The 55,805-nt window shown below is 71.2% G+C and carries 46 protein-coding genes; 13 read left to right on the top strand and 33 right to left on the bottom strand.

Annotation, left to right across the window (positions count from 1 at the left end):
* Positions 1-289: 289 nt before the first annotated feature.
* The 3 genes from IF23_RS0126900 to thyX form a co-directional block, all read right to left on the bottom strand.
* Positions 290-1,975: a ribonuclease J gene (locus IF23_RS0126900; protein ID WP_030288104.1), complete on the bottom strand. Its 1,686-nt coding sequence runs from the start codon at positions 1,973-1,975 to the stop codon at positions 290-292.
* A gap of 112 nt (positions 1,976-2,087) precedes the next feature.
* On the bottom strand, positions 2,088-2,987 hold the full coding sequence (gene dapA, locus IF23_RS0126895; protein WP_030288102.1) for a 4-hydroxy-tetrahydrodipicolinate synthase: 900 nt from the start codon (positions 2,985-2,987) through the stop codon (positions 2,088-2,090).
* A gap of 193 nt (positions 2,988-3,180) precedes the next feature.
* Entirely contained in the window at positions 3,181-3,948 is a 768-nt protein-coding gene (gene thyX / locus IF23_RS0126890; protein ID WP_030288099.1) for an FAD-dependent thymidylate synthase, read from the bottom strand.
* Positions 3,949-4,178: 230 nt separating this feature from the next.
* Here thyX and IF23_RS0126885 point away from each other — a divergent pair, with 230 nt between their 5' ends.
* Both IF23_RS0126885 and IF23_RS0126880 read left to right on the top strand, forming a co-directional pair.
* Positions 4,179-4,418 carry a hypothetical protein gene (locus IF23_RS0126885; RefSeq protein WP_030288097.1) on the top strand — a complete coding sequence of 80 codons (240 nt, stop codon included), beginning with the start codon at positions 4,179-4,181 and terminating at the stop codon, positions 4,416-4,418.
* Between the two features lie 109 nt (positions 4,419-4,527).
* A complete protein-coding gene (locus IF23_RS0126880) occupies positions 4,528-5,079 on the top strand; it encodes a CobD/CbiB family protein (protein WP_030288095.1) in 552 nt (183 codons plus the stop codon).
* Between the two features lie 110 nt (positions 5,080-5,189).
* Here the strand turns inward: IF23_RS0126880 and IF23_RS0126875 are convergent, their stop codons facing one another.
* From IF23_RS0126875 to eccD, 6 genes are all read right to left on the bottom strand, one after another.
* Complete coding sequence (locus IF23_RS0126875) at positions 5,190-5,651, bottom strand: tetratricopeptide repeat protein (RefSeq protein ID WP_030288093.1); 462 nt, start codon at positions 5,649-5,651, stop codon at positions 5,190-5,192.
* A 4-nt stretch (positions 5,652-5,655) separates the two neighbouring features.
* Entirely contained in the window at positions 5,656-6,408 is a 753-nt protein-coding gene (gene dapB, locus IF23_RS0126870) for a 4-hydroxy-tetrahydrodipicolinate reductase (RefSeq protein WP_030288091.1), read from the bottom strand.
* Positions 6,409-6,443: 35 nt separating this feature from the next.
* Entirely contained in the window at positions 6,444-7,823 is a 1,380-nt protein-coding gene (locus IF23_RS0126865; RefSeq protein WP_030288089.1) for a M16 family metallopeptidase, read from the bottom strand.
* Positions 7,820-10,036, bottom strand: coding sequence for a polyribonucleotide nucleotidyltransferase (locus IF23_RS0126860; protein ID WP_030288087.1), 2,217 nt, complete (start codon positions 10,034-10,036; stop codon positions 7,820-7,822). The genes IF23_RS0126865 and IF23_RS0126860 overlap by 4 nt, the downstream gene beginning before the upstream one ends.
* 295 nt (positions 10,037-10,331) lie before the next feature.
* Positions 10,332-10,619: a 30S ribosomal protein S15 gene (gene rpsO / locus IF23_RS0126855; RefSeq protein WP_030288085.1), complete on the bottom strand. Its 288-nt coding sequence runs from the start codon at positions 10,617-10,619 to the stop codon at positions 10,332-10,334.
* A 153-nt stretch (positions 10,620-10,772) separates the two neighbouring features.
* Positions 10,773-12,233 carry a type VII secretion integral membrane protein EccD gene (gene eccD, locus IF23_RS0126850; protein ID WP_030288084.1) on the bottom strand — a complete coding sequence of 487 codons (1,461 nt, stop codon included), beginning with the start codon at positions 12,231-12,233 and terminating at the stop codon, positions 10,773-10,775.
* 280 nt (positions 12,234-12,513) lie between these two features.
* On the opposite strand from eccD, the gene IF23_RS0126845 reads away from it, so the two are divergent.
* A complete protein-coding gene (locus IF23_RS0126845) occupies positions 12,514-16,470 on the top strand; it encodes a type VII secretion protein EccC (protein WP_030288082.1) in 3,957 nt (1,318 codons plus the stop codon).
* A 140-nt stretch (positions 16,471-16,610) separates the two neighbouring features.
* Here the strand turns inward: IF23_RS0126845 and IF23_RS0126840 are convergent, their stop codons facing one another.
* Both IF23_RS0126840 and IF23_RS0126835 read right to left on the bottom strand, forming a co-directional pair.
* Complete coding sequence (locus IF23_RS0126840; protein ID WP_030288080.1) at positions 16,611-17,375, bottom strand: WXG100 family type VII secretion target; 765 nt, start codon at positions 17,373-17,375, stop codon at positions 16,611-16,613.
* Entirely contained in the window at positions 17,372-17,680 is a 309-nt protein-coding gene (locus IF23_RS0126835) for a hypothetical protein (RefSeq protein WP_030288079.1), read from the bottom strand. Before IF23_RS0126835 ends, IF23_RS0126840 begins: the two co-directional genes overlap by 4 nt.
* 237 nt (positions 17,681-17,917) lie before the next feature.
* On the opposite strand from IF23_RS0126835, the gene IF23_RS0126830 reads away from it, so the two are divergent.
* Complete coding sequence (locus IF23_RS0126830; RefSeq protein ID WP_030288077.1) at positions 17,918-18,325, top strand: hypothetical protein; 408 nt, start codon at positions 17,918-17,920, stop codon at positions 18,323-18,325.
* A gap of 432 nt (positions 18,326-18,757) precedes the next feature.
* The gene (locus IF23_RS0126825) at positions 18,758-20,749 is read left to right on the top strand and encodes a hypothetical protein (RefSeq protein WP_037679786.1); all 1,992 of its coding nucleotides are present in this window, start codon (positions 18,758-18,760) and stop codon (positions 20,747-20,749) included.
* A gap of 281 nt (positions 20,750-21,030) precedes the next feature.
* Here the strand turns inward: IF23_RS0126825 and IF23_RS0126820 are convergent, their stop codons facing one another.
* Complete coding sequence (locus IF23_RS0126820) at positions 21,031-21,333, bottom strand: hypothetical protein (protein ID WP_030288075.1); 303 nt, start codon at positions 21,331-21,333, stop codon at positions 21,031-21,033.
* 377 nt (positions 21,334-21,710) lie between these two features.
* On the opposite strand from IF23_RS0126820, the gene IF23_RS0126815 reads away from it, so the two are divergent.
* Complete coding sequence (locus IF23_RS0126815) at positions 21,711-22,040, top strand: hypothetical protein (protein ID WP_030288074.1); 330 nt, start codon at positions 21,711-21,713, stop codon at positions 22,038-22,040.
* Between the two features lie 139 nt (positions 22,041-22,179).
* On the top strand, positions 22,180-23,244 hold the full coding sequence (locus IF23_RS0126810) for a WXG100-like domain-containing protein (protein WP_030288073.1): 1,065 nt from the start codon (positions 22,180-22,182) through the stop codon (positions 23,242-23,244).
* Between the two features lie 97 nt (positions 23,245-23,341).
* Here the strand turns inward: IF23_RS0126810 and mycP (IF23_RS0126805) are convergent, their stop codons facing one another.
* From mycP (IF23_RS0126805) to IF23_RS0126775, 7 genes are all read right to left on the bottom strand, one after another.
* Positions 23,342-24,640: a type VII secretion-associated serine protease mycosin gene (gene mycP, locus IF23_RS0126805; RefSeq protein ID WP_030288072.1), complete on the bottom strand. Its 1,299-nt coding sequence runs from the start codon at positions 24,638-24,640 to the stop codon at positions 23,342-23,344.
* A gap of 87 nt (positions 24,641-24,727) precedes the next feature.
* Positions 24,728-26,215, bottom strand: a complete 1,488-nt coding sequence (locus IF23_RS0126800) for a hypothetical protein (protein ID WP_030288071.1) — start codon at positions 26,213-26,215, stop codon at positions 24,728-24,730.
* A gap of 2 nt (positions 26,216-26,217) precedes the next feature.
* Positions 26,218-26,547 (bottom strand): hypothetical protein, encoded by a 330-nt coding sequence (locus tag IF23_RS0126795; RefSeq protein ID WP_030288069.1) that lies wholly within the window; start codon positions 26,545-26,547, stop codon positions 26,218-26,220.
* Positions 26,547-27,740, bottom strand: a complete 1,194-nt coding sequence (gene mycP / locus IF23_RS0126790) for a type VII secretion-associated serine protease mycosin (RefSeq protein ID WP_245655122.1) — start codon at positions 27,738-27,740, stop codon at positions 26,547-26,549. Before mycP (IF23_RS0126790) ends, IF23_RS0126795 begins: the two co-directional genes overlap by 1 nt.
* Positions 27,741-28,015: 275 nt before the next feature.
* Positions 28,016-28,309 (bottom strand): WXG100 family type VII secretion target, encoded by a 294-nt coding sequence (locus IF23_RS0126785; RefSeq protein ID WP_030288066.1) that lies wholly within the window; start codon positions 28,307-28,309, stop codon positions 28,016-28,018.
* A gap of 119 nt (positions 28,310-28,428) precedes the next feature.
* On the bottom strand, positions 28,429-28,755 hold the full coding sequence (locus IF23_RS0126780) for a WXG100 family type VII secretion target (protein WP_030288064.1): 327 nt from the start codon (positions 28,753-28,755) through the stop codon (positions 28,429-28,431).
* A gap of 383 nt (positions 28,756-29,138) precedes the next feature.
* Positions 29,139-30,824 (bottom strand): type VII secretion protein EccB, encoded by a 1,686-nt coding sequence (locus IF23_RS0126775; protein ID WP_030288063.1) that lies wholly within the window; start codon positions 30,822-30,824, stop codon positions 29,139-29,141.
* A gap of 335 nt (positions 30,825-31,159) precedes the next feature.
* Between IF23_RS0126775 and eccE the strand changes: the two genes are divergently transcribed.
* The 3 genes from eccE (at position 31,160) to IF23_RS0126760 (ending at position 36,207) form a co-directional block, all read left to right on the top strand.
* Entirely contained in the window at positions 31,160-32,377 is a 1,218-nt protein-coding gene (gene eccE, locus IF23_RS0126770; RefSeq protein WP_030288061.1) for a type VII secretion protein EccE, read from the top strand.
* Positions 32,377-33,225: a hypothetical protein gene (locus IF23_RS0126765; protein WP_030288060.1), complete on the top strand. Its 849-nt coding sequence runs from the start codon at positions 32,377-32,379 to the stop codon at positions 33,223-33,225. The genes eccE and IF23_RS0126765 overlap by 1 nt, the downstream gene beginning before the upstream one ends.
* A gap of 297 nt (positions 33,226-33,522) precedes the next feature.
* Positions 33,523-36,207 (top strand): SCO5717 family growth-regulating ATPase, encoded by a 2,685-nt coding sequence (locus tag IF23_RS0126760; protein WP_030288058.1) that lies wholly within the window; start codon positions 33,523-33,525, stop codon positions 36,205-36,207.
* Between the two features lie 345 nt (positions 36,208-36,552).
* On the opposite strand, the gene IF23_RS0126755 is transcribed toward IF23_RS0126760, so the two are convergent.
* The 8 genes from IF23_RS0126755 to rimP all read right to left on the bottom strand — a co-directional run bounded on the left by IF23_RS0126755 (position 36,553) and on the right by rimP (position 45,024).
* Positions 36,553-37,500 (bottom strand): bifunctional riboflavin kinase/FAD synthetase, encoded by a 948-nt coding sequence (locus IF23_RS0126755; protein ID WP_078654289.1) that lies wholly within the window; start codon positions 37,498-37,500, stop codon positions 36,553-36,555.
* Positions 37,501-37,953: 453 nt separating this feature from the next.
* A complete protein-coding gene (gene truB, locus IF23_RS0126750; RefSeq protein ID WP_030288055.1) occupies positions 37,954-38,880 on the bottom strand; it encodes a tRNA pseudouridine(55) synthase TruB in 927 nt (308 codons plus the stop codon).
* On the bottom strand, positions 38,877-39,332 hold the full coding sequence (gene rbfA, locus IF23_RS0126745) for a 30S ribosome-binding factor RbfA (protein ID WP_030288054.1): 456 nt from the start codon (positions 39,330-39,332) through the stop codon (positions 38,877-38,879). Before rbfA ends, truB begins: the two co-directional genes overlap by 4 nt.
* 61 nt (positions 39,333-39,393) lie before the next feature.
* The gene (locus tag IF23_RS0126740; RefSeq protein ID WP_030288052.1) at positions 39,394-39,693 is read right to left on the bottom strand and encodes a DUF503 domain-containing protein; all 300 of its coding nucleotides are present in this window, start codon (positions 39,691-39,693) and stop codon (positions 39,394-39,396) included.
* Positions 39,694-39,866: 173 nt separating this feature from the next.
* Entirely contained in the window at positions 39,867-42,908 is a 3,042-nt protein-coding gene (infB, locus tag IF23_RS33150) for a translation initiation factor IF-2 (RefSeq protein WP_078654288.1), read from the bottom strand.
* Between the two features lie 156 nt (positions 42,909-43,064).
* Positions 43,065-43,355, bottom strand: coding sequence for a YlxR family protein (locus IF23_RS33145; protein WP_078654287.1), 291 nt, complete (start codon positions 43,353-43,355; stop codon positions 43,065-43,067).
* Positions 43,356-43,486: 131 nt separating this feature from the next.
* Positions 43,487-44,479, bottom strand: a complete 993-nt coding sequence (gene nusA, locus IF23_RS0126730; protein ID WP_030288048.1) for a transcription termination factor NusA — start codon at positions 44,477-44,479, stop codon at positions 43,487-43,489.
* 2 nt (positions 44,480-44,481) lie between these two features.
* On the bottom strand, positions 44,482-45,024 hold the full coding sequence (gene rimP / locus IF23_RS0126725; RefSeq protein ID WP_030288046.1) for a ribosome maturation factor RimP: 543 nt from the start codon (positions 45,022-45,024) through the stop codon (positions 44,482-44,484).
* 159 nt (positions 45,025-45,183) lie between these two features.
* Here rimP and IF23_RS0126720 point away from each other — a divergent pair, with 159 nt between their 5' ends.
* The 3 genes from IF23_RS0126720 to IF23_RS0126710 all read left to right on the top strand — a co-directional run bounded on the left by IF23_RS0126720 (position 45,184) and on the right by IF23_RS0126710 (position 47,432).
* On the top strand, positions 45,184-45,801 hold the full coding sequence (locus tag IF23_RS0126720) for a hypothetical protein (RefSeq protein ID WP_030288044.1): 618 nt from the start codon (positions 45,184-45,186) through the stop codon (positions 45,799-45,801).
* Between the two features lie 157 nt (positions 45,802-45,958).
* A complete protein-coding gene (locus tag IF23_RS0126715; RefSeq protein WP_051739915.1) occupies positions 45,959-46,456 on the top strand; it encodes a ferritin-like domain-containing protein in 498 nt (165 codons plus the stop codon).
* A 61-nt stretch (positions 46,457-46,517) separates the two neighbouring features.
* Positions 46,518-47,432, top strand: a complete 915-nt coding sequence (locus tag IF23_RS0126710) for an aminoglycoside phosphotransferase family protein (RefSeq protein ID WP_030288040.1) — start codon at positions 46,518-46,520, stop codon at positions 47,430-47,432.
* 458 nt (positions 47,433-47,890) lie between these two features.
* Here IF23_RS0126710 and IF23_RS0126705 read toward each other — a convergent pair whose 3' ends face one another.
* The 6 genes from IF23_RS0126705 to dxr all read right to left on the bottom strand — a co-directional run bounded on the left by IF23_RS0126705 (position 47,891) and on the right by dxr (position 55,716).
* On the bottom strand, positions 47,891-49,600 hold the full coding sequence (locus IF23_RS0126705; RefSeq protein ID WP_030288037.1) for a proline--tRNA ligase: 1,710 nt from the start codon (positions 49,598-49,600) through the stop codon (positions 47,891-47,893).
* Positions 49,601-49,977: 377 nt separating this feature from the next.
* Positions 49,978-50,514, bottom strand: coding sequence for a GNAT family N-acetyltransferase (locus IF23_RS0126700; protein WP_030288035.1), 537 nt, complete (start codon positions 50,512-50,514; stop codon positions 49,978-49,980).
* Positions 50,515-50,774: 260 nt separating this feature from the next.
* Positions 50,775-51,620 carry a GNAT family N-acetyltransferase gene (locus IF23_RS0126695; RefSeq protein WP_030288033.1) on the bottom strand — a complete coding sequence of 282 codons (846 nt, stop codon included), beginning with the start codon at positions 51,618-51,620 and terminating at the stop codon, positions 50,775-50,777.
* A 174-nt stretch (positions 51,621-51,794) separates the two neighbouring features.
* A complete protein-coding gene (gene ispG / locus IF23_RS0126690) occupies positions 51,795-52,952 on the bottom strand; it encodes a flavodoxin-dependent (E)-4-hydroxy-3-methylbut-2-enyl-diphosphate synthase (protein ID WP_030288031.1) in 1,158 nt (385 codons plus the stop codon).
* A 188-nt stretch (positions 52,953-53,140) separates the two neighbouring features.
* A complete protein-coding gene (locus tag IF23_RS0126685) occupies positions 53,141-54,445 on the bottom strand; it encodes a M50 family metallopeptidase (RefSeq protein WP_030288029.1) in 1,305 nt (434 codons plus the stop codon).
* Positions 54,442-55,716, bottom strand: coding sequence for a 1-deoxy-D-xylulose-5-phosphate reductoisomerase (gene dxr / locus IF23_RS0126680; RefSeq protein ID WP_030288027.1), 1,275 nt, complete (start codon positions 55,714-55,716; stop codon positions 54,442-54,444). The genes IF23_RS0126685 and dxr overlap by 4 nt, the downstream gene beginning before the upstream one ends.
* Between the last annotated feature and the right edge of the window lie 89 nt (positions 55,717-55,805).

Here is a 55,805-nt window from a genome sequence, read left to right as displayed (position 1 = left end):
GCCTTCTTGCTTTCGCTTTCCGGCCTTTCCGACTCTATCAGATCCGTTTCTCGCCGTTTCCGGTCCGAATTCGTTTCCGATTACCCGTCGGAGGGGTTTACCTTTCGGCGTATTCCGACTTTATCAGATTTCTCTGGGCCGGAATTCCGCCGGAATCACGAGGGCTCCCGTACGCACAGGCGTGCGGTGCTTCCCGTTCAGGCGGAGCCGTAAACCTACTGGAGCGGGGCGCCCGGATGCAAATCCGGGCGCCCCGCTCCTCGGGCGTGCCTGTCGGCGGCCGTACCTGTCAGACCTCGACGACCACGGGAAGGATCATCGGGCGGCGACGGTAGTTGTCCGACACCCACTTGCCGATCGTGCGGCGGATCAGCTGCTGGAGCTGGTGCGGCTCCACGACGCCGTCCTGGGCCGACCTGGCCAGGGCCTCGTCGATCTTCGGGATGACCGAGGAGAACGCCGAGTCGTCGATGCCGGAGCCACGGGCCTGGAGGTGCGGGCCGCCGACGATCTTGCCGGTGCTGCTGTCCACGACCACGAAGACCGAGATGATGCCCTCGTCGCCGAGGATGCGGCGGTCCTTGAGGTGGGTCTCGGTGACATCGCCGACCGAGAGGCCGTCGACGTACACGTAGCCCGCCTGGACCTTGCCGACGATCTTCGCGACGCCGTTGACCAGGTCGACCACGACGCCGTCCTCGGCGATCACGATCCGGTCCTTGGGTACGCCGGTCAGCGCGCCCAGCTCGGCGTTGGCGCGCAGATGGCGCCATTCGCCGTGCACCGGCATGAGGTTCTTCGGCTTGCAGATGTTGTAGAAGTACAGCAGCTCGCCGGCCGAGGCGTGGCCCGAGACATGGACCTTGGCGTTGCCCTTGTGGACGACGTCGGCGCCCCAGCGGGTCAGGCCGTTGATCACGCGGTAGACCGCGTTCTCGTTGCCCGGGATGAGGGACGACGCGAGGATCACGGTGTCGCCGGGGACGATCCGGATCTGGTGGTCGCGGTTGGCCATCCGGGACAGCGCCGCCATCGGCTCGCCCTGGGAGCCGGTGCAGACCAGCACGACCTCGTCGTCCGGCAGGTCGTCGAGCGTCTTGACGTCCACGACCAGGCCCGCGGGGACCTTGAGGTAGCCCAGCTCACGGGCGATGCCCATGTTGCGGACCATCGAGCGGCCGACGAAGGCGACCCGGCGGCCGTACTCGTGGGCGGCGTCGAGGATCTGCTGGATGCGGTGGACGTGGCTGGCGAAGCTCGCCACGATGATGCGCTTCTGCGCATTGGCGAAGACCGTGCGCAGGACGTTGGAGATGTCCCGCTCCGGCGGCACGAAGCCGGGGACCTCGGCGTTGGTCGAGTCGGTGAGGAGCAGGTCGATGCCCTCCTCGCCGAGCCGGGCGAACGCCGGGAGGTCGGTCAGCCGACGGTCCAGCGGCAGCTGGTCCATCTTGAAGTCGCCGGTGTGCACCACCATGCCCGCGGGGGTGCGGATGGCGACCGCGAGGGCGTCCGGGATGGAGTGGTTGACGGCGACGAACTCGCAGTCGAACGCGCCGATCCGCTCCCGGTGGCCTTCCTTGACCTCCAGGGTGTACGGACGGATGCGGTGCTCCTGGAGCTTCGCCTCGATGAGCGCGAGGGTCAGCTTGGAGCCGATCAGCGGGATGTCCGGCTTCTCCCGCAGGAGGTAGGGGACGCCGCCGATGTGGTCCTCGTGGCCGTGCGTGAGCACGATGCCGTCGATGTCGTCGAGCCGGTCCCTGATGGACGTGAAGTCCGGCAGGATCAGGTCGATTCCGGGCTGCTCCTCCTCGGGGAAGAGCACTCCGCAGTCGACGATCAGCAGCCGGCCTCCGTACTCGAAGACCGTCATGTTGCGGCCGATCTCTCCCAGACCGCCGAGGGGTGTGACCCGCAGACCGCCCTTGGGGAGCTTCGGGGGACGGCCGAGTTCGGGATGCGGATGACTCAAAAGACTCTCCTCACCACGCGCGCCACGCTGCCGTCGGGGCACGTGGCGCGCATGACATTCGTGCACTTGCTGTGGGGCGGTTAAGGGCCGTTTTCAGTTGTGAAGTCTGTGCTCAGAGTTGTACCCCGCCGGCAGCGAGGTCCCGCGTCAGCTGCTCCGTCTCCTCGGGGGCCAACTCCACCAGCGGCAGACGCAGCGGTCCGCCGGGCAGGCCCTGCAGGCCGAGGGCCGCCTTGGTGGTGATGACGCCCTGGGTGCGGAACATGCCGGTGAAGACCGGCAGCAGCTTCTGGTGGATCTCCGTCGCCTTGGTGACGTCACCGGCGAGGTGGGCGTCCAGCAGGGCGCGCAGCTCGGGGGTGACGACATGGCCGACGACGGAGACGAAGCCGACGGCGCCGACGGAGAGCAGCGGGAGGTTGAGCATGTCGTCGCCGCTGTACCAGGCGAGGCCGGAGCGGGCGATGGCCCAGCTCGCGCGGCCGAGGTCGCCCTTGGCGTCCTTGTTGGCGACGATCCGGGGGTGCTCCGCCAGCCGGACAATCGTTTCAGTGTTGATCGGGACGCCGCTGCGGCCCGGGATGTCGTACAGCATCACCGGCAGGTCGGTGGTGTCCGCGATGGCCGTGAAGTGCCGCAGGAGTCCTTCCTGGGGCGGCTTGCTGTAGTACGGCGTCACCGCGAGCAGGCCGTGGGCGCCGGCGTCCTGTGCGGCGCGGGCCAGCTCCACGCTGTGCCGGGTGTCGTTGGTTCCGGCTCCGGCCACCACGAAGGCGCGGTCACCGACGGCGTCGACCACGGCGCGGACCAGCTGAGCTTTCTCCGCGTCGCTGGTGGTCGGGGACTCTCCGGTGGTGCCGTTGACGACGAGACCGTCGTTACCGGCGTCCACCAGATGGGCGGCGAGCCGCTGCGCGCCGTCGAGGTCGAGATCGCCATCCGCCGTGAACGGCGTGACCATGGCGGTCAGCACCCGCCCGAACGGGGTCTGCGGTGTGGAAGTCGGAGCCATGGGTCCCACGCTACTCGTAGCTCACCGCTGGATGTGTCGCCGGGGAGCAGGGATGTGGACTCCGGCACTGCCTGCTCGGGGGTTCAAGCAGTGCCGGGTCCGTTTCTTCAGCGTAGATGAAGTTCTCAAAATGCTGCAATACGGACACCTCCCGGGTCGGGGCCCGGGAGGTGCCGCGGTGCAGGTCGGGGCGTTACGGGGCGATGCGGCCGTTGGCGTTGAATGCGCCGTACGTGAGCGGCATCAGGCGGGCCCAGTGGGCCTCCATCTGCTCGCCGACCATCTCGATCTCGCGCTGCGGGAAGGACGGCACCTTCGCCTGCTCGTGCTGGGTGCGCAGCCCGAGGAAGTGCATCAGGGAGCGGGCGTTGCAGGTGGCGTACATGGAGGAGTAGAGGCCGACGGGCAGGACCGCGCGGGCGACCTCGCGGGCGACACCGGCGGCGAGCATCTCCTGATAGGCGGCGTACGCCTGGCGGTAGGAGTCCTCCATGGCGCGGCCGGTCAGCTCGTGCTGCTCGGGGGTGCCCTCGACGAACTCGTACTTGCCGGGGCGGCCCTGCTGGACGAGCTTGCGGTCGGCGCCGGGGACGTAGAAGACGGGCTCCAGGTTGCGGTAGCGGCCGGACTCCTCGTTGTAGGACCAGCCGACGCGGTGACGCATGAACTCGCGGAAGACGAAGATCGGGGCGCTGATGAAGAAGGTCATGCTGTTGTGCTCGAACGGGCTGCCGTGCCGGTCGCGCATCAGGTAGTTGATCAGACCCTTGGAGCGCTCCGGGTCCTTCTGCAGCTCCTCGAGGGACTGCTCACCGGCGGTGGAGACGCGGGCCGCCCAGAGCACGTCGCTGTCCGCGGCGCTGTGCTTGACCAGCTCGACCGTCACCTCGCTCCGGAAGCGGGCAAGATCGCTGTCAGGGCCGTCAGGGCTCTGCGTGCTCGCGGCGGGGGTCTGGGACACCGGTGGTTCCTTCCGTTCGTTCCGTGCGGCGTCCAGCCTACGGCCCGCCACTGACAGCGCGGGAAATCCCGCCTGATGCGCTGTTAGCGGGCAAATGGGACCCCGGCGTCGGGAACGGGCGGGGCCGTTGATATTTTTCACAGAAGTTACTGGAAACGGGCACCAAACGGACGCCTCAGACGTCTGTATCTGTGAAAGTGCCCACTTCGAGGTTCCTAGGAGAGCCCCAGATGTTCCGCCGGCGTGAGCCCGTCCCGTTCGCCTTCGTCGCCGAGGCAGACCGGTTCCGCAGCAATGTCACTCCCCCGCCCCGGGAACGCGCCTCGCGCTCCCAGTTGGCGGGGCGCACGCTGATCACCCTGACCGTGGTGGGGGGCCTGGCCGGCTCCCTGCTCTTCGGGCTTCCGGCGCTGCAGCAGGAGGCGCCGGGCGCGGCCCGTACGCATCAGTCCGAGGCCGCGCACCGCTGACCCGCGGGCCGGAACCACCCGCGCCGGAGGGCTCGGGTGGTTCCGGCTGCGCACTGCCGATAGCCTCACCGGTCACAGCTTCCATCAGTGCCCTGAGTGAGGATCAGCCGTGCCCCTGCCCTTCCTGACGGCCGACCGCGACCTCGACGTCGACGACCGTACGGCGGCCCCGCCGCTGCCCCACGAGGCGCCCGAGCGCTGGCGGCGGCCGTACCGTCCCGGCCCCTGGCGGGTGGGGATCTCGGCCGTGGCCCTGCTGCTGGCGTCGTTCGTGCTGCTCTCCGCCATGATCATCGGCTTCGCCGGTTCGCTGCCGGGCGCCGTGACCTGTGTGGTGCTGGCGCTGGTCGTCATCGCTCTGGCGCTGCGGATGCTGCGGGTCGGCGTCTGGGTCAGCGCGCACGGGCTGCGGCGGGTCGGCCTGTTCTCCACCGCCACCGAAGCGTGGAGCGCCACCGGTGCGCTGCGGACCGTGCAGCAGCCGGTGCGCTGGCTGGGGCTGCCCCGGACGGTCCAGGGACAGGCGCTGGTCGACCGGCGGGTCTCCGGTACGTCGCGGGTGCTGCTCACCGACCACGACGCCGACTTCCTCTCCCGCTCGGAGGCGTTCGAGCGGGCGGCCGACGTCCTGGAGGCGTGGGCCGCGGAGTACCGCAGGTAGGCGCGGACGGACGACGACGGCGCCCGGCCGGGGAGGTTCTCCCGGCCGGGCGCCGTCGTCATGGGTGCCGTGCTCGCGCGGGCCCGTGGACGTATGCGCAGGTCACGCGCTCAGGTGCGGGCCGGTGTCCCGTCGTGCAGGGCGATGGCGCGCTGCATGGCCTTGCGGGCGCGGGGGGTGTCGCGGGCGTCGTGGTAGGCGACGGCGAGGCGGAACCAGGAGCGCCAGTCGTCGGGCGCCTCCTCCGTCTCGGCCTGCCGCCGGGCGAAGATCGCGTCGGCGGCGTCCCGGTCGATCCGGCCGCCCGGGGTACGCGCGGGCGCCTCGTCCGCGACGGCGTCGGCGCCTTCCTCGGCCGCCAGCTCACGGCCGAGGCGGTGGGCGTCGCGGGCGAAGCGGGTGTTGTGCCAGAGGAACCAGGCGCCGATGACCGGCAGGACGAACGCTATGGCGCCCATGCCCATCGCGGCCGGCTCCCCCGTCAGCAGGAGCAGGACGCCCTCCATCGCGACCACGCCGAAGACCAGCACCAGCACGGTCGCGAGGAAGAAGTAGGTGATCTTTCCGCCCATGACGTCAGCCCAGGTCGAGGAAGTGTTCCAGGCCCACCGTCAGGCCCGGGGTGGACACCACACGGCGTGCGCCGAGCAGGATGCCCGGCATGAAGCTGCTGTGGTGGAGCGAGTCGTGGCGGATGGTGAGGGTCTCCCCCACGCCGCCGAACAGCACCTCCTGGTGGGCGAGGAGCCCGCGCAGCCGGACCGAGTGGACGGGGATGCCGTCGACCGAGGCGCCGCGGGCGCCGTCCAGCGCGGTGCTGGTGGCGTCGGGCTGCGGTGCGCAGTCGGCCTCCTCCCGGGCGGCGGCGACGAGCTGCGCGGTACGGGTGGCCGTACCGGACGGCGCGTCCGCCTTGTTCGGGTGGTGCAGCTCGATGATCTCGGCCGACTCGAAGAACTTGGCGGCCTGCCGGGCGAAGGCCATGGTCAGCACGGCGCCGACGGAGAAGTTCGGCGCGATGAGCACGCCGGTCCCCGGGGAGGCGGCCAGCGCGGTGCGCAGCTGCGCGAGGCGTTCGTCGGTCCAGCCGGTCGTCCCGACCACGCCGTGGATGCCGTGGCGGACGCAGAAGTCGAGGTTGCCCATGACGGCATCCGGGTTGGTCAGCTCGACGGCGACCTGGGCACCGGCGTCGGTCAGCGCCTCCAGGGAATCGCCGCGGCCCAGCGCCGCGACCAGCTCCATGTCCTCCGCGGCCTCGACGGCCTTGACGGCTTCCGAGCCGATCCGGCCCTTGGCGCCGATCACGGCCACGCGCAGCTTGCTCATCGTGTCAGCTCTCTCTCGGTGGTACGGCGAACGGGTCAGGCGACGGCTTCGTGCAGCCGGTCGGCCTGCCGGTCCTTCAACGGTCCGATGACGGACAGCGAGGGCCGCGCGCCCAGGACCTCACGGGCCACCTCCCGGACCTCGTCGGGGGTGACGGCGGCTATCCGCTCCAGCATCTCGTCGACGGAGAGCTGGGCGCCCCAGCACAGCTCGCTCTTGCCGATGCGGTGCATCAGGGCGCCGGAGTCCTCCAGGCCGAGGACGGTGGAGCCGCGCAGCTGGCCGATGGCCCGGCGGATCTCGTCGTCGGTGAGGCCCTCGGAGGCGACCTGGTCGAGCTGGTCGCGGCAGATGGCGAGGACGTCGCGCACCTGGTTGGGGCGGCAGCCCGCGTAGACGCCGAAGAGGCCGCAGTCGGCGTAGCCGGAGGTGTAGGAGTACACGCTGTAGGCCAGGCCGCGCTTCTCGCGGACCTCCTGGAAGAGGCGGGAGCTCATCCCGCCGCCGAGGGCGGTGTTGAGGACGCCCAGGGCCCAGCGGCGCTCGTCGGAGCGGGCCAGCCCCGGGGTGCCGAGGATGACGTGGGCCTGCTCGGACTTGCGGTTGAGGTGCTCGACGCGGCCCCCGGCGCGGAGCGTGCGGGAGCCCGTACGCGGGGCGAGCGGGGTGGCGGCCGCGGTGTCGAGGGCACCGGCCCGCTCGAAGGCGCGGCGGACCAGGCGGACGACCTTGGCGTGGTCGACGTTGCCGGCGGCGGTGACGACGAGGTGCGTGGGGTCGTAGTGCTTCTTGTAGAAGCGGCGGATCCGCGCGGGGGTGAGGGCGTTGACGGTGTCGGGGGTGCCGAGCACCGGGCGGCCCAGGGGGGTGTCGCCGAGCATCGTGTGGGCGAAGAGGTCGTGGACGCCGTCGCCCGGGTCGTCCTCGGTCATCGCGATCTCTTCGAGGATCACCCCGCGCTCGGCCTCGACGTCCTCGGCCTCGATCAGCGAGCCGGTGAGCATGTCGCAGACGACGTCGATGGCGAGCGGCAGGTCCGTGTCGAGGACCCGCGCGTAGTAGCAGGTGTATTCCTTCGCGGTGAAGGCGTTCATCTCCCCGCCGACGGCGTCGACCGCCGCGGAGATGTCCAGGGCGCTGCGCCGCTCGGTGCCCTTGAAGAGCAGGTGCTCCAGGTAGTGGGTGGCGCCGTTGAGCGAGGGGGTCTCGTCGCGGGAGCCGACGTGCGCCCAGATGCCGAAGCTGACCGAGCGGACGGTGGGCAGGGTCTCGGTGACCACCCGCAGGCCGCCGGGGAGGACGGTCCGGCGGACGGTGCCCGCGCCGCTCTCGCCCTTGAGGAGTGTTTGGGTACGGGCGACGGCCCGCCCCTCCGAGGAGGTGCGGGCCGTCGTCCGGTGCGTACGGGACGTCACTTGGCGGCGTCGTCCTTCTTGTCGTCGCCGTCCTCGTCCTCGATCACGGGGATCAGGGAGAGCTTGCCGCGCTGGTCGATCTCGGCGATCTCGACCTGGACCTTGGCGCCGACGCCGAGCACGTCCTCGACGTTCTCCACGCGCTTGCCACCGGCGAGCTTGCGGATCTGCGAGATGTGCAGCAGGCCGTCCTTGCCCGGGAGCAGGGAGACGAACGCACCGAAGGTCGTCGTCTTCACGACGGTGCCCAGGTAGCGCTCGCCGACCTCCGGCATGGTCGGGTTGGCGATGCCGTTGATCGTGGCGCGGGCGGCCTCGGCGGCCGGGCCGTCGGCGGCACCGATGTAGATGGTGCCGTCGTCCTCGATCGTGATGTCGGCGCCGGTGTCCTCCTGGATCTGGTTGATCATCTTGCCCTTGGGGCCGATGACCTCACCGATCTTGTCCACGGGGATCTTGACGGTGATGATCCGCGGGGCGTTGGGGGACATCTCGTCCGGGACGTCGATGGCCTCGTTCATCACATCGAGGATGTGGAGGCGGGCGTCGCGGGCCTGCTTGAGCGCGGCGGCCAGGACCGAGGCGGGGATGCCGTCGAGCTTGGTGTCGAGCTGCAGGGCGGTGACGAACTGCTTGGTACCGGCGACCTTGAAGTCCATGTCGCCGTAGGCGTCCTCCGCACCGAGGATGTCGGTGAGGGCGACGTAGTGGGTCTGGCCGTCGATCTCCTGGGAGATCAGACCCATGGCGATACCGGCGACCGGGGCCTTGAGGGGCACACCGGCGTTCAGCAGCGACATGGTGGAGGCGCAGACCGAGCCCATGGACGTCGAGCCGTTGGAGCCCAGCGCCTCGGAGACCTGGCGGATCGCGTAGGGGAACTCCTCGCGGGTCGGCAGGACCGGCACGATGGCGCGCTCGGCGAGCGCACCGTGGCCGATCTCGCGGCGCTTGGGCGAGCCCACGCGGCCGGTCTCACCGACGGAGTACGGCGGGAAGTTGTAGTTGTGCATGTAGCGCTTGCGGGTCACCGGGGAGAGGGTGTCCAGCTGCTGCTCCATGCGGAGCATGTTGAGGGTGGTGACGCCCAGGATCTGGGTCTCGCCACGCTCGAACAGCGCCGAGCCGTGCACGCGCGGGATGGCCTCGACCTCGGCGGCGAGCGTACGGATGTCCGTGACGCCACGGCCGTCGATGCGGACCTTGTCCTTGATGACGCGCTCGCGGACCAGCTTCTTGGTCAGCGCGCGGTAGGCACCGGAGATCTCCTTCTCGCGGCCCTCGAACTGCGGGAGCAGCTTCTCGGCGGCGATCTCCTTGACGCGGTCGAGCTCGTTCTCCCGCTCCTGCTTGCCCGCGATGGTCAGCGCCTGGGCCAGCTCGTCCTTGACCGCGGCGGTGAGCGCCTCCAGGACGTCGTCCTCGTAGTCGAGGAAGACGGGGAACTCGCCGGTCGGCTTGGCGGCCTTGGCGGCGAGGTCGGCCTGGGCCTTGCAGAGCACCTTGATGAAGGGCTTGGCGGCCTCGAGACCGGCGGCGACGACCTCTTCGGTCGGGGCCTCGGCGCCGTCCTTGACCAGCTGGACGGTCTTCTCGGTGGCCTCGGCCTCGACCATCATGATCGCGACGTCACCGTCGGGCAGCACCCGGCCGGCGACGACCATGTCGAAGACGGCGTTCTCCAGCTCGGTGTGGGTCGGGAAGGCGACCCACTGGCCGTTGATCAGCGCGACACGGGTGCCGCCGATCGGGCCGGAGAAGGGCAGACCGGCCAGCTGCGTGGAGCAGGAGGCGGCGTTGATCGCGACCACGTCGTAGAGGTGGTCGGGGTTGAGCGCCATGATCGTCTCGACGATCTGGATCTCGTTGCGCAGGCCCTTCTTGAAGGAGGGGCGCAGCGGGCGGTCGATCAGGCGGCAGGTGAGGATCGCGTCCTCGGAGGGCCGGCCCTCGCGGCGGAAGAAGGAGCCGGGGATCTTGCCGGCCGCGTACATCCGCTCCTCGACGTCGACCGTCAGGGGGAAGAAGTCGAGCTGGTCCTTGGGCTTCTTCGACGCGGACGTGGCCGACAGCACCATGGTGTCGTCGTCCAGGTACGCGACGGCGGAGCCTGCGGCCTGCTTGGCCAGGCGGCCCGTCTCGAAGCGGATGGTGCGGGTGCCGAAGGTGCCGTTGTCGATCACGGCTTCGGCGTAGTGGGTCTCGTTCTCCACCAAGAAAATCTCCTCGTCAGCGTCCGCCGCCCGTGTGGCGGCGGACCTTCGTCGGGGGAGCGCCGGTACGGGCCGGTCTTCGATCGAAGCTCCCGGGGCGGGGCCGCGGAGATGTCGCGCGGCGTACGTCCGGGGGCCACTACCGAGGACCGGCGGCCAGGGGGCGCTCCCCCTCGTTCGGTTGTGCTCGTGACACCAGACTACAAAGCTTCCGGCCGCCTCGCGGCGACGCCGGTGTCCGGTGCGTACGGCAAAGGGAGCGGCCCCCGGTGGGAACCGCTCCCTTCACGGCGTCTTACTTGGCGCCCGCCGCGCCGCGGCGGATGCCCAGGCGCTCGACCAGCGCACGGAAGCGCGTGATGTCCTTCTTCGCCAGGTACTGCAGCAGACGGCGGCGCTGGCCGACGAGCAGCAGCAGACCACGGCGGGAGTGGTGGTCGTGCTTGTGGGTCTTGAGGTGCTCGGTCAGGTCCGAGATACGGCGGGAGAGCAGGGCCACCTGGACCTCGGGGGAGCCGGTGTCGCCTTCCTTCGTGGCGAACTCGGACATGATCTGCTTCTTCGTGGCGGCGTCGAGCGACACGCGATACTCCTCTGGGTGATCGGTCCGGGAGCGTCCCTGGATTTGCTTCACAGGGAATCTTGATGACTCACGGCGGACCGTCACACAGCGTACCAGCCGACGGCGACGGCCCCCCGGGCGGGCCGGGGGGCCGTCGTGGGTGCGGGGTGCCGGTCAGTTGCCGGTCAGGCCGCGCACGGTGGCGTAGACGTCCAGGACCGCGAGGCAGAGCGGCACCAGGGAGAGCAGCACCAGGCCGTCGAAGATGTCGAAGATCCGGCCCCAGAAGGGGGTGACACCCTTACGGGGGACGACGAGTCCGACGCCGACGAGCAGGGCGGCACCGGCGGCGATGCTGGCGGAGAACCAGACGGTGCGGATGTTGAGCGGGCCGGAGTCGCCGAAGCGGGCCAGCTCGACGAGGGCGTCGACCGGCGGGTGGAGCGCGATGCCCAGGATGAGCAGGACGATCGTGAGGATGCCGGCGACGACCATGCAGGCGATCTGCGCGGTGTAGTCGAAGAGCCGGGCGCGGAGCATGATCGTGATGCCCGCGGCGAGCGCCATCAGCTGGGCCCACATGTTGTCGGAGAAGCCGAGGACGACACCGGCGGAGCCGACGACCAGGGCGGAGCAACCGGCGACGAGGCCGAGCAGGAGTTCGTGGCCGCGGCGGGCCTGGTTGCCGATCTTGACGTAGTCGACGGCCTCGGAGTCGCGGTCGGCGTCGTAGCCCTTGGCGATCTGGTCGGGCGACTTGTAGCCGATGGGCAGGCGGGCGAAGCGGGCCGAGAGGCCGGGCAGCCAGGCGACGAGCGCGATGGAGACGGCGGCGGTGACGGCGGCGACCTCGATGGGGGCGGCGTCGGTGAGGATCGCGGCGAAGACCGAGAGGGTGCCGATCGCCGAGAGGAAGGCGGCGGCGACGAACGGGGCATCGCCCTGCGGCAGCAGCACGACCAGCAGGACCGAGGCGATCAGGACGACGACGCAGCCGACGAGGAGATGGAGGCGCCCGGGGCCCTCGCCCGCGTCGACGGGGAAGATGCCGGAACCGGCGATCAGCAGGTGCGGCAGCGAGGCGAGGCCCAGCGCGATGGAGGAGCCGTGGTCGTCGTAGACGCGGGCGCGGACGCCGGAGACGGTGACCAGCACGATGCCGACGACACCGGCGATGATGCCGGGCAGCCGGTGCATGTCGCGGTCGACCGGGTTCGAGAACCACAGGGCGAACGCCATCATCGTGAGCAGCAGGACGCCGGCGGTGAGGCCGACGTAGTGCATGAGGTCGTCGCTCCAGCGGGTGCGGTTCTGCTTGACCGCGGAGGCGACGGCGTCCGAGACGTCGTCGAAGACGGGGAGCGGCAGCGATTCGGCGAACGGCTTGAGCAGGAGGAGGTCGCCGTCGAGGATCTGCTGCTGCGCGAGCGACTGACCGGCGTCGAGCACGGTGCCGTCGCGGCGCACGAGGTGGTAGCCGGTGGGGGCGCCCTCCGCCTGGGACTGCCCCGACAGGCGCAGGATCTCCGGGTAGATGTCGACGAGTGCGACGTCCTCCGGCAGTGCCACATCGATCCGTGCGTCCGGCGCGGCGACTGTGACCCGGCAGAAGCCGGTACCTGTGGTCGTGCTCACCTGGCGGTTCCCCCTATCCGTTGGGTGTTTTGTCGCGTGCGTGGCGTATATATGGAGTCATATACGGATCCCCCCGTGGGAGCCTTTTTTCACGCCGTCGCGGCACGCTCGCGGGGCGTCAGCGTACCGCCCGATTCGGCGCTTGCCCCACTCCCCCCGAGACTTGACTCCGAACAGTAGGATCAACGCCTGCGTCGGGCCAAGGACTTGGCTCGGGGGGACCGTCGAATCCAACGGGGGCGGTCCGAGACTGCGAGATGCATGAAGGACTGATGCCTCGGTGAGCGTTGTCATCGTCAAGCGCCCGCCCCGCGCGCTACCACCTGAAGTTCCTGGTGAGGAGGTGACGCTGGAGGCGCCTCCCGAACTCCCCAGGGAAGGGGAGCAGGAGAACATCCTGATGATGTTCATGCCCATGATGGGTATGGGCTCATCGGCCGCATTCCTTTTCATGGGCGGCCAGCCGTTCATGAAAATCATGGGTGGCGTGATGGTGGTTTCCACCCTGGCAATGGCGATCGTACAGATCGTCAAAGCCCGCCAAGGCCCTTCCGGGCAAATGGTTCAGGAGCGTCAGGATTACCTCAAGTACCTTTCGCAGAAGCGAAAAGAGGTACGGCGTACCGCGCGAAAGCAGCGTGATGCGCAGCTGTTCACGCATCCCGATCCCGGACAGCTGTGGTCGGTGGTCGCGGAGGGCAAGCGGGTCTGGGAGCGCCGGGCGAGCGACCCGGACTTCGCACAGGTACGGCTGGGGCTCGGCCCGCAGCAGCTGTCGACGCCGCTGAAGGCGCCGGAGACCGCGCCGGTCGACGAGCTGGAGCCGCTGACCGCGCATGCGATGAAGGAATTCCTCGACAAGCACGGGCACTTGGAGAACCTCCCGCTCGCGGTGTCGCTGCGCGCCTTCTACCACCTGACGGTCTCCGGTGACCCGGACACCGTCTACGGCGCCGCCCGCGCGATGGTGGCGCAGCTGTGCACGCTGCACTCCCCCGAGGACCTGATGGTCGCGGTCGTCGCCTCGCCGGGTGCGCAGGCGGAGTGGGAGTGGACGAAGTGGCTGCCGCACGTCCAGGACAAGACCACGGACGGCGCGGGCAGCCGCCGGTTGGTCGTCGGTGATCTCGGCGAGGTCGAGGAGTTGCTGGCGGACGAGTTGGAGGGCCGCGGCCGCTTCAACCCGCAGGGCACGCCGGTGACGGACACCCCGCACCTGGTGATCCTGCTGGACGCGGGCGAGGTGCCGGTCGACTCGGTGATCGCCGGTGCGGAGGGGCTCCAGGGCGTCACGATCATCGAGGTCGTCCCCGGCGACCTCGACGAGATCCGCGGTGGTCTGGCCGTGCAGGTCTGGCCGGGCAAGCTGGTGCTGGAGTCGGCCAACGGCGCGGTGTACGAGGGCGTCTGCGACACCCTGTCGATCCCGGAGGCGGAGGCGCTGGCGCGTCAGCTGGCGCCGCTGCGGGCCGGTGCCGGGGCGGACGGCGAGGAACCGCTCCTGTCCAACCTGGACTTCACGGATCTGATGGACATCGGCGACGCCGGCTCCGTCGATGTGCAGCGCACCTGGCGGCCGCGGACGCTCCACGAGCGGCTGCGGGTGCCGATCGGTGTCGACCGGGACGGCCAGCCCGTCATGCTCGACATCAAGGAGGCGTCCCAGGAGGGCATGGGCCCGCACGGTCTGTGTGTCGGTGCGACCGGTTCCGGTAAGTCCGAGGTGCTGCGCACGCTGGTGCTGGCGCTGGCGGTCACCCACTCGTCCGAGACGCTGAACTTCATCCTCGCGGACTTCAAGGGTGGCGCCACCTTCACCGGTATGTCGGAGATGCCGCACGTCGCGGCGGTCATCACCAACCTCGGCGAGGACGTCTCGCTGATCGACCGGATGCGCGACTCGATCACCGGTGAGCTCCAGCGCCGTCAGGAGCTGCTGCGCTCGGCGGGCAACTACGCGAACATCACCGACTACGAGAAGGCGCGTGCCGCGGGTGCCCCGCTGGACCCGCTGCCGTCGCTGGTGATGATCATCGATGAGTTCTCCGAGCTGCTGGCCGCCAAGCCGGACTTCATCGAGATGTTCATCCAGATCGGCCGTATCGGCCGTTCGATGGGTGTGCACATGCTGCTCGCCTCGCAGCGTCTGGAGGAGGGCAAGCTTCGCGGTCTGGACACCTTCCTGTCGTACCGGCTGGGTCTGCGGACGTTCTCCGCGGCCGAGTCGCGGACCGCGATCGGTGTGCCGGACGCCTACCACCTGCCGAACGTTCCCGGTTCCGGCATCCTGAAGTACGACACCGAGACGATGGTGCAGTTCAAGGCCGCGTACGTGTCGGGTCCCTACCGCGGCCCCGGGGCCGGTGGCGGGGGCGGCGGCGGTCGGGCCAACCGGCTGCCGGTGCCGTTCACGGCGGCGCCGGTCGCCGAGCAGATCATCGAGGACCCGACGCCGATCGAGCCGGAGGCGCCGCAGCAGGACGACGCGCTGGCCGACACCGTGCTGGACGTCATCGTCCAGCGGATGCAGGGTCAGGGCCCGCCCGCGCACCAGGTGTGGCTGCCGCCGCTGGAGGAGGCGCCGACCGTCAACCAGCTGCTGCCCGCGCTGGCCGTCACGCCCGAGCGGGGTGTGCACGCGCCGGAGTACAGCGCGCTGGGCAAGCTCGTGGTGCCGGTCGCGCTGGTGGACAAGCCGTTCGAGCAGCGGCGTGACGTGATGTACCTGGACTTCTCGGCCGGTGCCGGTCACGGTCTGGTCGTCGGTGGTCCGCAGTCCGGCAAGTCGACGCTGATCCGTTCGGCCATCGCGTCGTTCGCGCTCACCCACACCCCGGCCGAGGTGCAGTTCTACTGCCTGGACTTCGGTGGTGGCGGCATGCTCGCCATGGAGGGGCTGCCGCACATCGGCGGCGTCGCCTCGCGGCTGGACGCGGAGAAGGTCCGCCGTACGGTCGCCGAGGTCGTCGGGATCCTCAACGAGCGTGAGGAGTTCTTCCGGCAGCACAACATCGACTCCATCGGCACCTACCGCCAGCGGCGTGCCTCGGGGGCGTTCCCCGACCAGAAGTGGGGCGACGTCTTCCTCGTCATCGACGGCTGGGGGACGTTCAAGACCGACTACGAGCAGCTGGACCCGGTCATCCTGGACATCGCCGGTCGCGGTCTGGGCTTCGGTGTCCACCTGATCATCGCCGGTTCCCGCTACACCGAGATCCGTCCGGCCCTGCGGGACCAGCTCCTCAACCGTGTGGAGCTGCGGCTCGGTGACGCGATGGAGTCGGAGTTCGACCGCAAGCGCGCGGAGAACGTGCCGATGGGCAAGCCGGGCCGTGGTCTGTCGCCGGAGAAGCTGGACTTCCTGGCCGCGCTGCCGCGGCTGGACGGCATCAGCGATCCGGAGTCGCTCAGCGACGGCATGGCGAATCTGGTGGAGACGGTCAAGGAGCACTGGCAGGGCGAGCCCGCCCCGCAGGTGCGGATGCTGCCGACGATGCTGTACGCCCGGGATCTGCCCAAGGGCAACGACTACCCGGAGCACGGCATCGCCATCGGTGTCGACGAGACGACGCTGTCGCCCGCCTTCGTCGACTTCGAGACCGACCCGCTGCTGGTCATCTACGGCGAGAGCGAGTCGGGCAAGTCGTCGCTGCTGCGGCTGCTGACCAAGCAGATCGCCGAGCGGTACCCGTCCGAGAAGGCGCTGATGGTGGTCTCCGACTACCGGCGCGCGCTGCTCGGCGAGGTCCCGGAGAGCCATCTGTACAAGTACTGCGCCGCGGGGCCGCAGCTGGAGGAGGTCATCTCCGGTCTCGCCGGTTCGCTGGGCCGCCGGATGCCGGGCCCGGACGTCACGCCGGAGCAGCTGCGCAACCGCAGCTGGTACGACCTGCCGGACGCGTTCGTGATCGTGGACGACTACGACCTGGTGGCGACGAGCAGCGGCAACCCGTTGCAGCCGCTGCTGGAGTATCTGCCGTTCGCCCGTGACCTGGGTCTGCGCCTGATTCTGGCGCGTACCTCCTCGGGTGCCGGACGGTCGTCGTTCGAGCCGGTGATGCAGCGGACGAAGGAGCTGGGCGCGCAGGGCCTGATCCTCTCGGCCGACCCGGGCGAGGGTCCCCTGATGGGCAACGTCAAGGGGCAGAGCCTGACGCCCGGCCGGGCCACGTTCGTCACGCGCAAGCGCGGCGCGCAGCTGGTCCAGACGGGCTGGCTCCCGGCGAGCGGCCGCTGATCCGCGGCCTCCGCACGGCAACGGCGGTGGGGCGTCCCTCTTCGGAGGGGCGCCCCACCGCCGTTGTGTGGGGGTCCGTCGCGTACGGGGCCCGGTGCGGGGCCCGGTGCGGTGCGGCGACCGGCCGGGCCCGGGGTGGGTCAGCCGAAGGCGCCGTGCCTGCCGACGTCGGGGCGGACGCCGTCGGACGGGGCGGCGTCGGCGGCGGGCCCGGTGCCGGGGGCCGCGGCGCCCTTGGTGCCCTTCGCGTCCTTGGCGCTCTTGACGTCCTTGGCCTGTGCGGCCTTCGGGTCCGCTCCCCCGGGGTTCTTGGCCGCCGGTGCGGCGCTCTTCGTCCCGCCGGTGCCGGACGCGGGGTCCGGGGTGCGGGCGCCCTTGGCGACTCCGGCGCCGCCGCGGCGGGGGCCGCCGGGGCCGAACGGGTCGGGGCCCAGGGGCGCGTCGGAGACGGTCCATTCGCCCTTCAGCGGCGGGCGGGGGCTCTGGCCGCCGCCCCCGCCGCCCTTCTTGCCCCGGGCGAAGCCGCCGAGCGCGTTGCCCAACTGGCCGAGGGCCATCACGCCGTACATCAGGTCGCGGCCGCCGTCCGCGGAGTTGTCGGCGGGCGCGGCGGGCGGCGGGGTGTCCTTCGCCCCGGCGTCGTGCTCCGGTGGGGCGGGGCGGGTGGCGGTGGACTCCAGGTCGGCGGCGGCCAGTTCGAAGACGGGCAGCGCCTCGTCCACCGACCGCTTGAGGCGGTGCCAGTCGGCGGCGAACGCCTCGCCCGCGGGGCCCTGCCAGTCGGCGGCCGCCGCGCGGGCCACATGCGTGTCCAACTCGCGCACCATGCCGTCGAGATGGCTGCCCATCTCCCGCCATCCGGCAGCGGCCTCGTGCAGCGCCTCCGGGTTGCCCTGCCCCGTCATCCGACACTCCTGATCATCGCGTCCACGCCGTCCTCGACCGCCTGTGTCGAGACGGCGGTCTGCCGTATGCCGCCGCCGACCTCGGCGAGCCGCTCCCGCAGCTGTCCGAGGGCGCGTTCGGCCTGCTCGTAGAGTTCCACGTGCGAACGGGCCGCCTCCGCGTCACCGAAACCGTCGCGCAGTGCGGCGGCATCGGCACGGCGCCGGAATGCGGTCAACTGCCGAGCCAGATCGTCCGCGTGTTTTTCGAAGACCGTGCCGAGCTTGTGCAACTGCTCGGTATCGGTCCGGACTTCGTCGGACATCTTTTTCTCCCCGTATTCGATCGGCGGTGACCTGCCGGACATCGTCTCAGATGTAGCACATGGGCAAAGGGCTGCCACCCTTCCGTTCGGCGGCCGGACGGCTCACTCCGGAATACGCGGTACGCAATATCCGGCAATAGCGACAACCCGCCTTGACGTGCTGTTCCTCCCCGTCATTAGACTCGTGACGCCGGTGCAGCACACGTGGTTGCTGTGCCACACGTTCAAGGGGGCAGCATGAGCAACGAACGGCAGATCCAGGACGAGGACCTGATGGATGTCGCCCAGGATCCGGAGCAGGCACACCGGCTGCGCAAGGCGCTGAAGACCCTGGCGGACAATCCCGCTGTCGGCGGTCCGCTCCAGGAGATGGCCAAGGAGGTCCTCTCCGGGCGGATCGGCATGAAGGAAGCGATCGGGACGCCGACGTACATGGACGCGATCGGCGACCGCCTCGGCGAGATGCGGCGCGCGGCGGAGGACCAGACGATGGCGGAACGCGAGGAGTCCCGCGAGAAGTTCGCCGCCTGGCAGAAGCAGCAGGCGGAGGAGGAGGACAAGGAGCGCGCCGAGCGCGACGGCCCGTCCTCCGGCCTCGTCACCGGTCCGCGCCGTGGCCGTGGCGGCTCCTCCCACCGGAGCTGAGACCGCGGACGGCGCGAGGGGGAGGGGAAGAGATCCGCGAACGGGATCTCTTCCCCTCCCCCTTCCTCTTTCCCGCGCAATTCCCTCCACCCTCTCCCCCTCTCCCTTTCCTGATTTCCCCCTTTTCTTCACACCCAGATTCATGCCGCCCCGGCAACTCGCCTCCCCGGAAGCGCCGGAGGAGGTAGCTCCGTCGCTGACCCCGCACGTTCCGTCCCGTAAATGGCATACGGAAAGCGGGAGTACGGGGCTTTTGGCGCGAAAACCGGCAGCCGGATAACGGATCGGGCGCCCGGCAGCGGGTCCGCCGGGCGTCCGCCGTGTACCGGTTCCGGAACAGCGCGCCCCCGCGGACTCCGGGGGCGCGATGCGGATCATAAGATCGCCGGTGGAGCCGGAAAACGACGGCGGGACGGCGAAGGGCGGGATTTCATGGGGGACGAGGAAGTCATGGAAACCTCGCGGGCGGACGGCGCCCCGGCGCCCCGTTATGCGCCGCATCCGTACGTCGGCGGCCGCACCCCGGTGCTCCGGGCACTCGCCGCCTGGCGGATGAGCTGGCCCGGCGCGCCCCGCGTCATCGCGCTGACCGGCGCCCCGGGCAGCGGTCGCGGACGGCTGCTCACCGGCTTCCTGATGCTGTGCGACCCGGAGTCCCGCAGCCAACTGCCGATGGACGAGCTGGACCCGGCGACCGTACCGCCGGACCTCCCCGCGCCCGCCGTGCCGCGCCCCGACGGGCTCACCACGGCGCAGTTCCTGCGGACCGTCGCCGCCCACCTCGGGCTCGACGCCACCGCCGACGTCCGCACCGAGTTGGGCGCGCGCGAGGAGCCGGTGACGCTGGTGGTCCCGGACGTCGCCGCGGCGGGCCCCGTGCGCGCCGCCGGGGAACCGGCGCGCCTGGTGCGCGAGGTCCTCGCCCCGCTCGCCGCCCTCCCCGCCGTACAGCTGCTGACCGTCGTCCCACGCGACCTGGCCGCCGAGCTGACCGCGGAGGTGCCGCAGGGGCAGGCGCAGATCATCGACCTGGACGCACCGGAGTGGGCCGACCCGGACGGGCTGGTGGCGCACGCCGCGACGGCGCTCGACCCGGCCCGGGGGGCGCCCGCCCTGCCGTTCACCACCGCCCCGCAACCGCGCGCGGCGCTCGCGTCCGCGCTGGCCGCCCGCGCCGCCGGGAGCCATCTGACGGTGGAGCTGGCCGTCCGGTCCGCGCTGCTGGCACCGGAGGGGTTCGACCCGGCGGACACGGAGCGGCTGCCCGCCACCGTGGGGGAGGCGGTCGCTCGGCACGCCCGGCGGCTGGGCGCGGACCCGCAGCTGCTGCGGCTGCTGCTGGCGCCGCTGGCGCTGGCCGAGGGCGAGGGGCTGCCGCTGCCGCTGTGGGGCGCGCTGGCGGGCGCCGTCGCGGACCGCGATCTGGGCCGGGAGTTCGCCGACGCCGCGGCGCTGACCGCCCCGTTCGTGGATCGGCTGGCCGCCCCGTCCGGCACCGGGGACGGCGCCGACGACCGCACCCTGGTCCGCCTCGTCCACCCCGCGCTCGCCGCGGAGATACGGGAGCGGCTGCCCGACATACGGGGCGCGCAGACCCGGATCGCCATGAAGCTGCTGGAGGCGGTCCCCGGCCAGGACTGGTCCCGGGCCGATCCGTACGTCCGCGACCACCTCGCCGGACACACCCTGGACGCCGGTCTGCTTCCCCAACTCCTCACCGACCCGGGCCTGTTCGCCCACGCCGATCCGGTGGTGCTGCGCGCCGCCGTCGAGGCCGTCCCTCTTCGGGAACTGGGCGCCCCGGCCCGTACGTATCTGCGCACGGCGCCGCTGCTGATCCGTACGCGGGCGACGCCCACCCTCCGCGCGGCGCTCCTGGAGACGGCGTTCACCGAGGACGGGCTGGCGCCGTACGCACAGGCGCTGCACGGTCTCGGCCTCGCGCTGCCGTGGCGCACCCTGTGGAGCCTGCCGCCCACCGGGGCGACCGCCGTCACCGCCGGGGTGCTGCCGGGCGGCCCGGTACCCGTACCGGTGGCGGTCTGCCGCGTCCCGGCGGCGGCGCCGGGCGCCCGCCCCGTGCCCGGTGGCGACGGCGCGTTCGTCGTCCACGCCCTGGCGGACGGCGCGCCCCTCGACGCGGCGCCCGAGCAGGTGGTGCACCCCTCCGAGGAGGAACGCGCCGCCGCGCCGTTCGCCCTCGCCCGGGGCGACGGCCACGTCCGCGTGTACGACCGGCGCACCCAGGAGGCGGTGGCGGCGGTGCCGACCGACTCCCCCGTCCTCGGCGCCGACCTGTCCCCGGACGGCACCCTGCTCCTCACCACCGAACGCGGCGTCACCGCCCGCCAGATCCTGGCGACACCGGCTGCCGCTCCGGCACGGTCGGGAGCCGCTGACGGGGCGTGGCCCTCGGGGCGGTAGGCGAGGCGTCTTCGCCGCAGCGACGGTGCGGCGGCCGAGGGCGGCCGGGGGCGGTGCCGGAACGGTAGGCCGTTCTTCGCCGGTACGCGGAGGCCCCGGACCGGTGGATGGTCCGGGGCCGTTCCCTTTTGTGCGCCTGTTTCCGCGCCTGCCGCCGGTCTCGGGGCTTACGGGGTGGGGCTTACGGGGGTGGGGCATACGGGTCAGGAAGGGTGCCGCTCACGCCGCATGGGGCGGCGGCACGGGGCAGGGCCAGGTCCGGCGAGCGTGCGGCTGTCGGCTCAGGGCAGCAGCAGCCAGTCCGCGGCGAGTGCGGCTGCGAGTCCGATGCCGAGCAGCCAACTGCCCAGCCGGGTACGTCCGTGACGGCTGAGTTCGATCACCACGCCGCACAGCACCAGCGCCGCACCGTAGACCCCGACCACCAGCACCGAGGTCCGGCTGGCCAGCCGCACCACCAGCACCACGGCCATCGCGCCCATCATCACCGAGGCCAGCGCGATCCGTATCCGCCGCGCCTGACGGGGCGTCGTCGCCGCCCGTTCCCCCGAAAGAGGCTCTTCCTCGCCCCTGGCTGCTTCCATGATCCGAGATGCTACGGGACCGCCGCGCCCCGGCACCGCCCGCGCTCCCCACGGAGCAACGCCCTGGCCCGGGCGCCCCGTTCACGCCCCACTCCACACCACTCCACCAGGATTACGGCCCCCCGGGCCTCCCGCTCCACATCCCCTCTCCTCCCCTCCCCTCCCTTTCCGGGAATTCTCCGCCGCACCGCCACCGGACGGTTTCCCCACCACCTGGACCGGAATCCACCCCACCCACTTAACCCACCCATTAACGCTCCACGATTCCCACATTTCCTGCACAACCCCATTTGACGTGACACCGTGGAGATCACATAAAGTGAGAGCGTTGAAGGTAAAACTTGCCATGCGGAATTGGGCATGCAACGGGGGCAGTGATGGCAGACAAGGCTTTTGACGTAGAACCGGATGTACTGAAGGCACAGGGCACCGCGTTCATCCACATCGGCAGCGACTTCAGCAAGGCGTCGAAGAAACTCCAGGACAGCCTGGAGAGCATCGGCGACCCCTGGAAGAAGTGCGACTTCGGCGAAATCTTCGACACCATCTACGACCCGATCAAAAAGGGTATGTTCACGTCGATGGACTCGCTCGGAGAACGCCTCGAGGGAATCGGCGAGAAGCTCGGCGAGATGGCCCGGTCCTACACGGCCTCCGACGACCAGGGCATCCACACGATCAGCGCCGTCGGCCGCCCCCTGATCTGACGGGCCCGACGCCCCGCATCTTCCGGCACCGCGCTCCGCCTTCCGGAGCCTCCCCGGCATTCCGTTCCGACTCCGCGACTCGGCCTGCCGACCGCGGCCACGCCACACTTCTCTGCCACACCGTACGGGGGACAACACCGTGTCATTGACACTTCCCGAAGAGGTCACCTGGGTCCTGGACCTCCTGGGATACGAATGGCCCGAGGCCGACGAGGACGCACTGTTCGACTGCGCAGCCGCCTGGCGCACCTTCGCCGAACAGGTCAACGAGACCCTTTCCCAGGGCTCGTCCGCGGCCAACGAGGTGACGTCCGCCAACTCCGGTGAAGCCATCGAGGGCTTCACCACCGAATGGAACTCATTCGCCGGTGGCGGGAACAGCGGCGACAACTATCTCCGCGACGCCGCAGCGGCGGCCGAAGTCATCGCACTCGCTTTCGACGCCGCAGCCCTCGCCGTCATCGAAGGGAAAGTCGCGGTCATCGTCCAACTGGTGATGCTGGCCGTGGAACTCATCTCCGCACAGGCCGCGGCGCCGTTCACCCTGGGACTCTCCGAATTGGGCGCGGCCGGCGTCACCCAGGCGACGCGCGTGATCGTCCGGCAGATCCTCGACAAGATCAAGCGCGAAGTGGTGCAGGCGGCCACCAAGGCCATGGAGCACGCCACCATGGACGCCGTCAAGAAGATGGCGAAGAAGGCGGTCTCCAAGGAATCCCGCAAGCTGGCCGCCGACTACATCAAGAAGACCGTCAAGGAAGAGGTCAAGGACAAGGTCGTCGACGAGGCGAAGAACCAGGCCAAGGAGTTCGCCAAGGAAACCGTCGTCGAGGGCGCGAAGGAAAAAGCCAAAGAGGCCGGTAAGGAAATGGGCCAGAACATCGCCGAGCAGGGCATCGAAGCCCACTTCGGCGAACGCGACGGCATCCGGTGGAACGAAACCGCCGACATCGGCAAGGGCAAGGCCGAGGAGTACGCCGACGACGTCCAGAAGGACGCGAAGGAGCGGCTGGAGAACTACCGGGACGGCGCCACCGGCCTCGCCGACCCCACCAACTACACCGACCGCGCCCAGGCCGACCTCACCGAACGCGGCCTGAACCACGCCCAACGCCACGCAGACCGACACACCGGCGGCGCCGCCACCCGCCACCAGGAACACACGGACACGGTCAAGGAACAGGTCCGCTCCGTCTTCGGCTGAGGCCACCACGGACCATCCCCCATACGTCAGGGCCCGGCAGTCCGAGAACTGCCGGGCCCTGACGATGTTTCGGAGGGCGATACCCCTCAGCTGCACCTCACCGACCGGGAGGAGCGGGCGGGTAGGGGCCCTGCCCACCGGGCTGCTGCTGGTAGGCACCGGGCTGCTGATACATGCCCTGCTGCGGCGGCAGACCGGGCCCACCCGGCCCGCCGAACCCCGTGGGCCCACCGGGCGGAGGACCGTTCTTCCGCTTCTTCTTCACCACGACCAGAACGGTGATACCGACAATCACAAAGAGCACGATCAACGAGAACCCGATGATCCCGAAAACCGCGCGGATATTGCTGGTGTCCCGCGGCTCCGTCGCGTCCGACGTGTTGGACGGCTTCATCAGCCCGTCGTCACCCGCCTCGGGCGACTTGAGCGGCCCGTTCTTCGACCCCGCCGGAATATCGGCGGTCAGCGCCTTGTACGGGTCGATGACACCGTAACCGTAATACGGATCCGGCGTATCCGTACCGGCAGGCGCCTTCGCCGTCTTCACCAGCCGATTCGCGATCTGCCCGGCCGTCAGATCCGGAAACTTGGAGCGAAGCAGCGCGGCGGCGGCCGAAACATAGGCGGTGGAGTCCGAGGTCCCGCTCGCGTACCGGTAAGGCTTGGAGGCCGCAGCGGAGCGGATCTCCACACCAGGCGCCGTAAGCATCACATAGGAGCCGTAGTTGGAATCGTCCCAGACCTTCTGGTGCCTGTCCACGGCGCCCACCGCCAGGACGCCAGGAGCTGCTGCCGGATAGCTCGGATTGTCGGATCCATTATTTCCAGAGCTCGCGACAAGCAGAACATCATGCTTCGCCGCATACGCGATGGCGGACTTTTCCTCTTCTGTCGGGCTACCCACGCCACCGATGGACATGTTGACAACCTTGGCACCGTGATCGACGGCATACCGCAGAGAATCTGCGTACGAGGTACCGTAGGTATCTTCCTGAGAATCCGAATGCTTGACCGGGAGAATCTTCGCGTCCGGAGCCAAGCCCATGACACCGTCAGAGTTCCCCGGCCCATGCCCATGGCCCGCGATCAACGAGGCCATTGACGTTCCATGGTCGTTCTTCGTTTCCTGATCAGCGGGGTCGCCGGAGGAGAAGTTCTTCCCCGGAAGCACATTGCCCTTCAGATCGGGCGCGTCTCCATTCACACCGCTGTCAATGACGGCGACGGTCACACCTTTTCCGGTGGAGACCTTCCACGCCTCCTCCGCATGAAGGGAATTCAGCGCCCATTGCTGGTCTCTCATCTGGTCCGCCAAAGCGACCGGCGCGGTACCGAAGAGCAGCGCGCCAACCACTGCAGCGCCGCTCACCGCCCGCAGCGTCCGCGTGAAGCTCATGCCGTACACCTCTCCTTAGAGAAAGGGGCCCGCAGCCCGAAGACTGCGGGCCCCCTCGTCTCCGCCGATTACCTGGCCAGTGAGTCTCTACTCGATGACCTTCGGGGCCACATTACGCTCGGGCGTCCAGGTCTCCTCGTCCTCCACGAGGTAGTCGGGACGCTCGCCGTTCTCGTTCTTGCCGCGGCCCTTGGCCCCGTTCACGCTAGGAGCACCGGCCATCCCCGCGGGGCGTCGGCCCCCCAGGCTGCCCTTCTGGCTGCCGCCGCGGCTGCGGTGCAGACCGGAGCCGCCCTGGGCGCCACCGCCGGTCTTGCCCTTGGCGCCGCCGACCACGCCGCCCTTCTGCTTGGCCAGCGCGCTGCCGCGTCCGGCGGCTGCGCCGCCCTTCGCTCCTCCGGCGCCGCGACCTGCAGCACCTCCCATACCCGGCATACCGGAGCGGCCGCCACGGGCTCCCGCACCGCCTGCGGCACCACCGCGACCGGCGACACCGCCGCCGATCATTCCGGCGCCACCGGGCATCCCCGAAGAACTGGATCCGGTGCCGACACCGGCGCCGCTCCCGCCACCGACACCCGCACCGCCGCCGATGCCCGCGCCTCCGGCGAGCCCGCCGCCCGAGAGTCCCCCGCCTCCGGCTCCTCCGCCACCGGAGAAGCTGTCAAGTCCGGTGCCGATGCTGGGCATCGTGGACGACTTCGTCGGCATGGTGCTGCCCAGCCCGCCGGAGATACCGTCGTGCCGCGGACCTTGAAGGCCGACAGGTGACTTGTATCCGCCACCATGGGCGCCGGGGATGTCGGTCTTCGGCACCGACGGCTTCGGCGGATTCATCACGCTGTCGGGGACAGGGACGAACGGGGGCGGCGTCGGCGTGTCACCAGGCGGCGGTACTTCTTTATCCCAACCCCCGCCCTGCGGCGGCTTCCCGATCGCCGCCACATTCGACTTGTAGGACGACCCCAGGTACTCCATGATGATGGCCGTCTGGAGCTGACGCTCCTTGCCTTCCGAAAGCTCACCGGAGTTGCCGTTGAGGACGTCCTCGGTCGGCTTTCCGGCCTCCAGCTCGCTGTTGGCCTTGGAGTCGTCGCGCCCGCCCTTGGAGCCGAAGGTGACCACCTTCAGGGCGTAGTTACCGGCGGCGTCGAGATTGCTCTCGGTGCCCGTCGGCTTCTTCATGTCGTCGATCTTCTGCTTGTAGTCGCTCAGCGACGCCTCGACACCGTTCATGATGTCGTGCATGTTGATCGCCCAGGGGCCAGCATTGCCGATGTTCTTGCTGATGCCCTCCGCAGCCCGACGGAACCCTTCCGCCGCCTGACCGCCCCAGGACTCCAGGACTTCCTTGACGGCGTCGTCGAATTCCTTCCGCAGCCCGCCGCGGCCATCCGCACCAACGAGCGTGTCGTGGATCCACTTCCAGTTGGTCGCGATTTCCTTGACCTTGCCGGGCTTGGCATTAGCCACCATGGCCTTCAGCTGGTCCATGTTGTACTGGTAGAACTTGGTTTCGTACTTGGCGTAGAAGCAGCCTTTGTCGGTGGTCACACCGCCCTTGTTCTCACTCACGACTACTTCCCTCCGGGGTTCAGGGCGTTGGAGGCGTCGTACTCACGGTCGTGGTAGGCGTCCCGCGTCTTCGCCGTCTTCTTGCTGAGATCGTCGACCAGCTCTGCGATCTGCTTCAGGATGTTGTCGTCCATCCACGCCTTCATGGCGTCATGGGCTTCCCGGAGTTCCCGCTCCTCCTTGAACCCGGTGCCAAGAGTTCCCTCCGGCAGGTAAGTGCTGTGACCGGCCTTGCTCTTGGTCTCCTCCATCGAGCGGAGTACGCCGTTGAGCTTTCGGCCCACCGTGTCCAGCGCTTCGAGATCGACGAAATATTCGTCGGCACTACCCATTACTGTCCTCCCCGTGTGATCAAACCGTTCTTGCGCCGCCAGTCCCGGAGTGCGATCGACGCACCCACCACTCCGGCGACCGCCAGAAGTCCTCCGCCCACAATGTAGAGGGAAATGCGCGCCCGCCGGTCCTCCGGGCTCTCCCCGATGGTGAGGGCGGCCGGTTGGACCTTGGTGGTGTTCTGGGCGGCGGGCTTGTCCGGAGTGGGTCGGGCGGTGGGCCTGGTGGTGTCGTTGAGGGCGGCCACCGGGTCGATGACGCCCCATCCGATGTTGTGGTCCGGTCCCCGGTTGACGCGCTCGGCGGTCTGTTCCAGGTGCCAGATCAGTTCCTGCGGCGTCCAGTCCTGGTGCAGGGACTTCAGGAGCGCCGCGGCACCGGCCGCGTACGGGGCGGCGAAACTGGTGCCCTGGTCCACGCAGTTACCGCCGTCCGGCACCGTGGAGACCATGTCGACGCCGGGCGCCGCGATGTCGACGTAGTCGCCGGGCTGCGAGAACGCCGCGCGTTCGTTGTTGCGGTCGGAGGCGGCGACGGCCAGGACGTTGTCGAACTCCTGGAACGCCGCCGGGTACATGCGCTTCTCCTTGCCGGAGGCGCCGTCGTTGCCCGCCGAGGCGACGATGAGGATCTTCGCCTTCGACGCCTTGGCGACCGCCGCCTTCAGGGTGGGGAGCAGTTCCTCGCTCGCGTCCGTGCCCTGGGAGATGTTGATGATGTCGACGCCCTCGGCGACAGCCGCGTTGATGGCCTTGGCGAGGCTGTCCGCGGTGCCGGGCTTCTCCTGGTCGGTCTGCTGGAACGGGATGACCTTGGCCCTAGGCGCCAGACCGTAGAAACCGGACGAGGCGCGCGGCTGGGCGGCGATGATGCCGGCGACCTTGGTGCCGTGTCCCACCCGGTCCTCGGTCTTGTTGCCGCCCTTGACGAAGGTCTGGCCACCGGACCCGATCGCCGGTTTGATCTGGTCGTTCCCGGCGTCGATGCCCGTGTCGATGACGGCGACGCGGACCCCCTGGCCCTTGGTGTGCGCCCACAGCTGCGGCGTCATGAGGCGCTGCAGGGACCACGGGGTCTCTTTGATGTCGGTGGTGTTGAACTTGCACTCGCCGCTGTTCAGCGGAACGTTCTCGTCCGCGGCCGCCGGGAGGGCGGTGGCACCGGAAAGAGCGATGGTGCAGGCCGTTGTCACCAGTGCGGCCGCCGCGCGGCGGCGGTGCCCTGCTCGGTGACCGTTGGCGCGAGATCCCACGGGTTGTCTGCTCTCCATGCGTGGTGGACGGGGCGAGGAAGCGGTACGGAGGTGCCGTTGGCTGCGGGAGCGGGCGGTGCGGCCCCGGACGCCAGAAGGGCGGGCGCACTGGTGCAGCGCGCCCGCCCTCTTCTGCCACTGTGCGAGCCTCGTGGCTGCTCAGCCGTTAGCCCTCTCCGCCTGCGGCGGCGGAAGCACCTGTCACCTGCTGGTGCTCAGTGGTTCCACATGTTGGCGTTGCGGTGCTCCGTGTCGCGGTAGTTCACGGACGCCTCGTGGAGCGCCTTGGAGATGGCCTCCAGGGTCTGCTGCAGGGAGTGCGCGCGCTTGTCCCACTCACGCTGGCGGGCCTGGTAGCCCTCCTTCGCCGCACCTTCCCAGGTGCTGGCGATGCGCTTGACACCGGCCTCCAGGTCGTCCAGCTGCTGCCGGATCTGACCGGCGGTGCGCTTCACGTCCTGGGACGCCTGCTGGATCGTCTCGGCATTGACGAGAATGTGGCCCGACATGATCTCTCCTCGGAATGTACTGAACTGATCGATTCACCCGGCCGCGACGCGAATCGGCCGATGCCGAATCGCCGTGCCACGGCTACTGACTCACCGCGCCGCCGCGGCGGCGCCGGTCCTCATCCGAAGGGGGAGTCCGAGGCGGAAGCCACGTGGGACATCGATGCGTGCTGCGCTTCTTCCGAGGCGGCGTAGTTCTTCGTCGTGCCGTCGATCGCTTCCTTGATCTCGTTCAGCAGCTGGTTGATGCGAGTCGCGTCCTCGTTCACCTTGGACTGGAGCTGGTTGTACGAAGAGGCCGCCTGGCCCCGCCAGCCGGAGGTGATGTTGTCGACGACCGTGTTGAGGTGGCGGATCTCGCCCTCGATCGCCTGGCTCACCGATCCGATCTTGCCGCTGAACGCGACCATCTCTTCTTCGGTAACTGTGAACTGACTACCACTCATCGCAACGTCCCCCATGAGACTCGCACGTCACCCGCACCGCACCGGCGACGGTGCTGCGCGGTCGGCGCCGCCTGCTGGCGCCATCGACCACTTTAACCACTTCATACAGCCGCCCCCAACAGAGGGAGCAACGTTGTGACCGGATCACCACAACACCAACTGGCCGCCCCGTAGGGCCAGTTCTAAAAGGCGTCAGGCGAAGTGGACAGATGGGATTCTATCGGTCTACGGAGAAACACATCAAGATTTTCCCGGGCCCCTTCGGAGAGGCAACGGAATCCGGGGAGCAAATCCGGAAAAGCCGGGCGGGCCACCGAAATCCGGTGACCCGCCCGTGGAATCCACGGGGCAGGTGCGGGCGGGGCGCGCCGCCCGCCGTCCCGTTACGAGGTGCCGGTCTTGCGGGCGGCGTCGACGCTGAGCGTCGGGCCCTCCGAGAGCAGGTCCACCCAGGTCATCAGCATGGGGTCGGCGTGGACGCCCTTGTACCCCAGCCGCAGGGCCGCCTGGTTGACCTCCTGGTTGGCGTTGCCCGCCTTGCTGGAGCTGTCGTTGTTGATCGGCACCCGGTAGCGCAGCCCGGTGTCGGTGATCAGGTAGAGCGAGCCGTCCTTCTCCTGGGACGTGCGGACCCGCTGGATGAGCTGGCCGCTGCCGGGCGTGACGTAGGAGGAGGCGCCGCTGGCGATCTTCGCCGGGTAGTCCTTGCCGATCCAGGTGCCCATGTTCGGCAGACCGTTGGGGTAGCCGAGCGCCTTGTCGGCGCCGCCGGGGAGCTTGGTGGTGGTGCCGTCGTAGAAGGTGCAGGAGACACCGTTCTCCGTCGGGGTGGTCAGACCGCCGGTCTGGGAGCCCTGGGAGAAGTTGTTGGCCATGTCGACCTCCTCGGTCGGCCAGGGCATGTCGACGTCGGTGGTCCCCACCTTGCCCAGGTACGAGACGAAGCGGTCCTTGTCGTCCCTCATCGGGGTGATGCTGGAGGTGGAGACCTGCTCGGGCTTCATGGCCGAGCTGCCGGACTGCACCTGCTGGGCGTTGGGGCCCTCCATCAGGAGCTTGGCGACGAAGTCCGACACCTGCTGTACGCCGCCCGCGGTGACGACGTACTTCTTGCCCGCCTTCTCGCCGTCCGTCGCGCTCTGGTCGGCGCTGCCGGGGATCTCCAGGACGGTGCCGATGGTCCGGTGCTGCGGCGGGACACCGGCGGCCTGCGAGGGCTTGCCCGCGCCGTCGACGATCGGCAGGTAGATCGGCACCGGGCTCTTGACCAGGGTGTCCATCCACTGCTGCGTGACGTCCTGCGGCTCCGCCTCCTTGAAGAGCACCCGGCGCAGGGTCAGGTCGGGGTCCTTCACCCCCAGGTGCGACAGCGCGGTGTTGCGCCCGCCCAGGGTGGCGTCGAGGGCGAACTTGAAGCCGTTGTGGTCGACCAGCCAGAGCTTCTTCTGCGGGTCGCGTACGAAGAGCACCTGGTGCATGTCGAGGCGGCCCCTGTTCTCGACGAGGCTCCTGTCCTTGCCCCCGAGGACGAACACGGCCTGCTGGGCCTTGCTGTTGATACCGCTGCCCGGGCGGTCGCAGACGGCCCAGGTCTTCGCCTTTCCGGCGTCCTTGGCATTGGGGAGACGGTCGGGGGCGAACGGAATTCCGACGGCGGGACCGTGTGCGATCTTTCCGTCCAGCTCGGATTCCTTCACATTCACGACTTTGTACTTATCGGGGTCGAGAAGGAGTTTCGCGGAGGCGAGGTTCAGGACGGGGTGGAGGAGTTTCTCCTTCTTACCCTGGCTGCCGTCACCGGAGAGAACGACGTAACGGGTCGTCGAATCGGCACCCACGATGACGTTTTCCCCGACCGAGTCCCAGCCCTCGGGGGCGACCGGCTTCACGATGCCGCAGGCACCGAAGCCGACCAGGATCACGACGCCCATCAGGACACTCGGCAGCACAGCCTTCAGCGGGCGCGGCGCACTCTCGATCGAACCGCTCGGCAGCGGCTTCAGGAATGCGGCATTCGTGCGCTTCCGCGCGAATGAATACGCATTGAGCTCGTCCCGACGTGATGCCATTGTTGCTTTCTCTCCCCGTGTGTCGGATCCGCATCGACCGCCCCCGGCACTCAAGCCGTAGCGCCCTCTACTATGCCGTGTGTCGATCGACCCGTACGGTACGGGTGCCACCTTCCAACGCACCAGTCTCAACGGCGATTGACGCGCCGCGAGGCCACACCACCAGTAGAGGAGCAGGCCGGGGGATGTCCAGCGCCACCAGGGCTCGACGCCGCAACGGGCGGCAACAGCAGCAACAGCCTTCCACGGCACCGCCCCACGGGGGAATCGGCGGTCGGGACGGAGCGGATCCGGCCAACGGCGGAGAAGGGGGCCGGAGTTCGTCGGGCGGGCCGGTGGCCCCGCGGCTGCGTCCGCAGATCGGCAGCATCGGCCCGGTCCGCGTGCAGCAGCTGGCCATCATCGAGATCGCCGCCGCCCTGGTCCTGGTCGGCGCGTCCGTGAACGTGATCGCGCTGACCGTCGCGGTTGTGCTCGCCGCCGTCCTCGTCATCTTCGCGCTCGGCCGCCGCCGCCGGATCCCGCTCCCCGAGTGGATCACGACGGTGCGGGCCATGAAGCGCCGCGGCAAGGCCGCGAGCGCCGCGACCACGCAGGGCGTCGAACCGGCCTTCGCCCCGGTCGTCGAGTGCGACCCGGCGCTGCGCACGTACGAGTACACCGACGCCGATCAGCGGGCCGTCGGCTTCGTCGGGGACGGCACCTTCCTGACCGCGCTGGTGCAGGTCGAGCCCCGGGACGAGCCGCTGCGGCCCGTCAGCGGCAGCCACATGCTGCCGCTCGACGTGCTCCACACCGCACTCGACGTCGAGGACATCCACCTCGAATCCGTGCAGTACGTGCAGTACACCCAGCCGGCGCCAGCGCCGCACCTGCCCGAACAGGCCGTCGCCGCCCGCTCGTACGCACCGCTGCAGGCGCAGTCGCAGACGCCCGCGGTGCAGCTGACGTGGATCGCGCTCAAGCTCGACCCGGAGCTGTGCGCGGAGGCGATCGAGGCCCGGGGCGGCGGCATGGACGGCGCCAAGCGGTCGCTGCTGCGCGCCGCCGACCAGTTGGTGAGCCGTCTGACCTCGCACGGTGTGCGGGCGCGGGTGCTCGCCGAGCGGGAGGTCGTGGCGGCGGTCGGCACCGCGGTCTGTGTGAGCCCGCGGGCCGCCAACGGCGCCATGGGGCGCGACAGCCGCTCCGGGCGCCGTACCCAGGAGACGACGCGGGCGTGGCGCTGCGACGACCGCTGGCACACCACGTACTGGATCGGGCGCTGGCCCCAGCTCGGCCCCGGCGGCGCGCCGCTGGCCGCCGTCACCCAGCTGCTGACCAGCACCCCGGCGATGGCGAGCACCTTCGCGCTGACCGCGACGCACGGCAGCGGGCGGGCGCCCGCGATCTCGGGCTACGTCCGGCTGTCGACCCGTAGCGAGAACGAACTCGACGCCGCGCAGCGGGAGTTGGAGCGGCGTTCCGGTTCGGCGAAGGTCGGCCTCGTCCGGCTCGACCGGGAGCAGCTGCCCGGCCTGCTCGCCACGCTCCCCCTCGGAGGTACCCGCTGATGACCTCTCCCACGTATCAGCCGCGTGTGAACAACTCCGGGACGGGCTGGCGCAACCCGCCCATCGGCGCGCCGGATGCCGGGCCGGGGCGCCGCCCCTCGCACCAGCCGCGTCCGGACGAGCAGCGGTCGGCGCAGTCGGGCCCGACGCCGCAGCCGGGCTTCGGGCTGCGCGGTCCGCGCCGCAGCCCGCACGTGCTGACGGCCGAGTCGCTGGCGTCGCTGACCCTGCCGGTCGGCGACGACGGCGTCATCATCGGCATCGACCCGCAGAACCAGCCCGCGGTGCTGTCCCTGCTGCGCCCCGCGCCGCTGGAGATCGCGCTGGTCGGCAGCGTGTGGCTGGCGCAGGTGCTGGCGCTCCGTACGGTCGCCACCGGTGCCCGCGTGGCGGTCGAGACGGCGCGCCCCCCGGCCTGGGGCCAGATGGCGCAGGCCGCCGGTGGCGGTCAGCAGTGTGTGTCGGTGCACGAGGTGCGTCAGATCGCGCCCCAGGGGCCGTCGGTCTCCAGCCCCGTACTGGTGGTGCGGGACATGGGCGCGCGCCCCCCGCGCAATCAGTTGGCGCCGAGCCCCTGGCAGTCGGTGCTCACGGTGCTGCCGTTCCTCGGGCCGCGCTCGCCGCAGTTGCTGGGCCGGGCGGATCTGGTCGGGCTGCAGCGGCTGTCGCCGGAGGAGGCGGAGGTCGTCACCCGTGTGATGCGTCTTCCGGAGCAGGTCGGCGCGGTGCTGCCGACATTGAGCGACAACGCGATGCTCTGGTGCACGCGCGACAGCCACCAGTTCGTGATGACGCAGCCCACCGAGGCGGAGACCAATCTGCTCGGCGGACCGCGCCGGATGGACTGACGGCGCCGGGCGCCCCGCGCCCGCGGAGCGGGGCTTTCCCTACGGGCGCATCCTCGGATGCGCCCGTAGGCGTACCGCGGGGTCCGAAGACGACATGACGTCGACTGCCGTTCGGGGCCGACTCTTGATTAGGCTGTATGTCGCCGCAGGAGCACACCGGACGGCAGCCGATACGGGGATGGAGAGAGCAGTGTTGGCGCAACCCCGGGCGGGGTGTTCCGAATTCCGTGACATCCGATCGATCCGCCTGTATCCGGTCCTGCCGTTCAGGTGCGTTGCAGTACACCAGGAGGCACAGTGAACGAGCGGGAGGCTTTCCGCCCGGACGGGAACGACCCTGACGACGAGCAGTCCGAGTTCGACCTGACGGGCGAATTCAAGATCGATTTCGCGGCTCCGGCCTGGTACGCGAGCAACGACACCAGCGGCGGCGCGGGCACGCCCATGGCGCCCGCCCCGTCCCCCGCCTCTCCCCCGCCGCCCACCGGGCAGCCGCTGTCCGGCCCGGGTGTCGCGGGTGCGCCGCAGGGTGGCCCCGGCGCCCCGGTGCCGCCGCCCGCCGATGCCGCGCCGCCCGGTTTCCCGATGCTGCGCCCGCAGGAGCCCGCGGACGCGCCGGAGCCCCCGGCCGCGCCCCGGGCGGAGCCCGCGCCCGCCGCCGACGCCCCGGCCCCGGGCGGCGGCAACGTCCGCTCCGGCACGGGCGCCGACCCGTCGGCCTCGCTGTGGGACGACGACGAGGACGACACGCCCGCGGAGGAATCGGCACCGGCCGCACCGCAGGCCCCCGTGGCCGACGCCCCGCAGCCCGACGCCGCTCCGGCGCCCGAGCAGCAGGCCCCGCCCGCTCCTCCGGCGCCCGAGCAGCCGGATCCGCAGGCCGCCGCGCAGCCGGTTCCGCTCCAGGCGCCGCAGCCCGAGCAGGCACCGGCCGCACCGCCCGCTCCGGAGCAAGCCACCGCGCAGCCGCAGCAGACCCCGCCCCAGGCCCCGCCGCAGGGTGGCGTCCCGCAGGACGTGCCGCCGCAGGGCGGGGCGCAGCCGGGGGTGCCGCCGCAGGGCGCCCCGTGGCCCGCGCAGGCGGACCCCGCCGCCCAGGGCGGGCTGCCGCCGCTGCCGCCGGAGTACCAGCCCGCCGACCCGCGCACCGCGCAGGCCCAGCAGGCCCAGGCCCAGCAGCCGCAGCAGCCCCAACAGCCGCAGCCGGGGCAGGAGTTGCCCCAGCAGCAGCCGCAGGCCCCGCAGCAGGTCCAGCCGCAGGCCGGTTTCCCGCAGCAGCAGGCCGCGCCGCAGCAGGGCTACCCCCAGCAGGGCGGCTACCCCCAGCAGTCGCCCCAGCAGCAGCCGGGCGCGTACGGCTATCCGCAGCCCGCGTACGGCTACCCGCAGCAGCAGCCCCCGCAGCAGGCACCCGCCCAGCAGTCGGCGTACGGCTATCCGCAGCCCGCGCAGGGGTACCCGCAGCAGTCGCCGCAGACCTACCCTCAGCAGGCCGCCTACGACCCGCAGGCCCAGCAGGCCGCACAGCAGGCACAGCAGCAGGCCCAGGCCGGTTACCCGCAGCAGGGTCAGCCCGCGCAGACCGGCTACGACCCGCAGGCACAGGCCGCGCAACAGGCACAGCAGGCCCACGCCGCCCAGCAGGCACAGGCGGCCCAGCAGGCGCAACAGGCCGCGCAGCAGCAGGGGCAGGTTCCGCACCAGCCGCTGCCGGGCCAGCAGGCGGGCGGGGCGAACTACGCCTCGTACTCCCAGCCGGGCCAGCAGCAGCCGCAGCAGCAGCGCGCCACGCCGGGCGCGCCGCTGGGCTACAGCGCCGCCGTCGAGCTGACCTCCGACCGGCTGCTGCGCAACCAGCCCAAGCGGCGCAAGCCGGGCGCCAACGCGCAGCCGTCCAAGTTCAAGTTGGGCGCGAAGAAGGAGGAGGCGGAGCGGCAGCGCAAGCTGGAGCTGATCCGTACGCCGGTGACGTCCTGCTACCGGATCGCGGTGATCAGCCTCAAGGGCGGCGTCGGCAAGACGACGACCACCACCGCGCTCGGCGCCACGCTCGCCTCCGAGCGGCAGGACAAGATCCTGGCGATCGACGCGAACCCGGACGCCGGAACCCTCGGCCGCCGGGTCCGCCGCGAGACCGGCGCGACCATCCGTGACCTGGTGCACGCCATCCCGCATCTGCACAGCTACATGGACATCCGCCGGTTCACCTCGCAGGCGCCGTCCGGTCTGGAGATCCTCGCCAACGACGTCGACCCGGCGGTCTCCACGACGTTCAACGACGACGACTACCGCCGCGCGATCGACGTCCTGGGCCGCCAGTACCCGGTCATCCTCACCGACTCCGGTACGGGCCTGCTCTACAGCGCCATGCGCGGCGTCCTGGACCTCGCCGACCAGCTGATCATCATCTCCACGCCCTCCGTCGACGGTGCGAGCAGCGCCAGCACCACGCTGGACTGGCTCTCCGCGCACGGCTACGCGGACCTGGTGCAGCGCGGTATCACGGTGATCTCCGGGGTCCGCGAGACCGGCAAGATGATCAAGATCGACGACATCGTGTCGCACTTCGAGACCCGCTGCCGCGGTGTGGTCGTGGTCCCCTTCGACGAGCATCTGGCCGCCGGTGCCGAGGTCGATCTCGACATGATGCGGCCCAAGACCCGCGAGGCGTACTTCAACCTCTCCGCGCTGGTCGCCGAGGACTTCTCGCGCGCCCAGCAGGCCCAGGGGATGTACCCGCAGCAGGGCCAGCAGATGGGCCAGGACCCGTACGCCCAGGACCCGTACAGGCAGCAGCAGTACCCGCAGCAGGGGCAGCCGCAGCAGCAGCCCCAGGTGCAGCCGCCGGTCGGTTACCCGCCGCAGCAGGGCGGCTGGACCCAGCAGCCGCAGCAGCCGCCCGCCCACTGGCAACAGCAGCAGCCCGCCCCGGACGCGCCGCAGCCCGACCAGCAAGGGTGGCAGCAGCAGCCTCCGCAGTGACGCGGTAGACGTCGCACCACGCGGACGGGGCCCGGCACTTCACGGTGCCGGGCCCCGTCCGCGTCTGTATGGGGCGGCAGCCGCGGGTGGGGCATGGAGGGCGTGGGGCACGGTGTCCCGCGCATGCGGTGCACCCATGCATGGGGCACGACATGGGGCGGGGCGTGGCGCATGGCGCCGTGCATGGGGCATGGGGCATGGGGCATGGGGCGGAGCACCGAACCCGACGCACGCGGCGCCCCATGCACCGCGCATGGGGCGCCTCACGCATGGGGCGGACGGCGAAGGGCGCCCGGGAAGTTCCCCGGGCGCCCTTTCGCGTGGTGCGGCTCCGCGCCGCCGGGTTCAGCCCGCCGCGGCGATCAGCTCACGTGCCTGCTTCACATCGATCGCCATCCGCTCCAGCAGCGCGTCGAGCGTGGCGAACTTCTCCTGGCCGCGGATGTACGCGAGGAAGTCCACCGCGACGTGCAGCCCGTACAGGTCCAGCCCCACGCGGTCGATCGCGTACGCCTCGACGGTGCGGGTCTTCCCGTCGAACTGCGGGTTGGTGCCCACCGATACGGCGGCGGGCATCGCCTCGCCCTCGACGTGCAGCAGCCCCGCGTAGACCCCGTCCGCCGGGATCGCGGTGTGCGGCAGCGTCTCCACGTTGGCGGTGGGGAAGCCCAGTTCGCGTCCGCGCTGCGCGCCACGGACGACGACGCCCTCGACACGGTGCGGCCGCCCCAGGACCTCCGCCGCGCCCGCGACGTCGCCCTCGGCGACCAGCCGACGGGTGAGCGTGGACGAGAACGGCACCCCGCCGCCCACCGAGCCCCGCTCCACGAGGTCGACGACCTCGACCGTGAAGCCGTGGGCGACGCCCAGCTCGGCGAGGGTCTCGACGGTGCCCTTGGCCTTGTGCCCGAAGCGGAAGTTGGGGCCCTCGACGACGACCCGCGCATGCAACTTGTCGGCCAGCACCTTCGCCACGAAGTCGGCGGGCGCCAGCTGCGAGAACTCCCGGGTGAACGGCAGCACCAGAACGGCGTCGACGCCCAGCTCCCCCATCAGCTCCGCGCGCCGGTGGTGCGGGGCGAGCAGCGGCGGATGGGTACCGGGGCGGACGACCTCGCTGGGGTGCGGGTCGAAGGTGACGACCACCGCGGGAATCCCCAGCTCCCGGGCGCGCGCGACGGTCTCACCGATGATCAATTGGTGGCCGCGGTGCACTCCGTCGTACGAGCCGATGGTGACGACGCTGCGCCCCCAGCCCTCGGGAATGTCCTCCAAGCCACGCCAGCGCTGCACTGTGCCCGCTCCTCGCCCGAACTCTTGTCCGTCCACTGCGTCAATTCGGCATGACGCAGGTCTAAGACTGCCATGCCGGGCCCCCCGCCACCCGAGAAGGGTGGCCTCACCGCCCCGGAGCCCCCGGGGCGCACGCCCCGAGCCCATGAGGGCGCACGCATGGGGCGCCCCGCGCCGCACGCATGGGGCACCCCGCGAGAGGCGCATGGGGCCCGCCGCACGGGGCGCGGCCGGGGCCCGCCCCGGACCTCCGCACGGGGCCCCGCACAGGCCGGACGGAGGCAGCGCACGGGGCGCGCCCGCATGGGGCCCCCGCCCCACGCCCCGCCTCCACAGAACGCCGCCGGCCCCACCCCTCCCCCAAGCCAAGAGCCGGCCCGCAGCCGAAGCTCCGGACCGGCTCCCCGATCACCCCGTACCGGGCCGCACAGGCCCCGCACGGTCCCGTCCGCTCTAGGCGAACACCGCCAGGCTCTTGGCCCGGCCGCCCTGGTTCTCCACCAGGGCGAGGAAGGTGCCGTCCGGGTCGAACGCCGCGACCGGACCGTCGGTCTCGAACAGCGGCATCGGGATCCGCGCGCCGTTCATCAGCAGCCGGGACTGCGACGCGGTGACGTCCCACCGGGTGAAGGCAGCGGCCGCCGCCTCACCGATCGGCATCACCGGCAACCCGGCGCCCTCGGTGTCGTCCACCGCGCCCTGCAACTGCTCCAGGGTCCGCGCCCGGTCGAGCTTGTACGGCCCGACGCGGGTGCGCCGCAGCGCCGTCAGATGCCCGCCCACGCCCAGCCCCGCGCCCAGGTCCCGGGCGAGGGCGCGGATGTACGTCCCCGAGGAGCAGGTGACCGAGACCAGCAGGTCGGTCACCGGGGTGCCGTCCTCCGCCTCGGCCTCGTGCACGGAGTGGACGACGAACGACGAGACGGTCACCGGCCGGGCCGGGATCTCGACGTCCTCGCCGTTCCGCACCCGCGAGTACGAGCGCTTGCCGTCGATCTTGATGGCGCTGACCTTCGACGGCACCTGCATGATCGCGCCGGACAGCTCCGCGACGCCCGCGTCGATGTCCTCCCGCGCCAGGCCGTGCGCCGCCTTCGACGCGGTGATCTCGCCCTCCGCGTCATCGGTGACGGTGGTCTGCCCGAGCCGCACCGTGCCGACGTACTCCTTCTCCGTCAGCGCGAGGTGCCCCAGCAGCTTGGTGGCCCGCTCGATGCCGAGGACGAGGACGCCCGTCGCCATCGGGTCCAGGGTCCCGGCGTGGCCGACCCGGCGCGTCCGCGCCATGCCCCGCATCTTCGCCACGACGTCGTGCGACGTGAAGCCGGACGGCTTGTCGACGATGACAAGACCGTCCGGCCCGGTGTTCTTACGCTTCATTCTGCGGCTGCGCCCTCGTCGTCCTCGTCGTCGCCCGGCTTGCGGTACGGGTCGGCCTCACCGGCGTACTGCGCGCCCGACGACACCTCCCGCACCTTGGCGTCCGAGGCCCGTGCCTTGTCCAGCAGGTCCTCGATCGTCTTGGCGTTCTCCGGCAGGGCGTCCGCGACGAACGTCAGAGTCGGCGTGAACTTCGTCCCGGCCGCGGCGCCGACCGCCGAGCGCAGGATGCCCTTGGCGCTCTCCAGGCCCGCGGCGGCGCTGGCCCGGTCCTCGTCGTCGCCGTACACCGTGTAGAAGACCGTCGCCTCCCGCAGGTCGCCGGTGACCCGGGTGTCCGTGATGGTCACGTGCGTGCCGAGCCGCGGGTCCTTGATGCCACGCTGCAGCTTCTGGGCGACCACCTCCCGGATGAGGTCCGCCAGCTTCTTCGCCCGCGCATTGTCGGCCACTGGTCCGTCTCCTTCGTATCTTCCACAATTGTGCTTCCACCGGCGTCCGTCCGCCCGGTCGTCATGACCAGTCGTCGTCGCCGTGCAGCCGTCGGCGGACCGACAGCAACTCCACTTCGGGCCGTGCGGCGACCAGGCGCTCGCAGCGGTCCATCACCTCGGTGACATGCCCCGTGTCCCCGGAGACCACCGCGAGGCCGATGGTGGCCCGGCGGTGCAGATCCTGGTCCCCGACCTCCGCGACGCTCACCGCGTACTTGCGGTGCAGCTCGGCGACGATCGGGCGGACGACGGAGCGCTTCTCCTTGAGCGACCGTACGTCGCCGAGAAGCAGGTCGAAGGAGAGTGTTCCTACGTACATGTACGACGGGTAGAGCCACCCGTGGGGCCTCGGAATCGCGAGTCCCTCGCACCGTACACGCAACGGCCGGGGCCGATCGACGGAAATAACGCTCCGCCGACCGGCCCCGGGTCCGCCCGCCGCCCGGCCGCCCCGAAGGGGGCCGGGCTCCGCGCGGACAGTGCGCTACGTGATCAGCCGCGCGGCTTCTCGCGCATCTCGTACGTCGCGATGACGTCGTCGATCTTGATGTCGTTGTAGTTGCCGAGGTTGATACCGCCCTCGAAACCTTCGCGAATCTCGGTGACGTCGTCCTTGAAGCGGCGCAGGCCCTGAATCGTGAGGTCCTCCGCGACCACCTTGCCGTCGCGGATGAGGCGCGCCTTGGTGTTGCGCTTGACCTCGCCGGAGCGGATGAGGACACCCGCGATGTTGCCGAGCTTGGACGAGCGGAAGATCTCGCGGATCTCCGCGGTACCGAGCTCGACCTCCTCGTACTCCGGCTTGAGCATGCCCTTGAGGGCCGCCTCGATCTCCTCGATCGCCTGGTAGATGACCGAGTAGTACCGGACGTCGACGCCCTCGCGGTCGGCCATCTGCGTGGCACGGCCTTCGGCGCGCACGTTGAAGCCGATGACGATCGCGTCGGAGCCGGACGCCAGGTTGATGTCGGACTCCGTGACCGCACCGACGCCGCGGTGCAGCACCCGGATGTCGACCTCTTCGCCGACGTCGAGCTGGAGCAGCGAGGACTCCAGGGCCTCGACCGAACCGGACGCGTCGCCCTTGATGATGAGGTTGAGCTGCTGCACCTCGCCCGCCTTGAGCACCTTGTCGAGGTCCTCGAGGGACACCCGGCGGGTGCGCTTGGCGAAGGCGGCGTTGCGCTCGCGCGCCGCGCGCTTCTCGGCGATCTGGCGGGCCGTACGGTCCTCGTCGACGACGAGGAAGTTGTCGCCGGCGCCGGGGACGTTGGTGAGACCCAGGACCAGGACGGGGGTCGACGGACCCGCTTCCTCGACGTTGTTGCCCTTGTCGTCGAGCATGGCGCGGACGCGGCCGTAGGCGTCGCCGACGACCATGGTCTCGCCGACACGCAGGGTGCCGCGCTGGACCAGGACGGTCGCCACGGCGCCGCGGCCACGGTCGAGGTGGGCCTCGATCGCGATGCCCTGCGCGTCCTGCTCCGCGTTGGCGCGCAGGTCGAGCGAGGCGTCCGCGGTCAGGACCACGGCCTCGAGCAGCTGCTCGATGTTGGTGCCCTGGCGGGCGGAGATGTCGACGAACATGGTGTCGCCGCCGTACTCCTCGGCCACCAGACCGAACTCGGTGAGCTGACCGCGCACCTTGGTCGGGTCGGCGCCCTCGACGTCGATCTTGTTGACCGCGACCACGATCGGCACATCGGCCGCCTTGGCGTGGTTCAGGGCCTCGATCGTCTGCGGCATGACACCGTCGTTGGCCGCCACCACGAGGATCGCGATGTCGGTCGACTTGGCACCACGGGCACGCATGGCGGTGAACGCCTCGTGACCGGGGGTGTCGATGAAGGTGATGCGCCGCTCTTCGTCGTTGACCTCGGTGGAGACCTGGTACGCACCGATGTGCTGCGTGATGCCGCCGGCCTCGCCCGCGATGACGTTCGTCTTGCGGATCGCGTCCAGCAGTCGGGTCTTACCGTGGTCGACGTGACCCATGACGGTCACGACCGGCGGACGCGCGACGAGCATCTCCTCGCCGCCCTCGTCCTCGCCGAACTCGATGTCGAAGGACTCGAGCAGCTCGCGGTCCTCCTCCTCCGGGCTGACGATCTCGACGACGTAGTTCATCTCGCCGGCGAGCAGCTCCAGCGTCTCGTCGGAGACGGACTGGGTCGCGGTCACCATCTCGCCGAGGTTCAGCATGACCTGGACCAGCGAGGCCGGGTTCGCGTTGATCTTCTCGGCGAAGTCGGTCAGCGAGGCACCACGCGAGAGGCGAACCTTCGCGCCGTTGCCGCGCGGCAGCATGATGCCGCCCACCGACGGGGCCTGCATGGCCTCGTACTCCTGGCGACGCTGCCGCTTCGACTTACGACCGCGACGCGCGGGACCGCCGGGACGACCGAACGCACCCTGTGTGCCACCACGGCCACCGGGGCCGCCGGGACGGCCACCGAAACCGGGACGACCGCCGAAGCCGCCGCCACCGGGGCCACCGCCACCGGGACGACCGGCGAAACCGCCGCCGCCACCCGGGCGACCGCCGCCACCACCGGGACGACCGGCGAAGCCGCCGCCGCCACCGGGACGACCGCCGCCACCGGGACGACCGGCACCGCCGGGGCCACGGCCGCCGGGGCCCGGACGCGGGCCGGCAGCCGGACGCTGCGGCATCATGCCCGGGTTCGGACGGTTACCGCCGCCGGGACGCGGGGCGCCGCCGGGGGCCGCACCCTGCGGACGGGGCATGCCACCGGGGGTCGGACGGGCGCCGCCCTGACCCTGGGGACGGGGACCACCCTGGCCGCCGCCCTGCGGACGGGGACCACCGGGACCACCCTGGCCACCGGGGCGCGGCGCGCCACCGGGACGGGGGGCCTGCGGACGGGCCATGCCCGTGGAGCCACCGGAGGTGAAGGGGTTGTTGCCCGGACGCGGGCCGGACGGACGGCCGCCGCCGGGACGCGGGGCACGCTCGCCACCGGGACGCGGGGCGTTGCCGCGGCCCTGACCACCCTGGCCGCCCTGCGGCGCGGGGCGCGCCGGACGGGGGCCGGGGGTGGCGCCGGGGCGCGGGCCGGGCTGTGCGGCGGGCGCGGACGGCGGGGCCTGGAACTCGGGCTGCGCGGGGGCGGCCGGAGCGGGCTTGGGGCCCGGACGGGCCGGCGCCGGGCGCGGGCCCGGGGCGGGTGCGCTGCTCTTGGGCGCCTCGGGCGCGGCCGGGGCCGCGGGGCCCGGCTTGGGCGCACCGGGCTTGGGGGCGCCCGGCTTCGGGGCAGCCGGACGGGCCGCCTGCGCCGGGGAGGGCGCGGACGGCTTTGCGGGCGCTGCCTTGCGCGGCGCCGCGGGCTTACCGGCGGCGCGGCCGCTGCCGCCACCCGCCTGGAAAGCGTCGGTCAACTTGCGAACAACCGGCGCCTCGATCGTCGAGGATGCCGATCGGACGAATTCGCCAAGTTCTTGGAGCTTGGCCATGACGACCTTGCTCTCCACTCCGAACTCCTTGGCGAGTTCGTATACCCGGACCTTAGCCACTTCGCTCCTTCTAGGTCCGGGTTGTCCACCGGACCGTCGCTACTTCATGGGCGTACTCATCGCGTACTCATCGAGTGCTCATCGCAATCTCGACCTACTTCCGACTCGCGAGGTACCTGACCGCACGGGGATTTCCGTGCGCTGTGCATTCGTGCGTTATTGCCCGGGCCGCTGTTCGACGCCTTCGATGTACTGCCGCAAGGCCGCTGCATCGAACGGCCCCGGGCCCCGGAAGGCCCGGTTGAACGCCCGGCGGCGGACCGCCAGGTCGAGACAGACCCGTGTCGGGTGCACATGAGCACCCCGGCCGGGCAGCGTACCGCGAGGATCGGGGGTGCACTCACCCTCGATCGCCACGATGCGCAGCAAATCGCCCTTGGCCGCTCGCTCCCGGCATCCCACACAGGTTCGCTCAGGGCATGCGCGGGCATGCGTCCGGCCAGACACTGCTTTAGTCTACCTCCCCGCGCCGGCCTCATCCCGATGGGGTAAAGGCCGGACGACTGCTCAGAATTCCCGGTCGGCCCCCGCGGCACCACTCAATTTCCCGAGCGGTGTACGGGGGCGTGCCGTGCGGCTCAGTCCCGGGGGGCCTGCTGCTCGGTGTCCGGGCGGATGTCGATACGCCAGCCGGTCAGCCGGGCGGCGAGGCGGGCGTTCTGCCCCTCCTTGCCGATGGCCAGCGACAGCTGGTAGTCGGGGACGGTGACCCGGGCGGAACGCGCGGCGAGGTCGACGACCTCGACCTTGCTGACCCGCGCCGGCGACAGCGCGTGCGCCACCAGTTCGGCCGGGTCGTCGGACCAGTCCACGATGTCGATCTTCTCGCCGTGCAGCTCGGCCATGACCGCGCGCACCCGGCCACCCATGGGGCCGATGCAGGCGCCCTTGGCGTTGAGCCCGGAGCGCGTGGAGCGCACCGCGATCTTCGTACGGTGCCCGGCCTCGCGCGCGATGGCGGCGATCTCGACGGAACCGTCGGCGATCTCCGGCACCTCCATGGCGAAGAGCTTCTTCACCAGGTTGGGGTGGGTGCGCGACAGCGTCACGGACGGGCCGCGGACGCCCTTGGCGACGCGGACGACGTACGACCGCAGCCGGGTGCCGTGCGAGTAGTCCTCGCCGGGGACCTGCTCCTGCACGGGGAGCATGGCCTCCATCGGACCGACGTCCACGAGGACGTTCTTGGGGTCCTTGCCCTGCTGGACGACGCCGGTGATGACGTCGCCCTCACGTCCGGCGAACTCGCCGAAGGTGATCTCCTCCTCGGCGTCCCGCAGCCGTTGCAGGATGACCTGCTTGGCGGTGGTCGCCGCGATCCGGCCGAAGCCGGACGGGGTGTCGTCGAACTCGCGGGGCTCCTCGCCCGGCTCCAGGTCCGCCGCGTCTTCCTTCGCCCACACCGTCACATGGCCGGTGCCGCGGTCCAGCTGCACCCGCGCCTGACGGCGGCTGCCGTCGGTACGGTGGTAGGCGATGAGGAGGGCCGACTCGATCGCCTCGACCAGCAGGTCGAACGAGATCTCCTTCTCCCGCACCAAACCCCGCAGGGCACTCATGTCGATATCCACGGCTACGCCTCCTCCTGACTCTCGTCGATCTTCTCGTCGTCCTGCGCACCGCGCTGACCGGACGACTCGCTCTTACGGTTGAACTCCAGCTCGACCCGCGCCTTGGCGATCTCGTCGAAGGCGAGGCGCCGCTGGGTCGGTTTGCGGCCCTTGACGCCCGGGACCTCCAGGTCGAGGCCGTCCTCGTCCAGCGTCTGGATACGGGCCACCAGCTCGCCGCCCTCACGCAGCTGTGCCTTGATCAGCCGGCCGACGGCGCGGCGGTAGTGCCGCAGCTCGGTCAGCGGCCGGTCGGCGCCGGGCGAGGTGACCTCAAGGGTGTACGGGGCGCCGCCCATCACGTCGGAGTCGTCCAGCGCCTGCGAGACCTCGCGGCTGAGCTCGGCGCACTCGTCGAGCTGGACGCCCGCGTCGGAATCCACCACGACCCGCAGCACCCGCCGTTTGCCCGCGGGGGTCACGTCGATCTCTTCCAGATCCAGCTCTCGCGCGGCGACGAGCGGTTCAAGCAGCCCGCGCAGCCTCTCGCTCTGGGTGGTGCTCATCCGGGTGACTCCTCGGCCGCGTGTGCTGTTGTGGGTAGGTCGCGTGTCGGGTCAAAGCCTATCTGTTCCGGCGGGGTACTGACGATTCGGTGGCCGGTCGCGGATACGCTCGCCAGCGGTGATCACTACGGAAGACCCGGGATGTGGAACGTGCCGAACGTGGCGCTCACGCGCAGAACGACCCTGCTGGCCGGCGCCGTGCTGGGCGCCGCCCCCCTGCTGAGCGGCTGCTCCGACGACTCCGGGACGCCCCGTGCGCGGCAGACGGCGGCCACCGAGCGGCTGCGGGCCGCGGCGGCGGGCGACAGCACGCGCCTGCTGGCCCGTTACGACGCGACCCTCGCGGCCCATCCCGCCCTGGGGCCACGCCTGGGGCCGCTCCGCGCCGAAGTGGCGCGCCATGCGGAGGCGTTCGGCGCCCGGCCCACCGGCGGCGCCTCCTCCCCCGGCGGCGGACCGACGGGTTCGGCCGGACCGTCGGCGTCCGGCGCCTCCGGGAAACCTGACGCCTCGCCGGGGTCCGGCGCACCGCCGGAGGCCGAGGCGCCGCAGAAGGCCGCGGCGTCGAAGAAGGCGGACGACGGGGCCGCCGCGTCCGGCTCCGGGGTGCCCGGTGACGAGAAGGCGGCGCGCGCCGCGCTGGCCGACGCCGAGCGCCGCCTGGCCGATGCCCGCGCCCGCACGCTGCGCACCGCCCCGCCCGACCTGGCCCGCCTGCTGGCCTCGGTGGCCGCCGCCGGTGCCGCCCACGCGTATCTGCTGACCGCCGCCGGGTGAGACGGCCGGTACGCACCGGACCACACCGAACCGGACGGACGCCTGGCCCGCCCGCACGGCCCCGCTCCGGTCCGCACGGGGCGCCCGCACCGTGCGGACCGGACCGTGCCCCGTCCCGGCACACTCCCCCCACCCACCGAAGGAACAGGCCCGCCCCGTGACGCCCTCCCCGCGCCCCGCCGATGCCCGCCCCACGCAGCTGTCCGCCGTGCAGAGCGCCCTCGCCGCCGAGCACGCCGCCGTCTACGGCTACGGCGTGGTCGGCGGCCGGATCACCGACGACCGCCGCAAGGAGGCCCGCGAGGCGTACGACGCCCACCGTGCGCGCCGCGACGCGCTGCGCCGCACGGTGCGCGACCTCGGCGGCACCCCCGCCGCGGCGGCCGCCGCGTACGAGTTGCCCTTCCCGGTGCCGGACGCCGCCGCCGCGGTCCGTCTCGCCGCCGAGTTGGAGGACCGGCTCGCCACCGTCTACGCGGGGCTGGTCCGCTCGGGTGACGAGCGGCGCCGGGCGGACGCGGCCGCCGCGCTGCGGGAGGCGGCGGTGCGTGCGGTGCGCTGGCGCGGCAGCGGCGTAGCCTTCCCTGGGCTCGTGGAACGGGCGGCGACCGGCGCCCCGTCCCCCTCCGCGAGCGCCTCGGCGAACGCGCTCTGACGACCGGCCGCGGGCCCTGGCGGGCCGGGCGGCCCAGGATCCCGGAAAGGGACGGCAAGGCATGGCAACGGCACCCGTCGAACCACCGCGGCGGCTGGTGAACTCCCTCGGCAGCGACCCGGCCGCCCCTGTGCGCGCCTGGCTGGCCGCGCTGCCGTCGGCGGTTCAGGAGCGGCTCGACGCCTGGGAGCTGACGCTGGAGCGGGTGGACGCGCCCGGGGGCCGCAGCAGCCTGGTCGCCCTCGTACGGCAGCAGGACGGGACACCGGCGGCGCTGAAGTTCCCCGTGCCGGGCCGCCCGCACGCGCAGGAGGCCGCGGTGCTGCGGCTGTGGGACGGCTGGGGCGCGGTCCGGTTGCTGCGGGCGGACGAGGCGAGCGGCGCGCTGCTGCTGGAACGTCTCCAGGGCGCGGTCTCGCTGCGGTCGCTGCCGTCCGCGAAGGCACTGCTGGAGGCTGCAGGAACGGTACGCCGCCTCTGGGTGGCGCCGCCCGCCGCGGACCACGGTTTCGAGACGCTGACGGGCCGTACGGAGGAGGCGCTGGCGGCGCTGCGCACGGCGGGCGCGCTGACGCCCACGGCCGCCCCGCTCGTGGAGCAGGCGGCGGAGCTGCGCCGTGCGCTGGCGGACTCGGCCACCGAGGAGTACGTGCTGCACGGCGCGTTCCGGCAGGGCAAGGTCCTGGCCGGGGAGCGGGCGCCGTGGCTGGCGGTGGGCCCCGTCCCGGTGATCGGCGAGCGGGCCTACGATCTCGCGGCGCTGGTCACGGACCGCTTCGAGGACCTGGCGGCCGGTTCGGGCGCCGCGGCCGCGACCCGCCGCCGGGTGGCGAAGCTCGCCGAGTCCCTGGAGGTCGACCGGGACCGGCTGCGCGACTGGACGCTCTACCGCGCGGTGGCCGCCGGAGTCCGCGAAACCGCATCGGGCGACCGCCGCCACGGCGAACTCCTCCTGGAATTCGCCACCTGGCTCTGAGCGGGGGCGTGGGGCCGGGCGCTCCTCCGTGACGCCGTCACACCGTCACTCAGTCGGGGTCCGGGTGAAGTGCTCGTCCCGGTGTGGGGTGTGGTTCGCGCATGGGGCGGTGGTCTTCTCCGCATGGGGCGGCCGCGTGAGGCCCCGCCGCATGGGGCGGCGGCCCTCTCCGAGTGGGGCGGCCGTATGACGCCCCGCCGCATGGGACGGCCGCCGTCTCCGCATGGGCAGCCGCGTGGGGCAGCCGCATGAGGCCGCGCCGCCCCATGCACGACAAGCGACTCCGTGGCGCACGGGGCGCGCATGGGGCCAGGCGCATGGGGCCCGCACGGGGGAGGCACATGGAGCCCCGGCCGCCAGCCCCCGTACACCCGACACGGTGCCGCACGCTGCGGCGCCCCGGATACGCCGAAGGGCCGACCGAGGCGCTCTCGCCCCGGTCGGCCCCGTGGCCCGAATCAGGCGCTGAGGCGCGCGACCGCGTCCTCGACGGAGAGCTCCTCGCGCTCGCCCGTGCGGCGGTCCTTGACCTCGACGACGCCTTCGCCCGCGCGGCGTCCGGCGACCACGATGGTCGGGACACCGATCAGCTCGGCGTCGGTGAACTTCACGCCGGGCGACACACCCGGGCGGTCGTCGACCAGCACCCGCAGGCCCGCGGCGCCGAGCTTCTCACCGATCTCCAGGGCGAGTTCGGTCTGCTTGGCCTTTCCGGCGGCGACGACGTGCACATCGGCCGGGGCGACCTCGCGGGACCAGCACAGGCCGGACTCGTCGTGGCTCTGCTCGGCGAGCGCCGCCACCGCGCGGGAGACGCCGATGCCGTACGAGCCCATGGTGACGCGCGCGGGCTTGCCGTTCTGGCCGAGCACGTCCAGCTCGAAGGCGTCCGCGTACTTGCGGCCGAGCTGGAAGATGTGGCCGATCTCGATGGCGCGGTCGATGCGCAGGCCGGTGCCGCACTTGGGGCAGGGGTCGCCCGGCTCGACGACGACCACGTCGAGGTACTGGTCGACCTCGAAGTCGCGGCCGGCGACGACGTTCTTGGCGTGCATGCCCTGCTTGTTGGCGCCGGTGATCCAGGCGGTGCCGCTCGCGACCCGCGGGTCGGCGAGGTAGCGGAACGCGGTACCGGCCAGGCCCTGCGGGCCGACGTAGCCGCGGACCAGGTCGGGGCGGTCGACGAAGTCCTCGGCGGTGACCAGCTCGACGGTGGCGGGCGCGAGGTGCTCACCGAGCTTGCCGAGGTCGACCTCGCGGTCACCGGGGACGCCGACCGCGACGATCTCGCCGTCGACCTTGACCAGGAGGTTCTTCAGCGTCGCCGACGCCGGGACGTCCAGGTGCGCGGCGAGGGCCTCGATGGTCGGGGTGTCGGGGGTGTCCAGCTCCTCGACGGGGCCGTGGTCGGCGTCCTCGACCGGGGCGACCTTGACCGTGACGGCCTCGGTGTTCGCGGCGTAGTCGCAGGACGGGCAGTCCACGAAGGTGTCCTCACCGGCGGCGGCGGGGGCGAGGAACTCCTCGGAGGCGGAGCCGCCCATGGCGCCGGAGACGGCGGAGACGATGCGGTAGTCCAGGCCGAGACGCTCGAAGATCTTGGTGTACGCCTCGCGGTGCAGGGCGTACGAGGTGGCCAGGCCCTCGTCGGTGGTGTCGAAGCTGTACGAGTCCTTCATCTGGAACTCGCGGCCCCGGAGCACGCCGGAGCGGGGGCGGGCCTCGTCGCGGTACTTGGTCTGGATCTGGTAGAGGATCACCGGCAGGTCCTTGTAGGACGTGCACTGGTCCTTGACCGTGAGGGTGAAGATCTCCTCGTGGGTGGGGCCGAGGAGGTAGTCGGAGCCCTTGCGGTCCTTGAGGCGGAAGAGGAGGTCGCCGTACTCCTCCCAGCGGCCGCTCGCCTCGTACGGCTCCTTGGGGAGCAGGGCGGGGAGCAGGACTTCCTGGCCGCCGATGGCGTCCATCTCCTCGCGGACGATGCGGGAGACGTTCTCCAGCACCTTCTTGCCCAGCGGGAGCCAGGTCCAGATGCCCGCGGACGTACGGCGGACGTACCCGGCGCGTACCAGCAGCTTGTGGCTGGCGGTCTCGGCGTCGGCCGGGTCGTCGCGCAGCGTCTTGATCATCAATCGGGACATGCGCTGGACCTGAGCGGCGTGGGCCATGGGAGTTTCTCCTGCGTAAGAAAGGTGACTCCTTGGAGATTAGCCGCCGGGGCAGGGCGCACGGAAATGGGTTGCCCGCCGTGCACGGGGCGCGGTGGGCCGTACGGGGCACGGCGCGGTGCGCACGGGGCGCCCGCACGGGGCCCGCCGTAGGGCCGGGAACGCCCCCGTACGGGGCATGGCGCGGGCAGGACGGCGCCTGCACGGTGCGCGGGGGCCCGGCGCGTACGGCACGGGGCAGCCGCATGGGGCAGCCGCACGGGGCGGGGCCACGGCCCCCGGAGGCGTCGCCGCCCGACGCCTCCGGGCCCTGCGCCCCATGCCCCGGGCCCCATGCCCACGCCTCGCGCCCCGTCCGGCCGTACCGGAACGTGGCGTCAGCGCCGGAGGAGCGGCAGCGGGGCGCCCATGACGGCGTACGGCGTGGGGGCGCTGGGGAACAGGACGCGGCGGGCGAGGTCCTGGTAGCCGAGGGAGTGGTAGAGCGCGCGGGCGGGGCTCTCGGTGTCGAGGGCCGAGAGGATGCTGCGGGGCCGCGTGGTGCCGTCCGTCAGCTCCGTGATCAGCCGTCGGCCGATGCCGCGGTGCTGGTGGGCGGGGTGCACATGGAGTTCGGTGATGACGAAGGCGTCGTCGAGCCAGTGGGCGAGCTGCTGGGCGCGGAGGTAGGGCTCGACGACGCCGGACCACCAGTGGGCGCGGTCGTTGGGCATGCCGTAGATGAAGCCGATGAGGCGCCCGGCGGGGGTGGTGGCGCCCAGCGCGCGGGCGCCGGGGCACTGGAGGTGCCGGAGCACGATGGGGCGGCGGATGGCCATCTCGTCGTCGGTGAGCCCGAAGGCGAGGGCCTGCACCGCCAGCGCGTCGTCCACGCGGGCGGCGAGATCGAGGGGGCCGACCGCGATGTCATCCATGGTCGGGAGCGTACAAGGCGTACGCCCCGAACAGCACGGTCACAGCCGTACGGTGGCGACGGCGCGGACACCCGCACGGTGCGCGTGGCGGTGCGGACGGGGCGGGGTGGCGCGCGCCCCACGGTGCGGACGGAACGGGGCATGGTGCGGCGGAGCCCGGACGGCACCGTGCGGGCGCACGGGGCGCGCACCCCGACGCGCGCTCGGCTCAGGACCGGACTCAGGCGAGGCCCGCTCGCCTCATGCCCCGGCGCCCCCGCTCAGAACAGGACGCTCATGAACGCCCCGACCTCCTCGAACCCCACCCGGCGGTACGACGCGCGCGCGGCGGTGTTGAAGTCGTTGACGTAGAGGCTGACGACGGGGGCGACGTCGGCGAGGGCGTAGCGCAGGACGGCCGCCATGCCGGTTTCGGAGAGGCCCTTGCCGCGGTGTTCGGGGTCGACCCAGACGCCCTGGATCTGGCAGGCGCGGGGCGTGGCGGCGCCGATCTCGGCCTTGAAGAGGACCCTGCCGTTCTCGACGCGGGCGAAGGAGCGTCCGGCGCCGACGAGTTCGGCGACGCGCGCCTGGTAGAGGAGTCCGCCGTCGCCCGCCATCGGGGAGATGCCGACCTCCTCGGTGAACATGGCCACGCAGGCGGGCATGATCAGTTCCATCTCGTTCTTGCGGATGCGCCGGACGTACGGGTCGGGGGCGATCTCCGTGGACGGGGCGCTGGTGACCATGAGCGGCTGGTGGGCGCGGACCTCGCGGGCGGGGCCCCATGCAGGCTCCAGGAGGGCCCACAGGGCGGCGGTGGCCTCGGCCGGTCCGACGAGGGAGGAGCAGCGGCGGCCCTGGCGGCGGGCGCGTTCGGCGAAGCCGCGGATGGCCTCGGGGGTGGCGCAGATGGGGACGAGGTTGGCCCCGGCGTAGCAGAGGGATTCCAGACGGCCGCCGGAGTACCAGCCCCACATCTCGCCGCCGAGCCGCCAGGGGTCGAGCCCCGCCACCTGGACCCGGGCGGCGACGAAGGCGTTGGCGACCGGGTCGCGGTCCAGGACCTCCAGGGCGGCGTCGAGCTCCCCGGGCTCCAGGACCTTGAGGGTGGTGGTCGTCAGCACGTGTCGGAAAGCCTCACCGGTGCGGGCCTGGGAGGCCAGGCAGGAGCAGGTTCTCGCACTGTACCTCCCACCGTCGGACACCACCTATGGCGCTACGTGTGAGCCCCGCCGCCCCGGGGAACGGGGCGGCGGGGCTCGGTGACGAGGGGCGCCGTGCGGCGGCCGACGGGGCGGTCAGCCCGCGGTGGTGACGACCGGCTCGCCGGAGGCCACGCCGTCCTTCTCCATCTGCTCGGCGATCTTCATCGCCTCTTCGATGAGGGTCTCGACGATCTTCGACTCGGGGACGGTCTTGATGACCTCGCCCTTGACGAAGATCTGGCCCTTGCCGTTGCCGGAGGCGACGCCGAGGTCGGCCTCACGGGCCTCGCCGGGACCGTTGACGACGCAGCCCATGACGGCGACGCGCAGCGGCACCTCCATGCCCTCCAGACCGGCGGTGACCTGGTCGGCGAGCTTGTAGACGTCGACCTGGGCGCGGCCGCAGGACGGGCAGGAGACGATCTCCAGGCGGCGGGGCTTGAGGTTGAGGGACTCCAGGATCTGGAGGCCGACCTTGACCTCCTCGGCGGGCGGCGCGGAGAGCGAGACGCGGATGGTGTCGCCGATGCCCTCGGAGAGCAGCGCGCCGAACGCGACCGCGGACTTGATCGTGCCCTGGAAGGCGGGGCCCGCCTCGGTGACGCCGAGGTGGAGCGGGTAGTCGGACTGCGCGGCGAGCTGGCGGTAGGCGTTGACCATCACGACCGGGTCGTTGTGCTTGACCGAGATCTTGATGTCGCGGAAGCCGTGCTCCTCGAAGAGGGACGCCTCCCACAGCGCGGACTCGACGAGCGCCTCGGGGGTGGCCTTGCCGTACTTGGCGAGCAGGCGGGCGTCGAGCGAACCGGCGTTGACGCCGATGCGGATGGGGGTGCCCGCGTCGCCGGCCGCCTTCGCGATCTCCTTGACCTGGTCGTCGAACTTCTTGATGTTGCCGGGGTTGACGCGGACCGCGGCGCAGCCCGCGTCGATCGCGGCGAAGACGTACTTGGGCTGGAAGTGGATGTCCGCGATCACCGGGATCTGGGACTTCTTCGCGATGACGGGCAGCGCGTCGGCGTCGTCCTGGGTCGGGCAGGCGACGCGGACGATCTGGCAGCCGGAGGCGGTCAGCTCGGCGATCTGCTGGAGCGTGGCGCCGATGTCGGAGGTGCGCGTGGTCGTCATCGACTGCACCGAAACCGGTGCGTCTCCGCCCACGGCGACCGTTCCGACCTGGATCTTGCGGCTGACCCTGCGGTCGGCAAGCTTGGTCGGTACGTCCGGCATTCCCAGCGAAATGGCAGTCATCTGGCGAGCAACCCCAAGGTGTGGATCTAGGTCCCGAAGTCGGCGGGCTCCGGCAACCGAGATTACGGCACCGGGGTTCCCCGAAGCACATCGTGGCCGCGCGGCGGCGTGGTACGACGACGGCCGGACGCCCGCGGCGCTCCGCGGGACGTCCGGCCGTCCACCTGTATGACCTGCTGCTTTCCCGGTTATCCGGTGAGGGTGACCGGGTTGACGACGTCGGCGACGAGGACGAGCAGGGTGAAGCAGATGAACACGCCTGCGACCACGTACGCGACCGGCATCAGCTTGGCGACGTCGAACGGGCCCGGGTCGGGGCGGCGGACGACCTTCGCGAAGGCGCGGCGGAGCGACTCCCACAGGGCCCCGGCGATGTGCCCGCCGTCCAGCGGGAGCAGCGGCAGCATGTTGAACAGGAAGAGGGAGAGGTTGAAACCCGCCACCAGGAAGAGCATCGTCGCGACGCGCTGCTCCGGGGGGATGTGGAGGGAGAAGACCTCGCCGCCGACGCGCGCGGCGCCGACCACGCCCATCGGGGAGTCCGGCTTGCGTTCCGCGCCGTTGAAGGCGGCGTTCCACAGGTCGGGGACCTTGCCGGGGAGGTTGATCAGGGAGGTGACGCCCTGCTGGACCATGTTGCCCATGCGGTCGACGGACTGGCCGAAGGACTGCTGGACGACGCCGCTGGCCGGGGTGAAGCCCAGGAATCCGGCGGTGACGAACTGGCCGTCGACGTAGCCGCCGTGGCCGTCGGTCTTGGCGACCTTGTTCTCGATGAGGTCGGCGTGCAGGGTGCGGCGGGCGCCGTCGCGTTCGACGACGAGCGTGGCGGGCCCGGTGGTGTCGCGGATCTGGCCCTGAAGGGTGTCCCAGTCGGGGATGGCCCGGCCGTTGAAGCTGACGATCTTGTCACCGGCGCGCAGACCCGCGGCCTTGGCCGGGGAGTCCTTGGCGCCCGCGGGGCACTTGTCCGTCTTGGCGGACGCCGCGATGACGCAGTCCGAGACCGAGCCGACCTGGGTGGTCTGGGTGTTGATGCCGAAGCCCATCAGCACGCTCATGAAGATCACGACCGCGAGGATCAGGTTCATGAACGGCCCGGCGAACATCACGATGACGCGCTTCCACGGCTTGCGCGTGTAGAAGAGCCGCTTCTCGTCGCCCTCCTGGAGCTCCTCGAAGGCGGCCGAACGGGCGTCCTCGATCATGCCGCGCCACGGTGAGGTGGAACGGGCCTGGAGCTTTCCGTCGTCGCCGGGCGGGAACATCCCGATCATGCGGATGTAGCCGCCGAGCGGGACCGCCTTGATGCCGTACTCGGTGTCGCCCTTCCTGCGGGAGAAGAGCGTCGGCCCGAAGCCCACCATGTACTGCGGCACGCGGATGCCGAACATCTTGGCCGTCGAGAGATGGCCGAGCTCGTGCCAGGCGATGGAGAACAGCAGGCCGACGACGAAGACGACTATGCCGAGGATGGTCATCCAGGTCGTCATGCGCGAGCCTCCGAAGGTGTACGTGCCGCCCGGGCGGCCAGTTCGCGGGCGCGGGCGCGCGCCCAGGTCTCCGCCTCCAGTACGTCCGCGACGGTGAGGGAAGTTCCCCGTCCGGGCATCTCGTGTTCGGCGACCACTTCGGCGACCGTATCCACAATCCCTGTGAAAGGCAGCCCGCCGTGGAGGAAGGCGTCGACGCACTCCTCGTTCGCGGCGTTGAAGACGGCGGGCGCGGTGCCGCCGAGGTCACCGACGTGGCAGGCGAGCGGGACGGAGGGGAACGCCTTCTCGTCGAGGGGGAAGAACTCCCAGGTCCGGGCCGTCGTCCAGTCGATACCGGGCGCGGCGTCGGGGACCCGGGCGGGCCAGCCCATGCCGAGCGCGATGGGCATCCGCATGTCGGGCGGGCTGGCCTGGGCGAGGGTGGAGCCGTCGGTGAACTCCACCATCGAGTGGATGTAGGACTGCGGATGGACGACGACCTCGATCTGTGCGAACGGGACGTCGAACAGCAGATGCGCCTCGATGACCTCGAGGCCCTTGTTGACGAGGGTCGCGGAGTTGATGGTGACGACGGGGCCCATGGACCAGGTGGGGTGGGCCAGCGCCTGCTCCGGGGTGACATCGGCCAGTTCCTCGCGGCTTCGGCCGCGGAACGGGCCGCCGGACGCGGTGACGACGAGCTTGCGGACCTCCTGGCGGTCGCCGCCGGTCAGCGCCTGGAACAGCGCGGAGTGCTCGGAGTCGACGGGGACGATCTGCCCGGGGGCGGCGACCGCCTTGACCAGGGGACCGCCCGCGATCAGCGATTCCTTGTTGGCGAGGGCGAGCACCCGGCCGGCCTTGAGGGCGGCGAGCGTCGGGGCGAGGCCGATGGAACCGGTGATGCCGTTGAGGACGGTGTGGCAGGGCGAGGCGGCGAGGTCGGTGGCCGCGTCGGGTCCGGCGAGGATCTCCGGCAGCGGCTCGCCCGCGCCGTACCGCGCGCGCAGCGCCTCCCGCAGCGCCGGGGCGGCCTCCTCACGGGCCACGGCGACGGTGCGGACCCGCAGCTGGTGCGCCTGCTCGGCGAGCAGCTCCACCCGGCCACCGGCCGCGGAGAGCGCGGTCACCCGGAAACGGTCGGGGTTGCGCCGCACGATGTCGATCGCCTGGGTGCCGATGGAACCGGTCGATCCGAGGATCACGATGTCGCGGGGGCCGTGCTGCGCGTCCGGATCCCCGGAAACCGGGGCGAAACGCAGGTGCGGGTGGGCGAGGGAGTCCGTCATGGGGTCCATTGTGGCCGGTCCCGGAGGCGACGGACGCAACACGTCGGCACGGGGGCACATGCGGCGGGTGGGGAGGGGTGGATATGGGG

It is taken from the genome of Streptomyces catenulae (assembly GCF_000718015.1).
GTDB classification, from domain to species: Bacteria; Actinomycetota; Actinomycetes; order Streptomycetales; family Streptomycetaceae; genus Streptomyces; species Streptomyces catenulae.
Note: the sequence above shows the minus strand (reverse complement) of the source record. Positions and strands in the feature narration are given on the sequence as shown.

What these genes read in the sequence shown, in the direction of transcription:
- dapA (WP_030288102.1), bottom strand. Translation starts at nt 2,987, where the DNA reads ATGGCTCCGACTTCCACACCGCAGACCCCGTTCGGGCGGGTGCTGACC.
- IF23_RS0126885 (WP_030288097.1), top strand. Translation starts at nt 4,179, where the DNA reads ATGTTCCGCCGGCGTGAGCCCGTCCCGTTCGCCTTCGTCGCCGAGGCA.
- IF23_RS0126875 (WP_030288093.1), bottom strand. Translation starts at nt 5,651, where the DNA reads ATGGGCGGAAAGATCACCTACTTCTTCCTCGCGACCGTGCTGGTGCTG.
- dapB (WP_030288091.1), bottom strand. Translation starts at nt 6,408, where the DNA reads ATGAGCAAGCTGCGCGTGGCCGTGATCGGCGCCAAGGGCCGGATCGGC.
- IF23_RS0126840 (WP_030288080.1), bottom strand. Translation starts at nt 17,375, where the DNA reads ATGACGGGGCAGGGCAACCCGGAGGCGCTGCACGAGGCCGCTGCCGGA.
- IF23_RS0126835 (WP_030288079.1), bottom strand. Translation starts at nt 17,680, where the DNA reads ATGTCCGACGAAGTCCGGACCGATACCGAGCAGTTGCACAAGCTCGGC.
- IF23_RS0126830 (WP_030288077.1), top strand. Translation starts at nt 17,918, where the DNA reads ATGAGCAACGAACGGCAGATCCAGGACGAGGACCTGATGGATGTCGCC.
- IF23_RS0126825 (WP_037679786.1), top strand. Translation starts at nt 18,758, where the DNA reads ATGGGGGACGAGGAAGTCATGGAAACCTCGCGGGCGGACGGCGCCCCG.
- IF23_RS0126820 (WP_030288075.1), bottom strand. Translation starts at nt 21,333, where the DNA reads ATGGAAGCAGCCAGGGGCGAGGAAGAGCCTCTTTCGGGGGAACGGGCG.
- IF23_RS0126815 (WP_030288074.1), top strand. Translation starts at nt 21,711, where the DNA reads ATGGCAGACAAGGCTTTTGACGTAGAACCGGATGTACTGAAGGCACAG.
- mycP (WP_030288072.1), bottom strand. Translation starts at nt 24,640, where the DNA reads ATGAGCTTCACGCGGACGCTGCGGGCGGTGAGCGGCGCTGCAGTGGTT.
- IF23_RS0126795 (WP_030288069.1), bottom strand. Translation starts at nt 26,547, where the DNA reads ATGGGTAGTGCCGACGAATATTTCGTCGATCTCGAAGCGCTGGACACG.
- IF23_RS0126785 (WP_030288066.1), bottom strand. Translation starts at nt 28,309, where the DNA reads ATGTCGGGCCACATTCTCGTCAATGCCGAGACGATCCAGCAGGCGTCC.
- IF23_RS0126780 (WP_030288064.1), bottom strand. Translation starts at nt 28,755, where the DNA reads ATGAGTGGTAGTCAGTTCACAGTTACCGAAGAAGAGATGGTCGCGTTC.
- IF23_RS0126775 (WP_030288063.1), bottom strand. Translation starts at nt 30,824, where the DNA reads ATGGCATCACGTCGGGACGAGCTCAATGCGTATTCATTCGCGCGGAAG.
- IF23_RS0126765 (WP_030288060.1), top strand. Translation starts at nt 32,377, where the DNA reads ATGACCTCTCCCACGTATCAGCCGCGTGTGAACAACTCCGGGACGGGC.
- truB (WP_030288055.1), bottom strand. Translation starts at nt 38,880, where the DNA reads ATGAAGCGTAAGAACACCGGGCCGGACGGTCTTGTCATCGTCGACAAG.
- IF23_RS0126740 (WP_030288052.1), bottom strand. Translation starts at nt 39,693, where the DNA reads ATGTACGTAGGAACACTCTCCTTCGACCTGCTTCTCGGCGACGTACGG.
- rimP (WP_030288046.1), bottom strand. Translation starts at nt 45,024, where the DNA reads ATGAGCACCACCCAGAGCGAGAGGCTGCGCGGGCTGCTTGAACCGCTC.
- IF23_RS0126710 (WP_030288040.1), top strand. Translation starts at nt 46,518, where the DNA reads ATGGCAACGGCACCCGTCGAACCACCGCGGCGGCTGGTGAACTCCCTC.
- IF23_RS0126705 (WP_030288037.1), bottom strand. Translation starts at nt 49,600, where the DNA reads ATGGCCCACGCCGCTCAGGTCCAGCGCATGTCCCGATTGATGATCAAG.
- IF23_RS0126700 (WP_030288035.1), bottom strand. Translation starts at nt 50,514, where the DNA reads ATGGATGACATCGCGGTCGGCCCCCTCGATCTCGCCGCCCGCGTGGAC.
- ispG (WP_030288031.1), bottom strand. Translation starts at nt 52,952, where the DNA reads ATGACTGCCATTTCGCTGGGAATGCCGGACGTACCGACCAAGCTTGCC.
- IF23_RS0126685 (WP_030288029.1), bottom strand. Translation starts at nt 54,445, where the DNA reads ATGACGACCTGGATGACCATCCTCGGCATAGTCGTCTTCGTCGTCGGC.
- dxr (WP_030288027.1), bottom strand. Translation starts at nt 55,716, where the DNA reads ATGACGGACTCCCTCGCCCACCCGCACCTGCGTTTCGCCCCGGTTTCC.